The 57,671-nt window shown below is 61.7% G+C and carries 51 protein-coding genes and 7 pseudogenes (1 of these 58 running past the window's edge); 30 read left to right on the plus strand and 28 right to left on the minus strand.

The genetic code is table 11. The annotated features are described in order from the left end of the window. Window positions 1-106: 106 nt before the first annotated feature. On the plus strand, window positions 107-646 hold the full coding sequence (locus GUV69_RS05045) for a universal stress protein (RefSeq protein WP_244292621.1): 540 nt from the start codon (window positions 107-109) through the stop codon (window positions 644-646). Window positions 647-729: 83 nt separating this feature from the next. Here GUV69_RS05045 and GUV69_RS05050 read toward each other — a convergent pair whose 3' ends face one another. Both GUV69_RS05050 and GUV69_RS05055 read right to left on the minus strand, forming a co-directional pair. Continuing rightward, complete coding sequence (locus GUV69_RS05050) at window positions 730-1,359, minus strand: GNAT family N-acetyltransferase (RefSeq protein ID WP_244292622.1); 630 nt, start codon at window positions 1,357-1,359, stop codon at window positions 730-732. A gap of 362 nt (window positions 1,360-1,721) precedes the next feature. Next, window positions 1,722-2,624 (minus strand): hypothetical protein, encoded by a 903-nt coding sequence (locus GUV69_RS05055; RefSeq protein WP_164200311.1) that lies wholly within the window; start codon window positions 2,622-2,624, stop codon window positions 1,722-1,724. Between the two features lie 308 nt (window positions 2,625-2,932). Between GUV69_RS05055 and GUV69_RS05060 the strand changes: the two genes are divergently transcribed. Then, complete coding sequence (locus GUV69_RS05060) at window positions 2,933-4,708, plus strand: sensor histidine kinase (RefSeq protein ID WP_164200313.1); 1,776 nt, start codon at window positions 2,933-2,935, stop codon at window positions 4,706-4,708. Beyond that, window positions 4,705-5,355: a response regulator gene (locus GUV69_RS05065; protein ID WP_164200314.1), complete on the plus strand. Its 651-nt coding sequence runs from the start codon at window positions 4,705-4,707 to the stop codon at window positions 5,353-5,355. Before GUV69_RS05060 ends, GUV69_RS05065 begins: the two co-directional genes overlap by 4 nt. Before the next feature lie 1,097 nt (window positions 5,356-6,452). Here the strand turns inward: GUV69_RS05065 and GUV69_RS05070 are convergent. After that, a complete protein-coding gene (locus tag GUV69_RS05070) occupies window positions 6,453-6,656 on the minus strand; it encodes a hypothetical protein (RefSeq protein WP_164200316.1) in 204 nt (67 codons plus the stop codon). A 352-nt stretch (window positions 6,657-7,008) separates the two neighbouring features. After that, complete coding sequence (locus tag GUV69_RS05075) at window positions 7,009-7,233, minus strand: YegP family protein (RefSeq protein ID WP_164200318.1); 225 nt, start codon at window positions 7,231-7,233, stop codon at window positions 7,009-7,011. 269 nt (window positions 7,234-7,502) lie between these two features. Between GUV69_RS05075 and GUV69_RS05080 the strand changes: the two genes are divergently transcribed. After that, a complete protein-coding gene (locus tag GUV69_RS05080; protein ID WP_164200320.1) occupies window positions 7,503-7,670 on the plus strand; it encodes a hypothetical protein in 168 nt (55 codons plus the stop codon). A gap of 563 nt (window positions 7,671-8,233) precedes the next feature. On the opposite strand, the gene GUV69_RS05085 is transcribed toward GUV69_RS05080, so the two are convergent. The 4 genes from GUV69_RS05085 to GUV69_RS05100 are packed head-to-tail and all read right to left on the minus strand — an operon-like array spanning window position 8,234 to window position 12,944. Next, window positions 8,234-9,277 (minus strand): alcohol dehydrogenase catalytic domain-containing protein, encoded by a 1,044-nt coding sequence (locus tag GUV69_RS05085; protein ID WP_164200322.1) that lies wholly within the window; start codon window positions 9,275-9,277, stop codon window positions 8,234-8,236. Between the two features lie 52 nt (window positions 9,278-9,329). Next, entirely contained in the window at window positions 9,330-10,628 is a 1,299-nt protein-coding gene (locus tag GUV69_RS05090) for a four-carbon acid sugar kinase family protein (RefSeq protein WP_164200324.1), read from the minus strand. A gap of 1 nt (window position 10,629) precedes the next feature. Continuing rightward, window positions 10,630-11,895 carry a RuBisCO large subunit C-terminal-like domain-containing protein gene (locus tag GUV69_RS05095; protein ID WP_164206242.1) on the minus strand — a complete coding sequence of 422 codons (1,266 nt, stop codon included), beginning with the start codon at window positions 11,893-11,895 and terminating at the stop codon, window positions 10,630-10,632. Between the two features lie 38 nt (window positions 11,896-11,933). Then, entirely contained in the window at window positions 11,934-12,944 is a 1,011-nt protein-coding gene (locus GUV69_RS05100) for a 2-keto-3-deoxygluconate permease (RefSeq protein WP_164200326.1), read from the minus strand. A 150-nt stretch (window positions 12,945-13,094) separates the two neighbouring features. On the opposite strand from GUV69_RS05100, the gene GUV69_RS05105 reads away from it, so the two are divergent. The 3 genes and pseudogenes from GUV69_RS05105 to GUV69_RS05115 all read left to right on the plus strand — a co-directional run bounded on the left by GUV69_RS05105 (window position 13,095) and on the right by GUV69_RS05115 (window position 17,377). Further along, entirely contained in the window at window positions 13,095-13,955 is an 861-nt protein-coding gene (locus GUV69_RS05105; RefSeq protein ID WP_244292624.1) for a GntR family transcriptional regulator, read from the plus strand. A gap of 843 nt (window positions 13,956-14,798) precedes the next feature. After that, a complete protein-coding gene (locus GUV69_RS05110) occupies window positions 14,799-15,599 on the plus strand; it encodes a hypothetical protein (protein WP_164200328.1) in 801 nt (266 codons plus the stop codon). Window positions 15,600-16,116: 517 nt separating this feature from the next. After that, window positions 16,117-17,377 (plus strand): annotated as a pseudogene (locus tag GUV69_RS05115) (ISL3 family transposase). Window positions 17,378-17,501: 124 nt separating this feature from the next. Here GUV69_RS05115 and GUV69_RS05120 read toward each other — a convergent pair. The 3 genes and pseudogenes from GUV69_RS05120 to GUV69_RS05125 all read right to left on the minus strand — a co-directional run bounded on the left by GUV69_RS05120 (window position 17,502) and on the right by GUV69_RS05125 (window position 19,566). Continuing rightward, window positions 17,502-17,960, minus strand: a complete 459-nt coding sequence (locus tag GUV69_RS05120) for a PRC-barrel domain-containing protein (protein WP_164200330.1) — start codon at window positions 17,958-17,960, stop codon at window positions 17,502-17,504. Window positions 17,961-18,163: 203 nt separating this feature from the next. Further along, window positions 18,164-18,342: pseudogene (locus GUV69_RS23135) on the minus strand (DUF4193 domain-containing protein); the annotation flags it as partial. 567 nt (window positions 18,343-18,909) lie between these two features. Beyond that, a complete protein-coding gene (locus GUV69_RS05125) occupies window positions 18,910-19,566 on the minus strand; it encodes a TetR/AcrR family transcriptional regulator C-terminal domain-containing protein (protein WP_244292625.1) in 657 nt (218 codons plus the stop codon). A 526-nt stretch (window positions 19,567-20,092) separates the two neighbouring features. Between GUV69_RS05125 and GUV69_RS05130 the strand changes: the two genes are divergently transcribed. From GUV69_RS05130 to GUV69_RS05175, 10 genes and pseudogenes are all read left to right on the plus strand, one after another. Then, a complete protein-coding gene (locus GUV69_RS05130; RefSeq protein ID WP_164200334.1) occupies window positions 20,093-20,347 on the plus strand; it encodes a hypothetical protein in 255 nt (84 codons plus the stop codon). 3 nt (window positions 20,348-20,350) lie between these two features. Next, entirely contained in the window at window positions 20,351-20,830 is a 480-nt protein-coding gene (locus tag GUV69_RS05135; protein ID WP_164200336.1) for a hypothetical protein, read from the plus strand. Next, window positions 20,827-20,979, plus strand: a complete 153-nt coding sequence (locus tag GUV69_RS05140; RefSeq protein ID WP_164198699.1) for a hypothetical protein — start codon at window positions 20,827-20,829, stop codon at window positions 20,977-20,979. Before GUV69_RS05135 ends, GUV69_RS05140 begins: the two co-directional genes overlap by 4 nt. 120 nt (window positions 20,980-21,099) lie before the next feature. Continuing rightward, a pseudogene (locus tag GUV69_RS05145) lies at window positions 21,100-22,158 on the plus strand (iron-containing redox enzyme family protein). Beyond that, entirely contained in the window at window positions 22,155-23,156 is a 1,002-nt protein-coding gene (locus GUV69_RS05150) for a glycosyltransferase family 2 protein (protein WP_164200338.1), read from the plus strand. The pseudogene GUV69_RS05145 and the gene GUV69_RS05150 overlap by 4 nt, the downstream one beginning before the upstream one ends. A 28-nt stretch (window positions 23,157-23,184) precedes the next feature. Further along, window positions 23,185-23,481, plus strand: coding sequence for a CDGSH iron-sulfur domain-containing protein (locus GUV69_RS05155; protein ID WP_164200340.1), 297 nt, complete (start codon window positions 23,185-23,187; stop codon window positions 23,479-23,481). Between the two features lie 546 nt (window positions 23,482-24,027). Further along, window positions 24,028-25,569, plus strand: a complete 1,542-nt coding sequence (istA, locus tag GUV69_RS05160; protein WP_164200342.1) for an IS21 family transposase — start codon at window positions 24,028-24,030, stop codon at window positions 25,567-25,569. Continuing rightward, window positions 25,566-26,354 (plus strand): IS21-like element helper ATPase IstB, encoded by a 789-nt coding sequence (istB, locus tag GUV69_RS05165; protein WP_164198841.1) that lies wholly within the window; start codon window positions 25,566-25,568, stop codon window positions 26,352-26,354. Before istA ends, istB begins: the two co-directional genes overlap by 4 nt. 220 nt (window positions 26,355-26,574) lie before the next feature. After that, window positions 26,575-27,318, plus strand: coding sequence for a GAF and ANTAR domain-containing protein (locus GUV69_RS05170; protein WP_164200344.1), 744 nt, complete (start codon window positions 26,575-26,577; stop codon window positions 27,316-27,318). A 584-nt stretch (window positions 27,319-27,902) separates the two neighbouring features. Next, on the plus strand, window positions 27,903-28,121 hold the full coding sequence (locus tag GUV69_RS05175; RefSeq protein ID WP_164200346.1) for a hypothetical protein: 219 nt from the start codon (window positions 27,903-27,905) through the stop codon (window positions 28,119-28,121). A 275-nt stretch (window positions 28,122-28,396) separates the two neighbouring features. Here the strand turns inward: GUV69_RS05175 and GUV69_RS05180 are convergent, their stop codons facing one another. After that, on the minus strand, window positions 28,397-29,059 hold the full coding sequence (locus GUV69_RS05180; RefSeq protein ID WP_164200348.1) for a DUF6766 family protein: 663 nt from the start codon (window positions 29,057-29,059) through the stop codon (window positions 28,397-28,399). Between the two features lie 179 nt (window positions 29,060-29,238). Between GUV69_RS05180 and GUV69_RS05185 the strand changes: the two genes are divergently transcribed. Next, window positions 29,239-29,925 (plus strand): DJ-1/PfpI family protein, encoded by a 687-nt coding sequence (locus GUV69_RS05185; RefSeq protein ID WP_164200350.1) that lies wholly within the window; start codon window positions 29,239-29,241, stop codon window positions 29,923-29,925. Window positions 29,926-30,014: 89 nt separating this feature from the next. Here GUV69_RS05185 and GUV69_RS23140 read toward each other — a convergent pair. Next, window positions 30,015-30,132, minus strand: a pseudogene (locus GUV69_RS23140) (IS21-like element helper ATPase IstB); the annotation flags it as partial. 4 nt (window positions 30,133-30,136) lie between these two features. On the opposite strand from GUV69_RS23140, the gene GUV69_RS05190 reads away from it, so the two are divergent. From GUV69_RS05190 to GUV69_RS05205, 4 genes are all read left to right on the plus strand, one after another. Next, window positions 30,137-30,898 (plus strand): Mu transposase C-terminal domain-containing protein, encoded by a 762-nt coding sequence (locus GUV69_RS05190; protein WP_244292839.1) that lies wholly within the window; start codon window positions 30,137-30,139, stop codon window positions 30,896-30,898. A gap of 6 nt (window positions 30,899-30,904) precedes the next feature. After that, the gene (locus tag GUV69_RS05195; RefSeq protein WP_431197098.1) at window positions 30,905-31,966 is read left to right on the plus strand and encodes a TniB family NTP-binding protein; all 1,062 of its coding nucleotides are present in this window, start codon (window positions 30,905-30,907) and stop codon (window positions 31,964-31,966) included. Continuing rightward, complete coding sequence (locus GUV69_RS05200) at window positions 31,858-32,973, plus strand: TniQ family protein (protein WP_164200354.1); 1,116 nt, start codon at window positions 31,858-31,860, stop codon at window positions 32,971-32,973. The genes GUV69_RS05195 and GUV69_RS05200 overlap by 109 nt, the downstream gene beginning before the upstream one ends. Before the next feature lie 134 nt (window positions 32,974-33,107). After that, on the plus strand, window positions 33,108-33,719 hold the full coding sequence (locus GUV69_RS05205; RefSeq protein WP_164200356.1) for a recombinase family protein: 612 nt from the start codon (window positions 33,108-33,110) through the stop codon (window positions 33,717-33,719). Between the two features lie 252 nt (window positions 33,720-33,971). Here GUV69_RS05205 and GUV69_RS05210 read toward each other — a convergent pair whose 3' ends face one another. Then, window positions 33,972-36,140, minus strand: a complete 2,169-nt coding sequence (locus GUV69_RS05210; RefSeq protein ID WP_244292626.1) for an RHS repeat-associated core domain-containing protein — start codon at window positions 36,138-36,140, stop codon at window positions 33,972-33,974. A 172-nt stretch (window positions 36,141-36,312) separates the two neighbouring features. Here GUV69_RS05210 and GUV69_RS05215 point away from each other — a divergent pair, with 172 nt between their 5' ends. Then, window positions 36,313-37,548, plus strand: coding sequence for an IS110 family RNA-guided transposase (locus GUV69_RS05215; protein ID WP_164200360.1), 1,236 nt, complete (start codon window positions 36,313-36,315; stop codon window positions 37,546-37,548). Between the two features lie 432 nt (window positions 37,549-37,980). Here GUV69_RS05215 and GUV69_RS05220 read toward each other — a convergent pair. After that, window positions 37,981-39,419, minus strand: a protein-coding gene (locus tag GUV69_RS05220; protein WP_431197099.1) for an IS3 family transposase whose coding sequence is annotated in 2 segments (ribosomal slippage) — window positions 37,981-39,038 and window positions 39,038-39,419 — 1,440 coding nt in all. Because the reading frame shifts where the segments join, the coding sequence is not laid out codon by codon here. A gap of 1,203 nt (window positions 39,420-40,622) precedes the next feature. On the opposite strand from GUV69_RS05220, the gene GUV69_RS05225 reads away from it, so the two are divergent. After that, window positions 40,623-41,432, plus strand: coding sequence for a type II toxin-antitoxin system Phd/YefM family antitoxin (locus GUV69_RS05225; protein WP_164200364.1), 810 nt, complete (start codon window positions 40,623-40,625; stop codon window positions 41,430-41,432). Window positions 41,433-41,448: 16 nt separating this feature from the next. Here the strand turns inward: GUV69_RS05225 and GUV69_RS05230 are convergent, their stop codons facing one another. The 4 genes and pseudogenes from GUV69_RS05230 to GUV69_RS05245 all read right to left on the minus strand — a co-directional run bounded on the left by GUV69_RS05230 (window position 41,449) and on the right by GUV69_RS05245 (window position 44,309). After that, window positions 41,449-41,874, minus strand: a complete 426-nt coding sequence (locus tag GUV69_RS05230; RefSeq protein WP_164200366.1) for a hypothetical protein — start codon at window positions 41,872-41,874, stop codon at window positions 41,449-41,451. Continuing rightward, complete coding sequence (locus GUV69_RS05235; RefSeq protein WP_164200368.1) at window positions 41,871-42,224, minus strand: hypothetical protein; 354 nt, start codon at window positions 42,222-42,224, stop codon at window positions 41,871-41,873. The genes GUV69_RS05230 and GUV69_RS05235 overlap by 4 nt, the downstream gene beginning before the upstream one ends. A 537-nt stretch (window positions 42,225-42,761) precedes the next feature. Continuing rightward, window positions 42,762-42,908, minus strand: a complete 147-nt coding sequence (locus GUV69_RS05240) for a hypothetical protein (RefSeq protein WP_164200370.1) — start codon at window positions 42,906-42,908, stop codon at window positions 42,762-42,764. Between the two features lie 275 nt (window positions 42,909-43,183). Beyond that, a pseudogene (locus GUV69_RS05245) lies at window positions 43,184-44,309 on the minus strand (IS3 family transposase). A gap of 1,014 nt (window positions 44,310-45,323) precedes the next feature. Here GUV69_RS05245 and GUV69_RS05250 point away from each other — a divergent pair. Then, window positions 45,324-45,761: a bacterial transcriptional activator domain-containing protein gene (locus tag GUV69_RS05250; RefSeq protein WP_164200372.1), complete on the plus strand. Its 438-nt coding sequence runs from the start codon at window positions 45,324-45,326 to the stop codon at window positions 45,759-45,761. 29 nt (window positions 45,762-45,790) lie between these two features. Here the strand turns inward: GUV69_RS05250 and GUV69_RS05255 are convergent, their stop codons facing one another. From GUV69_RS05255 to GUV69_RS05290, 8 genes and pseudogenes are all read right to left on the minus strand, one after another. Continuing rightward, a complete protein-coding gene (locus GUV69_RS05255; RefSeq protein ID WP_348272247.1) occupies window positions 45,791-46,447 on the minus strand; it encodes a response regulator in 657 nt (218 codons plus the stop codon). 11 nt (window positions 46,448-46,458) lie between these two features. Continuing rightward, window positions 46,459-48,297 (minus strand): sensor histidine kinase, encoded by a 1,839-nt coding sequence (locus tag GUV69_RS05260; protein WP_164200376.1) that lies wholly within the window; start codon window positions 48,295-48,297, stop codon window positions 46,459-46,461. Between the two features lie 335 nt (window positions 48,298-48,632). Then, window positions 48,633-48,851, minus strand: a pseudogene (locus GUV69_RS05265) (IS3 family transposase); the annotation flags it as partial. A 47-nt stretch (window positions 48,852-48,898) separates the two neighbouring features. After that, window positions 48,899-49,198, minus strand: coding sequence for a DUF6262 family protein (locus GUV69_RS05270; RefSeq protein WP_164200380.1), 300 nt, complete (start codon window positions 49,196-49,198; stop codon window positions 48,899-48,901). Between the two features lie 111 nt (window positions 49,199-49,309). After that, window positions 49,310-51,100, minus strand: coding sequence for a tyrosine-type recombinase/integrase (locus tag GUV69_RS05275; RefSeq protein ID WP_244292627.1), 1,791 nt, complete (start codon window positions 51,098-51,100; stop codon window positions 49,310-49,312). Further along, window positions 51,066-52,151 (minus strand): tyrosine-type recombinase/integrase, encoded by a 1,086-nt coding sequence (locus GUV69_RS05280; RefSeq protein ID WP_164200382.1) that lies wholly within the window; start codon window positions 52,149-52,151, stop codon window positions 51,066-51,068. The genes GUV69_RS05275 and GUV69_RS05280 overlap by 35 nt, the downstream gene beginning before the upstream one ends. Before the next feature lie 99 nt (window positions 52,152-52,250). Beyond that, a complete protein-coding gene (locus GUV69_RS05285; protein ID WP_164206246.1) occupies window positions 52,251-52,964 on the minus strand; it encodes an IS3 family transposase in 714 nt (237 codons plus the stop codon). Then, window positions 52,961-53,251, minus strand: coding sequence for a transposase (locus GUV69_RS05290; RefSeq protein ID WP_164200384.1), 291 nt, complete (start codon window positions 53,249-53,251; stop codon window positions 52,961-52,963). The genes GUV69_RS05285 and GUV69_RS05290 overlap by 4 nt, the downstream gene beginning before the upstream one ends. A gap of 553 nt (window positions 53,252-53,804) precedes the next feature. Here GUV69_RS05290 and GUV69_RS05295 point away from each other — a divergent pair. The 4 genes from GUV69_RS05295 (at window position 53,805) to GUV69_RS05310 (ending at window position 56,779) form a co-directional block, all read left to right on the plus strand. Next, complete coding sequence (locus tag GUV69_RS05295) at window positions 53,805-54,131, plus strand: hypothetical protein (protein WP_164200386.1); 327 nt, start codon at window positions 53,805-53,807, stop codon at window positions 54,129-54,131. 635 nt (window positions 54,132-54,766) lie between these two features. Then, window positions 54,767-55,255 carry a hypothetical protein gene (locus GUV69_RS05300; protein WP_164200388.1) on the plus strand — a complete coding sequence of 163 codons (489 nt, stop codon included), beginning with the start codon at window positions 54,767-54,769 and terminating at the stop codon, window positions 55,253-55,255. A 178-nt stretch (window positions 55,256-55,433) separates the two neighbouring features. Beyond that, entirely contained in the window at window positions 55,434-55,916 is a 483-nt protein-coding gene (locus GUV69_RS05305; protein ID WP_164200390.1) for a hypothetical protein, read from the plus strand. 695 nt (window positions 55,917-56,611) lie between these two features. Then, window positions 56,612-56,779, plus strand: a complete 168-nt coding sequence (locus GUV69_RS05310; RefSeq protein ID WP_208786584.1) for a hypothetical protein — start codon at window positions 56,612-56,614, stop codon at window positions 56,777-56,779. 186 nt (window positions 56,780-56,965) lie between these two features. On the opposite strand, the pseudogene GUV69_RS05315 reads toward GUV69_RS05310, so the two are convergent. Continuing rightward, window positions 56,966-57,346: pseudogene (locus tag GUV69_RS05315) on the minus strand (TniB family NTP-binding protein); the annotation flags it as partial. A 160-nt stretch (window positions 57,347-57,506) separates the two neighbouring features. Between GUV69_RS05315 and GUV69_RS22940 the strand changes: the two are divergent. Next, window positions 57,507-57,671: the 5' portion of a hypothetical protein gene (locus GUV69_RS22940; RefSeq protein ID WP_208786585.1), read on the plus strand. 27 nt of this gene lie beyond the right edge of the window; 165 of the gene's 192 nt are visible here — the first part of the coding sequence; it begins with the start codon at window positions 57,507-57,509; the stop codon falls past the right edge of the window.

The following is a 57,671-nucleotide window of genomic DNA, read 5'->3' on the forward strand; positions in this document are numbered from 1 at the left end:
ATGAGGATGCCGGCCAGGCCGGGAACAGGTGGACGACGTTGGACATTCTGTCTCGTGCCGGCTGCGCCTTAATGGCGCGCCGCCGCTTCCGATTTACGATTACAGCGTGCCCACTGACGGAGAAGCCGTGAATGAACCCGCCAGGGAAAGACTGCCGGAAGCAAGGCCTGCAGCCTTTGTCCTGCGGCGGATCACTGGACCGGTTCTGGCAGCTGTCGTACCCGGGCAACCACCGGCGATCGTGCACCGCGCCGCGGAACTTGCCTACACGCTGAACGTCAAGCTGATCTGCGTGTACGTCGACATCACGAGTTACCTCGCCGATGAACAGGACAACGGGCCCGTCGACGACGCAGAAGCCACCAGCGCCGGCATCCAGGAACACCTCGAGAACACACTGGACGGCACCGGAATCCGATGGTCCTTCCGGACGCTCTCCGGCGAACCGGCCAGGGCCCTGGGCCAATTCGCCGAATCCACCGACGCCTCCGTCATCGTCGTGGGTACCCGCGAACTCGGTCTCGGAATCCGGCTGGAGCAGCTGCTCGTCGGCTCCGTCGCCGTCGACCTCACACACCTCCAGCACCGGCCAGTTCTGGTCGTCCCGCTCCCCCGCCAGGCCATTCCCGGTGGCCTTACTGATTGAAAACGCCTGCCGCGGGCCGCAGTTGTGCAATTAGGTCACACCCCAAGCTGACATCGCGGCAGTACAAAGGCCGTGAATAGGAGCTATTTAGCCTCAGTTGCCCTCGCCGCAGGAATGCTTCGTTCGTGTTCCCATTCACTGCGGGTGAGTGCGTACTCGACATCGCCATGTTCATCGCCGGGGATCGAGAGCGGCCAGTCAGCGACGAAGGAACGAACGAAACGCATCCCGGATTTTTCCATCACCCGCCGCGAGGCGGTGTTGATTGCCATGGTGAAAGCTACAACCCGCTGTACTTTGAGTTCAGTGAAGCCCTTGGCGATCAGTGCCCGTGAACCTTCAGTTGCGTACCCCTTTCCCCAGGCCGCAATGCGTAGCCGGTAGCCCAGTTCCGGCTCGTCCTGTGCCGCGTCTGGTTCGGGGCGGTAGTGAAACCAGCCCAGGAATTCACCGGTAGATTTCTCAATTGCGGCCCAGAAGCCGTAGCCGGGGAACCGGTGGTAATAATCAAGGAACGCAGGAAGTACCTCACCTTCGATTTCATCTCTGGAGGTCGGGGCGCCACCGCTGATGTAGCGCATCACGCGGGGGTCGCTGTCGAGCTCGAGCAACAAGTCAGCATCCCTGAGCTTAAACTGCCGCAGCAGCAATCGCTCTGTTTCTACAAATACGACCATGCCGACATCTTCCCAGCTGGACAATGAGCCTGCCATCACACTTCCCTGTCTCCTCTTACAAGCCCGTCTTCAGTCCTGCCCTCAGGATTACTGTCGTCACCAGTCGCCGACCGCCAGTAGCCCATCACCGACCCGGCCGTCGCCGGACCGTCCTCTCCTGCCATTCCTCGGCTGACGGCCGCAACACGGGCCGCTATTCGGGACCAGGGTAACCGTCAACCTTACTTTTGAGATATGACTGGGCGGGTCTTGTGGGCGGCCGGAAAGGCGCGGGGCTGACTGGAGGGAGGACAGCACAATACGCGTCATTCAGCATCCAGCAGACGAACTCCGCGCCTTTCCGTAGCGCCGCTGTTCATGCCGTCAAGGCTGCGGGCCTGCGCCGATGCCCGTCCCCGTCAATGCGGCTGATGCACTTCTGACAGGAGCGGGATGATTTGTGTCCATCCGGTACGGAATGCACCGGGGTCGTAAACCTTGCTCGTTGGATTGAACCCGACCGCAGCCGAACCATCCCTCGTGTCATAGAAGAGCAAATCCTCCTGAGCGAACCCTGCGATGTGGCTCCATCCTCCACGGAAGGAAAGCTCTTCTAAAAGTACAAAGCCCTCATTTTTCACTTGTCCGATTGCTCCAGCACCGGTGAGCCTGTTGTAGAACAAGATCTTGTCCCCGTCAAAGGAAGTCACCGTAGACCACAACTCGCGGGTGGGGATAGAAGGATGCGGGTAGGGCGTGCCGGCACTGAAGAGCCCTTCCGGATACGACTTGATCGTCCGGATAGATGGTACAGAGCTGCCAGGCTTGTAGTGCCACTGGGTGATCGCTCCGGCGCCCGTTTTGGCATTGTAGAACAGGGCCAAGTCCGGCCCCCGCCGGATTGGAACAAGGTGAGTCCAGCCCTTGGCGAAGGAACCGGGCGGGTAAACTTCGACCGTAACGTCATCCTGAACGATGGATCCCTCTCCTGTGGATGCACGGTAGAACAGCATCGTCCGAGGAGTCCGCGGGAGTATGTGCGTCCATGACGATCCCAGATAACCTGCGGGCTTGGTGCTCTCGGTGACGAATTCACCATTGATCACTGTGCCCGTGGCTGCTGCACCAGTCGAAGGGTTGTAAAAAAACGCCACGCCGGTTGTACGGAAAGCGTCGATTCGAAGAGAAGGCTTCACGATTTCCCACCCCCTGGCAAACGCACCCTCGGGGTACGAGTGAGTCGTTTTGAACTCGCCTCCACCTATTATTTCTCCCACAGCACCCCCACCCGTCGCACTGTTGTAGAACAAGAAAGCATTCATAGCAAGCTCCTCCTAGTAATGGTTTTGTCCTGCATTACAGCTCGGGAAACCAGCTGTAGTGCATGTCGAAGAATAGGAACCGAAGGACCAACTGCCTTGTAGTTGAAGGATAAATTCTTCTCCCTCCAAGATGGCCTTGACCTGTTTCCTAGGTTGATATCCAAGGAGCCTTTTTGGTTTTAGTGGCCTTTCCTGGATATGAATCAAGGTTAGAAACCCACTGGCCGTTGCACATTGGAGTCTTCACGTAATTTGAATCAGTGCCAGCACGTAGGTGTGCCGCAGGCACACGCGGCACAATAGAGAACGTGATCGCCAACAACGGCAAGGCACGGGAATGGGCCCCATGGCTACTGGCGGCCGCTGCTGTCGCTGGGATCGTTCCGGCCCCCTTTACCGCGCCGGGGGACGCCTGGTGGGTCGCGCCTACCGTGGCGTTCCAGCTGGTGGTCTACGCTGCGGGGTTCAGCCTCCTGCGTGTGCCTGAACACCGGCGTAATGCCACGCACCTGGTTCTCGCTGGTGTCGTCACCGGGACGGGTTACCTGCTGGCCGATCCGATCGCCGATACCGGCTACTGGTTCCAGCTGGGTTTTGTCGCCCAGTGGCTGATGGCGCCGCTGTTGTTGCGGGTGCTGCTCAGCTACCCGGCTCCTGCACCGCGTGGCCGGTCGGCGACAATGCTCCTGCGCATCACGTGGGTGTGGGCCGTTGTGCCCTGGCTTGTCTCAGCGGTGCAGTGGAACCCCGACCATGCCGGTGTCCCATACTCCAACCAGTGGCTGACGCTTGTGGACTTCGAACCGGGAGCGTTGTTCGCAGTATCCATTGGAAGTGCGGGCTCTGTTGTGGTGGGGATCTGGGCTGTCCACCTCATGTGGCGGCGGTGGCGGTCAGCGAAAGGACCCCTGGCGCCGAGGTCACGTCTCGTTGCGGCGGCTGGAATCCTTCTCGCCGTGGGTGTGGGCAGCCGGGAGGTCGCCCGCTTCCTAGTCGACACCAAACTGATCACCGAGGAAAGCCGGTCCTGGATTGGGTTCGGACATACCGTGCTGGCGATCGTGGCAGTGCTGCTAACCGTCGGATCGGTCTATTGGTCGTTCGCGCAACGCCCGAGGGTCGTCGAAACCATGGTCGCGACAGCAGGGGACGCCTTGGGGGTCGAAGCAGCATTACGCCGCGTGCTCGGCGACCCGACCGCCCGACTGTACTACGACCTCGCCGGGACGTGGCTGGATGCCCGCGGCGCCCCGGCGAACCCGGCATCCGCCCCTGGACGGGTGCTGAAGGTTCTCAACAATGAACAGGATCAGCCAAGCGCTTTAGCAGATCTCGATAACGTGGTGCTCGAGGATCCCATCCAGACAACCATCGCTCTCTCGGCCACTCAACTGGTTCTCCAGGCCGCCCACCTCGCCGTGGAACGAGACGCCTACGCGAAGGATCTGGCCGAATCACGCAAACGGATCGTTACCGACAGCGTCACGCAACGCATAGAGTTGGAGCGCGCCCTCCACGATGGGGTGCAGCAGCACCTGCTCGCCGTCTCGACGACCCTGTCCCTGGCACAGCTAGCGTCCAACGTCACCGAGAGCGCCGACGTCATCGGCCAAGCCCAGAATCAACTCAAAGAAGCTCTGGCCGAGTTGCGCCGGCTGGCCCGCGGCATCCACCCGGTGGCGCTCGGGCACGGAGGCCTCCCCGGAGGACTCCGCGTCATGGTCGACCGGTGGGATGACTGCGAACTCCTCCTCGAATCTTCAGAGCCGTCCTTTGCGTGCCTGGACGAGACCGTCCGAACAACGTGTTATTTCGCCGCCGCCGAGGCATTGTCCAACGCCATCAAGTACGGGAGCAGGCCCGTGACGATCACTGCCGCCTGCGATGGGCAACAGGTGAGCGTCACTGTCGTCGATCGAGGAACCGGCGGGGCGCGTCCTGTCCCGGGGGGTGGTCTTGCCGGGCTGAGGGATCGCCTGGCGGCGGTCGGCGGGAAAGCGACAATCACCAGCCCTGACGGAGGACCAACGATGATAGAAATCCGATCACCCGTCCACGCCTCTACCACCCTGGGAGTGCCATGAACCGTTTACGGGTCGCCCTTGCCGACGACTCCGGTATCTTCCGCGCGGGGCTGGCCGCCCTGCTGACAGCAGCTGGAATCCAGGTCGTGGCATCCGTAGGTGACGTGCAAACCCTGCAGGAGCAGATGGAAGAACACCCCGTGGACGTCGCCATCCTCGATATCCGGATGCCGCCCACCTACACGGACGAAGGCATCCAGGCCGCGATTGCACTGCGTAAACAACATTCCGATCTCAGCATCCTCATGCTTTCGACATACGCTGAGGCCGCGTGGGCGCGAGAGCTCATCGCCGTCATCCCCTCCAGCGTCGGTTACCTCCTCAAGGACCGCGTCAGCACCGTCGATCGCCTCATCGAGGCCATCGAGGAAGTAGCCGACGGGGGCATCGCCCTGGACCCCACCGTCGTTGCGTCGCTGATGCGGTCACACACTGCCCTCAACCGCCTCACCTCCCGGGAACGCGAGGTCCTCTCACACATCGCCGAAGGAAGATCCAACCTCGCCATCGCCCGCGAACTACACCTTTCTGTGCGGACCGTGGAGGTGCACGTCGCTGCGGTCTTGCGCGCCCTCGACATCCACCCCTCCCCCGACGACAACTCCCGCGTCCTAGCCACCCGGGCCTTCCTCAAACACCAACCCTGAACACCATGCCCCTCTTCCCGCCCGACTCGCGGAGGACGGGCCTTCTGCTCCGTTTTTCGGCCGCTTATCGCGTCGGCCGCGGGGCCATCTCAGTCCTCACCCGAGCTAACTCGCACTCAGAAACCGCCACGAGGGAAACCCCTTTCTCACCTACACGCTGTCCGGCCGGGCACACACCAACCTGACACAGCAGCCCCTTGTTGGGCCCAGAAATAAGGGACTTCCATCCCGAGTGCGCTGAAAGGCCAGGTCCCGCCGCCGCCAACAGCCAGGGACAATTCTCATGGGTTATCCACCGCTACTTCTGCTCCGGGAGTTAATCCAGGGCTCTCAATATCCAGCCGTGGACAACCCGAATTGACCCCAACTGTGGATGGAACAGAGTCAACCAGCGCACTTGTCCGAGCCTCGCCGGGCAGACGGGATATTCGTTATCGGCTATCGAGAATGGCCGGGGGGAGTGCCTGCTGAAGGCGCCTGCTTTGGCGCCTCTGTTCATCCTGCGGTGGCTCATCGCGTTCTTTTAAAGCGGCAACAACGGCTCAGCGGGATGCGTTGCAGTCTCAGGAAAACAATCGCCAGCCGACTGACCAACAGCGCCGGCTGAGGCGGCAAAACGCCGGTGAGAGACTCGCACGGAAACGGGTTTGCTGCTCCGCTTGTGGCGATCACTGAAGCGCTTTCTGCGAGTGTTCTGTTGAGGGGTATCGTCCTGCCACCCGCCGTCCGGTCAAAGACCACCGCATCGTAAGCCGCCACCCCGCCAAAGCCGCCGTGGCGAGAACGGCGAGGCCAAGCAGCGCCCATACCCATACATCCATGCCGTACTCCATTTCAGTCCAGAACTTTTGGGCAACAAACGGAATTCCACCCTCTACCCTGAAAGCAGTTCATCAGGGTGGCTTACGTTTCTCGCAATTGACAGTTTTTTCTCGCTATGGTGTGAGCCGAGCCGGCCGCTGCCTGGAAAATCACCCCCATCCCTTCACGGCCGTCACGCGTTCACCGGCAGTTGGACTGGGTGACGGAAAAACGCCCGTTTCTTTCCGCCCAGCACAAGGCCGTCCGGTGTTCTAGAGGCAAGTTCAGATCCCCTATCAGACCGGAGAGCGGTGGTTGGCGGCAAGGATGGCGAGGTCGTGGATGAGTTGCTGCACTTCGCGTTCGCGGCCTCGGGAAGGCAACGACGGGGGTTCACCGAGTGGTCTGTTGGGAGGAGAGGGCCCCGGCGCAGGACTTGAGGAGGTCGTCGTGGACCGTTGCTTGACGGCAGGCAGGTCAAAATGAATGACTTTTTCCATCACATATCCTCTGCGTGGGTCTGTCTCTTCCTCGGGCACTATCAGGGCCTGTCAGAGATATTGAAGTTCTTGCGTTGTCTTGTTGCTGAGCCTCGCCGGACGGTCGGCCGCTGGGCCTGCCAATTATGCTTTCCGGCGATGCGAGTACGTGAGGTGGCAGCAACGCCGGGTGGAAGCATATTCGCCATCAAGGAGAGTTATTGCGTGAATCTTGATGTGCGTGCTTTGTGCCCGGGCCGGCCTATCTGCCGACTGTATGCTACGCGCTTCTGGTGCAAACTACGGCCTCCCACTCGACCTGTAGGAAGCGCCAGTAGGCGGCTCTGCCCGCTTTGCGGGGGCCCTGTCCGGGCTAGGCGCTCAGGTGTTTCGTCTTGAGTGTGCTTGCCCCTGCTGTGGTGCAGCTGTCGGCGATCAGTCCCATGGCGGCATGTTCCCGTACTGCTTGAATTGCCTGCACGGCGGAGGCCTTATCCGTGAATTGGTTCGAGACTGCCAGGACCGCTCCGTCAGGTGCTTTGAGTCTGAATCCGAAAGACGTATGCCCGTTGTTGAAGAGTTCGAATGTGCCTGTCACGCTACTCCTTGCCGCCGCCCGGGGACGATCCTGGGCTTAGTTGATAAGTGAAACGCTGCTCTGCGTCCCGGCCCCCAGCCACCCGACAAAACTTATCGTAAACACGGATATTGTTTACTCGCGAGTACAGCCAAGTTATCTTAGGCGTTGTAAGAATGACGTAATAGTAACTCTCAAGATTCCATCAACTAGTCACGTCGACGGATCAAGGCTTTGTTTTAGTAATACTGCTTACCATTTGGCGGTTGCAGATTTGTTTAGGGGGAACAATGAACGATGCAGACGTACGGATAGAGACAGTTGCGAAAAGGGATGTTGAAGAGTCATCCTCGCTGGGAGCGCCGGCAACGGTGCTGCCGCTCGGTGAGATGTGGGCAGGAGATGTTGTCCTGATGGCGTCGCAGCAGGTGCGCTTCCGTAAAGAAGACTGGCCCTGACCGTTCGAGATCCTTTTCACTCGCAGAGAGGAAGCGCGAACGCCTGGACTGCAAAAGGACGGCTCGTGGTGGTTGCCCGGCCGGGGCAGGATGACGGTATTTTCCCGACTTCCAAAAAGTGCTCTCGACAGGTCAGGAGACGATTTTATGAATTATTGATCCGTCACCATGAAAGATCAGGATTCGGCTTTGGCCGTCAATCCAGACCCAGAAGTACGTCGCATCCTCGCTGACGATGTCTACGGTGCCGTGCTCTGGTTCGAACCCATACGGTTTGAGGATGACTCTGTCACCCGGGTTTAGATGGACCCAATTGTGATAGTCAAGGGGACAGGCGTTGGTCGCGAGCGGCATGAAGCTTGCCGTTTTAGTGTCCCCGTTCATGTGGTTCCTTCCGATTTGCAGCTTTCAGCATTCCCTGTGATCGCTTGAGCGGCGTTGGCAGGATTGGGATTGGAGAGAAAAGCGGGGGTGTGCATCACGATGCACACCCCCGCTCGGTCACCTTTGGTTCTGCCCCAGGTGCACAAGTCTGTCAAGGCAGTTCCGCAGTTGGGCTGCAATCAGCCGAGGCCCGGGATCAGCAGCACTTTGCACGCATCCCCGGTGAGCAGCTCTACGGCTTCGTCGATTTGGCTGAGCTTCTTGCGGTGCGTGATGAGCCAGTCGAGTTCCAGTTTTCCGGAGTCCAGCAGCAGCAGGCTTTGTTCCCAGGTTTCCCACAGGCGGCGCCCGAAGATGCCGCGCAGGGTGATGCCCTTTTTGTTGATGTGGGCCGCGATGTCGATCTCGGCCGGGCGGCTGGGGTGACCAACGGTGATGACGGTGGCTTCGCGTCGGACGGCCTCGAAGAGCGTCGTCAGGGTTCCCGGTGCACCGGAGCATTCGAAGGCGACGTCAAAGCCGCCGCGTCGGCCGGTCAGTTCGCGGCAGCGCTCGATGATGCCGTCACTGGGGTGCAGTGCGATAGCGCCAAGCTTTTCGGCTTGTGCGCGCCGGTAGGGGTTGGGGTCGACGGCGATGACATGGGAGGCGCCCATGAGCAGTGCCAGGTTCACGACCACAAGGCCGACCGGTCCTGCGCCGCTGACGAGCACGGCCCGTCCTGCAACAGAGTAATTGGCGCGCTGGATGGCGTGGACGGCGACGCCGGCTGCTTCGAGCAGAGCGCCGGATTCAAGGGACAATCCGGTGGGGAGCTTGACGCAGATGTCCTGCGGAACGGCGGCGTACTCGGCGAAGACGCCGTCGATATGCATGCCCAGGATGCCTGTACGTTCGCAGGTGTGTGCATCTCCTGTGCGGCAGGGGAAGCACTGCCCGCAGGTCAGGTGGCTTTCAAGGGCCACCTGGTCACCCACGCTGAGCCCGTTAACGCCGGCGCCGACTTCGACGACGGTGCCTGCGCCTTCGTGGCCCAGGATGACGGGGAGGTTGAGGTTGAAGGCCTGCGCGGAGGGGGTCCATTCGTAGAGTTCCCGGTCGGTGCCGCAGAGGGATGCAGCGCCTACCTGGATGACGACTGACCCTTCTGTGGCTTTGGGGTCTCCGGCGTCGGTGACGTACTTAACGCCTCGCTCGGCCGCGTTTTTGACTACTGCCCGCATGGGGGCCGCCTTTCGTTGGTTCTGGTGATGGTGGAGCAATTGCTTGTGGGCGTTAGTCAGCGGTTTGGCCGGCGAAGCGGCGCAGGATGTTGGTGGGGCCGACCTGGCCGCCCTTGAGGACGAGCCGGCAGCCGGCGACGGCGGAGGCGCCGTCGGCTTGCAGGATCGGCCCTGCGGTGACGAACTGGTCGGACACGCGCAGTTCGCGCACGCCCATGGCGATGAGTGCATGGCTGGAGGTGTCGCCTCCACACACTGCGATGTCGCGGGTGAGCCCGGCGAGGGCCATCCTGGCGGCGATGCCGCCGATCAGTGCGCCGAGGTAGCCGGCGTCCAGTGGTGTGCCGGTTCCGTAGCGTGGATCTGCCGCGCCGCGGGTGGTGTGGACGACGACGTTGCGGCCCGACCGTAGCGCAGCCGAGACCTGCTCGTCGATGGCTGCCACGGCCGCCGGGTCGTGCCGTTGCAGCAGCTCGGCAGGAACGGGCACGTCCTCCCAACCGTGGGTGAGGGCGTCGTTAATCTGCTCTGCTGTGGTGCTGGACGCTGAGGCGCTGATGGCCAGCACGGGTCCCGACGGTCGCTGCGGTCCGGGTGTGCGCGGGGCGTGGTCGGAGACAGAACGCGCCAGTGCTGCCATGATGCCGCCTGATCCTACGACGACGGAGGGCCCGTGGCCGTGCTCTTCCCGCGTGAGTGCTTCGGCGACGGCGTCCATGTGGTGTTCGTCCACGGCATCGACGACGAAGGCCTGGGCGCCGAGGTCCCGCCGCCGGTCGGCCCAGGCGTCCTTGAAGGTGCCGTTGTCATAGGCGGGCAGATGGATCGCGTCCGGTTCCTGGGCGCTGCCTAGTTGTTCGGCGAGGACCTGGCGCAGGTCGGCTTCGGCCATGGGGGTGGACGGGTGCCGGGACATGACGGGGTGGCGGTCCAACCGGTAAATCTGGCCGGCATGGGTCGCGTAGTGGTTGCTGAAGGCGGTGTAGCGCCCGAACCCTGGCTGGGCCGGGACCACGGGGATGGGGCCGTGGAGGGGGAACTGCTCATGGAGAAGCTGGATGCCGCGGCCGATGCTGCCGACAGTAGTGGAGCTGTCGAAGGTGGAGCAGACCTTGTAGAGCAGCACCTCCAGGTTCAGTGGTGCGATGCCGGCCAGATCCCGGCGTACCAGGTTGTCGAATGCTTCCCCGGCCAGGGACCTGGAGGGTCCGGCGATTCCGACGACGTCAGCATCGGCGGGCAGGGGCGCGTCGCCAATGACCAGGGCTGCTTCCAGGCCGTAGCGGTGGGACTGGGCAAGGACGTCGGCGGCTCCGGTGAGGTCGTCTGCGACGAAACCGAAAGCGGGCATGTCAGGCACCTTTTCCGAAGGTTTGGACTGCGTGAAGGAGTGCATTGTCCCCGGTTTGGGACTGCTTTTCCGCTGCCGACTGGAGGGGCACGCCGGCCACGGCCGCTTCCCAGGCTTGGCGCAGGCTTCGCACTCCGGCGCCGGGACCGTCCGGGTGGGCTGCGACGCCGCCGCCGGCGAGCATCATCAGGTCTGTGGAGCCAACGGCTTCGAAGGTGGGTCCGGGGGTGGTGACGTTCTGTCCTGAGGACAGGACGGGCAGCGGGGCGATGGTCTGTCCGAGGGGTTCGAGGAGGCTGCGGATGTTCGCGGCGACTTCTTCGTCGAGTTCGTAGAACTTGCTGCCGAGTCCGCTGGCGTGCAGGTGGTCGGCGCCGGCGAGGCGGGCCATCTGCTGCCAGACCCGGTAGTCCATGCCCAGTGCTTTGGACCGCATGGAGGCGGCGAGGCCTGCACGGTGGCCGTGGATCGGTACCTCGGCGAAGCTGCGCAGCATGGCCAGGGCGGGCAGGCCCATGACCGGGATGTTCAGCATCACGCAGCGGCCGCCGGCTTCAACGACCAGGTCGTGGCGTTTCTGCAGTCCGGCGAGGTCGCCCGTGATGTTGAAGGCGTACATGGTGGAGTGACCGGTGACCTGCTCGGCCGCGCGGATTTCTTCGGTGGCGACCGCGACCCTGCGCTCCAATGGCAGGTAAGCGGGGTCGGTCATCAGTTCATCGTCCTTGATCAGGTCGATAGAGGCCATCGCCAGGTCCCGCACGACCAGCCGGAATTCCTCTTCCGAAAGTCCGACGTTGGGCTTGACGATGGTGCCGACCATGACGCCCTGAACGTCGCTGATGAATTTGCGCGTCCCCTCGATACCGAATGCCGGGCCGGGGTGGGCTGCGACGAAGTCCTCCGGCAGGGCCATGTCCTGCAGGCGGCAGGCATAAAGATCACCCAGTTCGAAGAGGTTGCCGGCAATGGCGGTCTGCAGGGTAGCCAGGTCCGTGCCGACGTTCTCCATGGGGAAATCGACGGTGACAAGTGCCGCCCGGACCTTTTCAGGAGTCGAACGTGAGGGCAGGGAGGGCCGGCAAAAGCCCAGCTCCTGAACATTCGAGATGCGTGCGGCGTGCCGCTCCCGGATGCGTGCGGACTCGCCGGGTACCGGCAGGAACGTGCCGCTGGACTGCTCGCCCGCCATGATGGCTGCGGCCTTTTCAGGGTCAATCTCGGACTCTAGGTAGTAGGTGCAACGCACCGAGCGCGGATCGCGCATGGTTTCTCCGTCCATGAAGGGGATGTCAAGGGGCTGGCTCAGACTACGGTGGGGACCGGATCGGCCGGCTGAAGGCCTCCGGCCCGCTTCAGTGCCCAGGAAGCGACGATCGGCGCGAGTAGCGCTGTCACAAGGACGGCTGTGGCGGCCTGGGCTGAGGCGGAGGCGACGTAAGGTTCGAATCGGGGGTCGGCGACGGCGACTACCGCGGGTACCGCTACGGCGTTGCCGGCTGTGGTGCCGGCGGCGAACCCGATGCCGCTCTTGAAGCCGCGCTTGAGGATGAACCGGTATCCCAGGTAGGTGAGGCCTCCAGTGAAGATGACTACTATAAGGCCGAGGAAGATTCCGGCGAATCCGCCGGTGAGCACGGTCTTCAGGTTGATGCCGGTGCCAACGGCGAAGGACATGAACGGGATGACGATGTTCGGGACATGGTCAAGGGCCTTCGTCCATTCCCGGTCCACTGCCCCGATGATGAGGCCGATGATGAACGGAATCAGTGCCGCGGCGAAGGCGAGGATCGGGATGTCGCCCAGCCCGGAGGCGCCCAGGAAGATCAGTGCCAGGAATGGTCCGTCATCAAAGGCGCTGGCGACGTAGGCGCCGGTGTCCCGCTCGTCGCCGTACTGGCCGGCGAACGCCAGCCAGAGGGCGCCGTTGCTGTTTCCGAAGATTGCCAGCATCGCCAGGATCGATACCCCTGCGATGCCGTCGATGCCGACCATCAGGCCCAGGATCACCGCGATCGTGGCCGGGATCAGGGTTTTGCAGACCAGGACAACGGTGGTGGTGGAGGCGGCAGCCTTGCCGCTGTGGCTGCCGGTGATCTGCGCGCCGGTGGCGAGGATCAGCACCGCGATCAGCGTCAGGGCCCCCTCCTTAAAGAGCGCGGTGGTGAAGCCGCCGATTTTCAAGGCCTCGGGTGCGAAGGTGTTCATCAGCACCCCGAGCATCAGCGGGATCAGCATCATGCCTGCGGGGACCTTTTGGAGGAAGGCAAACATTGGGAGGCGTGAACGCCCGCCCCTCAAGTGCAGCTGCGTCATTTACTCGACCTTTCTACGTCATTGTATGTTCCAGTCGCCGGATCAAGTCCGTACAATTAGTACGTACATTACCTGTGGTTTGGATCACCCGTCAAGCAGGAGACGCCACACCTGCAGGCTAAGATGTGCTCAAGCGGCAAAGGAGTCAGAGTGACTGTGCAACCAGCAGGGGCAGAGCCCCGTGAACGGGCCAACGGCCTGAACCGGGAGGAGGGCCCGCCCCTTCACGCGCAGATCCGGGACATCCTGCACCGGCAGATCCTCGAACGGCCCTTGCTCCCCGGCTCCCCCCTTCCGACCGAAGAGGAACTCCAAAAACAGTTCGGTGTCTCCCGCAGCGTGGTGCGCCAGGCATTGTCTGGGCTGTCCGACCTCGGGCTGATCCGCCGCCAGCGCGGCCGCGGTAGTGTTGTGGCCGCCGCACCGGTCCTCCGCAGGCATATCCAGCGCGCCGGCGGGCTGGACGAACAGGCCGCCGCGCACGGCCAGCGCCTGCGAACCCACGTCATCGCCGTCGAACACGCAGCCCCGCCCGAGCCGGCTATAGAGGCACTCAACACCACCAACACATGGAAGATCGAACGGATCCGCTACCTGGAAGAGGTCCCGGTAGCCTTCATGCGCACCTGGGTGCCACGTGACCTCTTCCCGCACTTCACCAAGGAACTGTTGGAAGACGCCTCACTGCTCGGCCTCATGCGGGAGCACGGCTACCATCCGGCAGGCGGACCCAGACAGGTCCAGGCCGTGGCTGCAGATGCTGACCTGGCTCACAAACTCCATACCAGTACCCGTGAACCCCTGCTTCTGCTGCAAGGAGTGACCCGTGACGCGCTCGGCCACGGCTTGGAATGGTTCAATGTCTGGCACAGCCCCAACACAGTCTTCGACGTCGACGCACAAGTGACATCGCAGCCAACGCCTATCTCGCAGGAACACGTCCGGCGGCTCCGGTCACTGGCCCAACAAATCGAAACAGAACTGGCAGCCCTGGACTCAAGCACTGGCTGAACTGAATTACCCCTTGTTGGGAGGATGCCGCAGCATTAAGAGTTAGCTTTGTGCGGACGGCTTCTCGTCCAAGTAGGGGTACACCCCAACCTGACGTCGGCGCGCCCGGCCAGGGACGATTCGCCTATCGGTGGAGCTCCGCTCTTGTTCTCAGACACCTGCCGACCCGCAAGAGTGGACATCCGCCAGCCCCAGCCCCAACCGATGCCCATCAAGCCCCGATTTTTCGGACTATTTCGATGATTCTCGGGCTACCGCACCGCGGTTCCGGCTCCTCCGACTGTCAGGGTGGAATGTGAGAACACCATGCGCCACTGTCAATAAAACGGAAATTCGCCGCTATTCTGACGCCAATGCAGATCGTTGCATCGAATTTGCGTGGCAAATGAGGACGGACGGCAGACCGACGCCCGCAAGTTGCCGCGCGCTGCGCGCCACCCCCGTCCAACGCTGCTCTACGGCGAGGCGATCTCCGAGAAACCGTGACGTGTGCGGCGTGTAGCGGACCCTCCTACGTTTTTTGCTCCTCGGACATAGGCCGATGGCTACTTGGCCGAATATCCGTTATCGGCGGTCTACAACTCGGGCAAGGGCGTGGCCCATGGCTGTTCAGCAGTTTGACCGGTCCGTCGCGGTGGGAGCGTCTCGTGCCTATACCCGCTGATCCTTTTCCGTAAGCGCTGGACAATAACGCAGGCGTAACGCGCCACGCATAGTCTGGCCGACACAGCTAATGCAACCCGCCAGTCCCAGATGTACCTCGCCATGCCGAAGCCTTGCCAGTACTAATGGGTAACCCTCATGAGTTTGACGCCGCAAAGGAAAGGATGCTGTGCGACCTAAATGGGAAATATCGGAAGTAGTAGAACTCTTGTTTTAGTAATAGTGGGGTTAGTATCTAGCTTTATCATTACAATCGTACTGTTCTTTACCCTATTCTTCTTCCGTGATCCGCGCGTCGAAGCAAATACCCTTGAATTTGAAGCCGCAAAAACGTTTCTCCAAATTGCCGGCGTGATTCTATTCGGTGCCCTGGTTGCGTTGTCAACATTCCTTTTCCAGCAAGAATGGACAACTAGACGTGAGAACTTCAGTAGAGAAACCGAGAATCTTCGTGATAAAAGGGAGAGACAGGACGCTGCGCTACGCAATATATTAAATGAAACGCTTAAAACCTACAACGGTGTGAAGCGCGTACGGCGGGTCTTGAAGGCTGAGACGGGCGCCGCAGATCGGAAATTTATCTCCAAAGAAGTATATAAGGGACATCTGCTTGAATTGAATAATTATCAACTTACATTTGAGCACTTGAAGAAGACCGTGCCGATGCTCAACGACGAGCGGCTTAGCGCGGGTTTGAAGGATGGCAATATGCCTCAGAAGCCCATCGATCTTGAATATGCCTATCGGGAGGTTGAATCGTACTTAAATCGAATTTTCAAGGAGTTTGAAAAAAACCTGCATATCTTTGATGATCGCGACTCGGTCTCACTCTCCTCGCTAGAATTTTTGAACAAGTTTGTCGCAGGGAGCCCGAGCGGTAACTTTACCGCGGGTGTCTCCGCGTATATCGATCAAATACTTGCAACATTGCAGAGAGCCCTTCTTGTCCCGCTTACACTGCCAAAAGTCGGAAGTCATTAATTACAGGCGTGATTCTTCCCGGGCTCCAAGTTGGATGGACCAATAGCCGACGTTGCAGCCCAACCCGGTTACTATTGGCGGTATCGAAAGCGCTTCTTGTCCGCGACTACGGGATCAGTAGGAAAACGCCTACCAGTACCTGCGCCCCGCCAAGGCTGGATTACGACCACTCACCTGCCCGCGCCGTCATTGGGCTATGACCGACGCAGCCGTAGCTTGACTAAAGGTCCATTATCGGCGAACGAAAGTTAGCTGGGGGAGAGGCTCTTTCAGCTTAGCTAGGCCTCATGGGAGGGATGTAGCCGAGTAGTGCTCGAGCGCTGCGGCACCTGTGGCTCGTCTGTCCATCTGGTGCCCAAGGGTTAACGCAATGGTCGAGATGTCGTACCGGCCGGAGTTAGCCATGGCGACCAAAAGCGGGTCATCAACTTTTAGCGTGGTGTCCTTCAAATGAAGGGGCTCGTAGCCCTGCGAGCATAGGTGTTGTCGAGACATCTACTGCTGAGGACTACGAGCCTTGTTACAGATTACGCAGACGCGCGATGCCGCGTCGATTCTGTTCAATTTGGAGGGCCATGTTGTGCTCTCCGCCGAGCATGCCGGCGACACCCGGGCGGTGCTGGTCGAACCCGTCGAACGCGAAGGCGCCTGCCCGGACTGCGGTGTGCTGTCGTCCCGGGTCCAGGCCCGCCCGATTCATCGCGTCCGGGATGTCCAGTGCGGCGGGGCGCCGCTGGAAGTCCGGGTCCGGAAGCGGCGGCTGGCCTGTTTGGAACCAGAGTGTCCGCGGCGGTCGTTCGTGCAGACCACAGATGAAATTCCGTTGCGGTCCCGGCTGACCAGCAGGCTGGTGGCTGGCATTGTCACCGGGCTGTCCACAGAGCTGCGTGCCGTCTCCCGGGTCGCTGCAGCCGCCGGCGTGTCATGGGCAACGGTCATGACACGCCGTCTGGACGGGGGCGTGGACCGAAGACTCGTCCGCCGGCTGGGCGTGGATGAACACCGCTTCCGGCAGGTCAGGTATCTGAAGGATGAGGCCGGCAAGGTCACCCGGGTCGAGCCCTGGTCGATCGTGTTCACCGATCTGGATACCGGGGCCATCCTCGATATCGTGGATGGCCGTCGCGGCCAGGCGGTGCGGGACTGGATCGGGGCCCGGCCCCGGTGGTGGCGGAACAGGGTCGAACTGGTGGCATGGATATGTCCACCGAGTTCCGCCGGGCCGTCCGCAAGGCCCTGCCCAAGGCAGCAATCACCGTCGATCACTGGCATGTGGTGGCCCGGGCGAATCAGATGGTCACCGAGGTCCGGCGGCGCCGTGCCCACGACCTGCATGCCAGGCGCGGCCGGGCCACGGATCCGGCATGGAAATACCGGAAGCTGCTGACGTGCAATCAGGAAAATATGTCCGGCGCCCAGCGCGGACGGATGCAGGAAATCTTCGCCTCCGACATCGAGCTCGGCGTCGTCTGGGGCATCAAAGAACACTCCGCCAACTGCTAAAGACCGATCACATCGACGCGTTCCACCGCGCCTGGGCCGAACTCGAATACGCCGTGAAAGCAACCAGGATGCGGGAGGCCAAATCACTGTTTCTGACCCTGCGGATGTGGCGGAGAGAGCTGCTCACGTTCTGCCGGACACGGGTCACAAACGCCCGCAGCGAGGCGGCGAACCTCAGCGCGAAAAACCTCAAACGCGCGGCACGCGGATATCGGAACCATGACCATTACAGGCTCCGGTTATTGTTGTACACAGCAGCCCAACAAGCATGCTGAACACCTGCCGCCACGCTAAAAGTGGAAGAGCCGGTATAACTCCACCGATCTACAAAATCGATGCAGATGCCGCGATTGAAGTCGTGGGGGGCGACCGCAGATGTGAAAGACCTGCCAGCCAAGATTATTGGCCTGTACAACAAGCAAAAGGCGCAAGAAATTTATGCCAAGCAGGGCGATGCTGACGTCGATGGTTGGCATGGCGGACGTCCCTGTCAGCATCAATATCCCTGTCAGGGCCGGAGCGTGTTTCGGAGTAAGCGCTTGCACCCCGTTCGTAGTGGGCGTAAAGACGGTCCTCCTCGGCCGGCTCCAGATGACCGTCTGTCTCCACGCGCGGGGCGTCCTTGACATGGTCCTTTGTATACGGGACAACCAGGTCATCACCTTCTGCCCGGGCACCCTCAACCGGAACGAAGGACTGGGACGTGCCAAACAGTCCCGTCTTGACTGTGACCCACGTGGGCTCGCCGGTGTCGTCGTCGGCGTAGAGCTGGCCGGCCGAGCCGATTTTCTCGCCATCGGCTCCGATGACGTTTCCGCCCTTGCTGAACAGGCTTTCGATGTCTTCCCTCGTGAGCATGAGTTCTCCCTTGGATGGTTTTCTTCGCACTGGGCTTGCGGTAGATCCACCCGTCCGACGGCGATTCATCAGCCTCGGCAGGTGGCATTCCCCACTGCTTGAGGTTCCGCTGCAACTGCCCTAATACGATAAGCATGCTTAGCATTTAAAGCAAGGCTATCTAGTATTAGCAAGTTCGTAGGCCCCGTCTCTGGACCGGAAGGTAAGAACTCGTCCGCGACGATCTCTCCCCCGGGGGTGAGGCCCTCTTCGAGTGCACCCGCTGCGTCCAGTTCATTCACGACGCTGCGGGCATCCGGACACTGGCAGACTGCTAGGCCTCCAAGGAAAGGTCCTGAGATTCCTTGACATCGGAGCGGACTTCATCGCAATCGGTTGCCACTTGGGTGATTCTCATTCTGACGTTAGCTGTAGTTCTGACGACGCTGAAGACGTACACCGATGAGCCGTTGTTCCCGCGTTCGGGAATAGGAAGAGTAGGGCCATCCGATGAAGGGGACGGCGTCGGCGTATCCCCTGAATGCGCACCAAAGTCGGAGTGTTTGCCGCTCCCCTGCACGGGGCAAGTGCCGAAATGATGGCGTCCGCAACCATCGAAGGTTTATGAAGTAGCTCTCGCCCGCCTGGTCGCTCTCAGGAACGTGACCAGCAAGCGGGAATCTGCCTTAGGCCCCTATGGGAGTGGCTGACGGATATCGTCTTGCTAACCTTCGCGGGCGAGTGACGATTGCTATCGCTACTAAAAGGACAATTCACTCCTATTGAGGCGTAATATCCAGCGAGCCACCCCATGAGAAATAGAATATTATGACGGACCTGATCAGGCTGCAGCCCTGATTTGTTCCCATCCCCATAAATTGAGACGCTGGTGCCACGTGCCACGGGAAAAAGCGTTTGGTGGTTCTCTCTTAGTCGCCGCATGATTCTTGGCCTCCCCAAAGCTGGCAGGTCAGGATTTCTGATCAGCCGGAGGCTCGTCCTCCGTCAACGAGAGTCGCGCTGCAAGACCGGAAAGCAGGATACTCAAACCCTCATCGAGTTCGGCCTCGCCGTCGTAGTCTGACAAAAGAGGGGCCAGCTTGCGGAGGCGGGGAAAGTCCCGCGGCGGCAAACGATGCAGGCCAAGCCGGAGCAGGGCCTCGTTTTCTTCCGGATCGACAACGAACTCCTGCAGCTCATTGAGGATGTGCCCGTACAGGAACCCGTAATAGGCCCGGTAGACATGGAGCGCATCACCGGGAGCGAACCCGGCTTCGATCAGCAACGACAGGATCTGCTCCAGCGGACGCAAAGTCCCCAGCGGACGCAGCCCCAGGGGCGTGGACAGCGGCCGGGTGACCAATAACGGCACGACATTTGGATGACGGAGAGCCAGCAGCCGCAAATCATGGGCAATGCGCCGGAGCTGCGCCTGCCAATCCGGGTCGTCGGGAATGATGGCCAGCTCGTTCAGGACAAGCTCTGACACTCCATCCAACAAGGCGGCCCGGTTTTCCGCGTAGCGGTAAAGGCCCATCGGGTCACGGCCCAATTCCTGCCCCAGCCGGCGCATGGTCAACGCCTCAAGCCCTTCAGCATCCACCAGTTCCAGGGCAGCGGCGAGCACCCGCTCCCGGCTCAGCCGCTTCTTTTTCCCGGACACAGCGGGCTCCTGATCATGTACAGGCACCACGGACTCCCTCCTTGGACCGACTGACCGGGTAAAAAGGAAGCATGCTTGCTTACGGCGCAGTCTACGCGTAAACTCTACACCGTAGAGCATCTGCTTTCACGAGTCTCAGCAGCGGGACTTAAGCGGCACAGCCATCCCGGCCGCTCACCTCACCCAGGAGAACAATGTCTTTGTATCCGCCGCCCTCACGTTGAAACCACGCAGAAGAGTACCGCTTACACCCTCCCTCAGACCCCCAACATCGCCGCTTACTCACAGCGGCGGGTCAGCCCGCTGCCGGATCTGAAGGACCGGTCCTACGGCCAGTTACGCCGCCCGAAAGGACCCACTGTTCAGCCCCAACCCCACCGCAGAGCTGCGGTATCCGGGGGACCCGCTTCAGTACCCCGTGCAGGTCCTGAAGCGCCAGCCGCTGTAGCCTCACGGCGGTACCGAACGCACCCCGCGGAAAGAGCCAATCATGGCACCTTCGCAATACGACGTGTTCCTCACCGAAGCAACCATCAACGACCACACCGACTCAACACTGGGCCGGGACTGCCTCTACGGTTTATACACCAGCTGGTGCCTCCTGCATCACCTGGAGCCGGGCACCGAGGTCACCTTCTGGGCAGCCATGAAGAAAAAGCACATTCACCCCGGACACAACGGCCTCCGCATGAAGGGCCCGGCCGCGGCCGACTACATCCTGGCCAGCTACCCAGGGCTGGTCTGAGCAATGAGCACAATCGCCCACACCCACCTCCCCCACGGAGCCCGGCAGCCCCGGGGAGAGCAGCCCTGGTGCCTGGCCTGCGATACCGACCTGCACCTCGTGGTGGACTCCATCACCGTCGCGGACCATCCGAGGGGAACCCTCAACGTGGCCTTCCATTGCACCAAATGCAAGGGCTGCCGCGTCCTGTCCACTACCGCGCGCCTGGTCGCTGCAGTCCTGGCCAGGGCGACCCCTGGCGACGACGTCGTGCACATAGGCGCCCAGTACATCCACTGCGGGGAACCGATGTCACTGCTGGATCCGGACCTGTGGAGCTCCCGCACACACGCTTCGACCGACCCCCGGCCCGGGGACTACCTCGGGGCCTACCTCCGGACCCGGGTGCTGCGCTGCCACTGCGGCTTCCAAATGGAAGCACCCCGCACTTCCCCAAGCACCCAAGCCACCCCGGCCCAGTCCAAACGAAAGACTGACCCATGACCACCGACAGCGCGCCCACCGAACCGCCCACAGCCGCCCGCCCTACGCCGCCCCGCGTGGAAGACCTGGACCTGTCCCCGCAGGGGCTCGCCGACGCGCCCGCGAACCAGGAAGATCCCGACAACCTGGTTCATCCGGGCAACAGCTGACCAGCCACACAAACCGGGACTCCCATGCCGTCCCCCAACTGCATGGGAACCCGGCAAGGGCCCGAGCCCGCACCACTCACCACCTGCAGCCACCGCAGCTGAGGTAACCATAGGAGAACAATGAAGATCCCTGAACCGCGTGGACCGGTCAGCGCCGGGCTGCTGAACCTCCTTTCCGGCCAGCCCGGAGAGGACCCTGCCGCGTAGGCACGGCTCCATGAGCTGGTCGGGACGCAGCTGCCCTCCGACGGCGACATCATCGAGGACGAGGACCTTCAGCTGGCCATGTTCTGTCTCTACGAGCTTCACTACGGTGGCCTGGACGGAGTGGATGACCACTGGGAGTGGCATCCTGACCTGATAAGGGTCCGCCAACTCCTGGAAGCGCCATTCGAAAAGGCCCTGCGCTCGGCAGCCCGCGAATGCGCCATCCCCAGCAGTCAGCCTCCGGCGGACACGCTGAGCAGCGACGACGTCGCGGCTATCCTGTTCGAACTCGCCGCCCAGGACACCGGGCCCAGCGTGTCCCGTCACGTTGCCAAGAAGGCCACCCTTGAACAGCTCCGCGAGTTCCTGATCCACAAGTCGATGTACCAGCTCAAGGAAGCCGACCCACACACCTGGGCCATTCCCCGCCTGACCGGGCGGCCCAAGGCCGCTCTCGTGGAAATCCAGGCAGACGAGTACGGCGGCGGCCGCCCTGACCGGATGCACAGCACCCTCTTCGCCCGGACCATGCAGGGGCTGGGCCTCGAGGACCACTTCGGCGCCTACGTCGACGCTGTCCCCGCGATCTCCCTGGCCTCAGTGAACCTGATGTCCCTGTTCGGCCTCAACCGCAGACTCCGCGGAGCCATCGCCGGGCATCTGGCAATCTACGAAATGACGTCCTCCCGCCCCAACCAGCTCTACAGCCAAGGGTTCCGGCGCCATGGATTCGGTCCAGACGTGACCTGGTACTTCGACGAACACGTTGAAGCAGACGCGGTCCACGAACAAATAGCGGGACGGGACCTCGCCGGCGGCCTGGTCGAGGCAGAACCGGACCTCCTGGCCGACGTCCTCTTCGGCGCCACGGCCGTCCTTGCGGTCGACGCACGGCTCTCCACGCTGCTCATGAACGCCTGGGACAACGACAGATCCTCCCTGCGCCCCGCAGCCCCGGCCGCCCTCCTGTGACCCCCACAGAACCCGCGCAGGCCGAGTACATCCTCCCGCTGCGCTGGTCGGAGGACTCGAGCCTGGAAGACATAACGACGTACCTTGAGCAACTATCCTCGTGGATCCCGGTGACCGTCGTCGACGGGTCGACCCCGAATCTTTTCGACCGCCACCGCGCCCGATTCCCCGCCTCCGTCCGCCATATCCGGCCGCGGCCAGGCCCAAGAGGAAACGGCAAAGTCACCGCAGTCCTCACCGCCGTGAGCCTCAGCAGCGCGGAGAGACTCGTGATCGCCGACGACGACGTCCGCTACACCCGCGAGGGGCTCAGGGCTGTGATCGATGGCCTTGACCATGCTCATGTGGTGCGGCCGCAAAATTACTTCAGCCCCCTGCCCTGGCACGCATGCTGGGACACCGCACGGTCGCTGATGAACCGCGCCTTCGCCGACGACTTTCCCGGGACCCTGGCAGTACGGCGGGACGCCCTGGCTGCTACCGGCGGATACGACGCCGTCCTGTTCGAAAACCTCGAACTGATCCGGACCGTGACCGCAGCCGGCGGATACGAACAACGGATGCCGGCACTCTTCATCGCCCGCCGGCCGCCCACGTCCCGGCATTTCCTCAGGCAGAGGATCCGGCACGCCTACGATGGCTTCGCCCAACCGGGCCGCCTCTGGGCCGAACTGGCACTGCTTCCCCTGCTGGCCAGCGTCCTTGCCCAACCACCCCGTCGGGCTGTCCCCGCTATCCTGGCAGCCGCCGCCGCAGCCGTGGCCCTGGCCGAAACCGGGCGCAGACGCCACCAAGGCCGCCGCGTGTTTCCCGCCCGGACCGTCCTTTTCGCCCCCCTCTGGGTCGCCGAACGCGCCGTCTGCATCTGGATAGCGCTGGCGCTGCGGATCGGAGGAGGCGTCCCCTACGCAGGGGCCAGACTCAAAACGGCCGCCCATTCCACCGCGGAACTGCGGATCCGACACAGCGGCAAGATCCCCCCTCACCCTGCCCCTTAATCCGCAGCCAACCCGATCAGGAGCACCCATGACCCAGGACCAGCAACCAACCCCCCGCAACGGCTCCATCGTCCTCTGCCCGGACGGCCCTCTCCTCGTCAGAGGCGACTTCGACATCGTCACACCATCCGGGGAACGAGTGCCCCGTCAACGGCAGACCGTAGCCCTATGCCGCTGCGGCGCCTCAGCGATCAAACCCTACTGCGACGGCACCCACAAACTCACCAAGTTCCACACAGAATCCCCGGCCGCTCCGGAGGACGCATCAATAACAGGGAAGCGACCCAGCCCAAGAGAATCGGCGGACGGCGGACGCCAAGTGTAAGCAGGCCAATGTCACCGCCGCCCGCGGAGGCGCGGAGTTGTTGGTGCTGCCCGAGTCGAGTCTCTACGCCAGTAACGAGCCGCCCGCTGTTATGGCCCGGGTGGCCCGGCAGCAACCCGAACGGGATGGAGGTCTTCCCGGTTTCCTTCGGGAACACGAGCACCCGCGGCGCTGGTTGCTGATGCCTGCCTCAGCTTCGCCTTATGTACGCGCCGACCTCGACGGCGACTACCGGACAGAGGTTCTGCAAACGCCCGGTCTCCCTCCATTCAACCGTGATCCCTGCTTGGGTGCCCGGTCACGACAGCAAACCGACCCAGGGCACTGTCCGGAGGTGTAAATTGAAAGTCAGTGTTAGCGGCCATGAAAAACTGCCCATAGGCGGCCACGAAATTGCCCGCTGGCGGCCAGTAGAACTGCCTGCCGGTGGCCATGAGATCTGCCCACTTCCTTACTGAACCGACCGCGTCTTAAGCGGTGGGGGCCTCTCCCTGGGGTTTGATGACGGTGTCTAAGCGCACCAAGCGAACCAGGAAGAGGCCCTGTATGAAGTCTGACGGAGAAATCATGGAAATACTTGCTGCCTACGATCTGACCGGGTCGTTGCGCGCTACCGCGGAGCTCACCGGCTGCTCGCACCACACCGTTGCCAAACACGTCCAGGCCCGCGACGCGGGCCGGCCGATCGGGGAACCCGCGGCCCGCGGCCGGGTCACCGACGGGTTCCTGCCCAAGATCGAGGAATGGATCGAAGCCTCCAAGGGCCGGATCCGTGCCGATAAGGCCCACGAAAAGCTCCTCGCCCTGGGCTACACGGGTTCGGAACGCTCGACCCGCCGCGCGATCGCACAGGTTAAAGCCGCGTGGCGGCTGGGCCATACCCGCGTTCACCGGCCCTGGATCACCGAACCGGGAATGTGGCTGCAGTACGACTTCGGCGACGGCCCCCGGATCGGCGGGGTGAAAACCATCCTGTTCGTGGCCTGGCTGGCGTTCTCCCGCTTCCGGATCGTGATCCCGCTGCGGGACCGGACCGCGCCGAGCGTGTTCGCGGCCCTGGACCGGTCCTTCCGGATCCTCGGCGGGGCACCGACCTATGTCCTGACGGACAACGAGAAGACCGTGACCACGGCCCATGTTGCCGGGGTCCCGGTCCGGAACCAACAGACCCTGGACTTCGCCCGGCACTACGGGATCACCGTGCTGAGCTGCCAGCCCGCGGACCCTGCCACTAAGGGCGGAGTTGAAGCGTCCGTGAAACTCGCCAAGGCCGACCTCGTGCCGAAGGACACCAACCTCCGGGCCGAGTATGGCTCCTTCGCCGAACTCGAGGCCGCCTGCCAGGTCTTCATGGACGAGGTCAATCACCGTGAGCACCGGGTGACGCGGCGTAAACCCGCGGCGGTGCTCGCCGAGGAAGCCCCCAGGTTGCACCGGATCCCGGACACCGCCCACACGGTCGCGTTCGGCCTGGCCCGCAGCGTTCCGGAGAACACCCCGATGGTCACCTTCGAAAACGCCCAGTACTCGGTCCCGGCCCACCTGCTCGGCGCACGGGTGTTCGTCCGCACGCACGGCACCGGACCGGACGAGCAGGTCATCATCGTCCACCACGGCGCCGGGGGACCGGTCGAAGTCGCCCGCCACGGACGGGCACGGCCCGGCAGCCCCGCCATCAACGATGAACACTTCCCCGGAACCAGGGCAAAGGTTCCTGGCGATTATGAGGTCAGGGCCCGCAGCGCTGACGAAGCAGCGTTTCTGGCCATCGGCGAGGGCGCCAGGACCTGGCTGATCGAAGCCGCCGCGGCCGGGACGGCACGGATGAACGTGAAAATGGCCGAAGCCGTCACCCTGGCTAAAATCGCCGGCACTGACCACGTCGATCGGGCACTCGGCGATGCCGCCCTGCACGGCCGGTTCGCGCACCCGGACCTCGCCTCGATCCTGAACGCCAACATCCGCCGCACCACCACGCACGCCGCCAACGAAGCGACCTCCCTGACCCAGGGAACCAGCGCGTGGGCCGCTATCGGAAACCCCGCCCTGAACACCACCGCCAACATCACGCCGGAGGAGGCCCGATGAGTCCCGTGACCACGACCAACACCGCGGCTCCGCCGCTGCCAGCGGACCTGGAGGCCCTGATGCGGTCCCTGAAAATGCCCCACGCCCGGGCGCTGGCCCCTGAACTGATCGCGACCGCCCGCGCCCAGCGCTGGGAACCTGTCGAGGTCATCAAAGCCCTCTTCACCGAGGAAGCCGCCGGCCGGGCCCGGTCCATGCTCGCCTCCCGCCGCAAAGCTGCTGGCTTCCCGACCGGCAAAACCTTCGACGCCTGGGACCCGGACGCGTCCTCCATCCCCGCCCCGACCCAACAGGCCCTCCGGACCCTGGAATGGATCAACCGGCGGGAAAACCTGGTGGTCTGCGGACCCTCCGGAACAGGGAAAACCTTCTTCCTCGAAGCCCTCGGCCAGCAGGCCGTCGAAGCCGGGATGCGCGTGGCCTGGTTCAGGCTCGAGGACCTCGGCGTCCTGATCCGGGCGCACCGCACCGACGACAGCGTCACCCGCGCCGTCACCCGGATCCTCCGCGCGGAGCTGGTGGTGATCGATGACATCGGCCTGTTGCCGGTGGCCACGGACGCGGCCGAAGGCCTCTACCGGGTCGTGGACGCAGCCTACGAAAAACGGTCCGTCGCGATCAGCTCCAACCTCCACCCCGCCGGCTTCGACGAACTCATGCCGAAAACCCTCGCCACCGCCACCGTTGACCGGCTCCTGCACCACGCCCACGTCTGCCAGACCAGCGGCGATTCCGTCCGCCTCACCCAAGCCCTCGCCGGAAAAGGAGTCACCCGCCTGACCTAACCAACCCAAGAATGGCCAACCCCGCCGAACCAATCAGTGGGCAGATCTGTTGGCCATCACCGGGCAGTTTTACTGGCCACCAGCGGGCACATCAACTGACCGCCCGTGGGCAGAACGTAATGGCCATTGACAAGTCAGCCCGCATATCGGGTCGCAGTCTTTGATAATGCCCCTTGTCTCGTGCGGCCATTGTTTAGGGCATTATCAGGAATGAGGGCCCATGGCCCGTAAGCCCAGCTCCCAGCGCACGAACCACGTGGCCGACTACCTCCAGGATCTCGTTCTTGAGTGTTCAGACGTCGATGAGCTCCTCAGCGAACTCGCGATCTTCTCGGCGTCCACCCTCAGTCCCGGCAACAGCCTCATGTGCAGTGTCACCTTGATGCGCCGTAAGAAGCCCACGACGGTCGCTACCAACGAACCTCACGTCCGGGCTCTTGATGAGTTGCAGTACGGCTACGGTGAAGGGCCCTGCCTTGCCGCAGTGCAGGACCTCGCCACGATGCACGTCCCGCATGTGAGGGACGAAACCCGTTGGCGCCGTTACTGCACTGCCGCCTGGGCAGAAGGAATCGGTTCCATCCTGGCCGTTCCGCTTCTGCTCGAAGGCGAGGCGAATGCGGCCCTGAATTTGTACTCCCCCGGCCCCCACGGCTTCAGCGGCGAAGACATCGAGAATGCTGAGACCTACGCGGGACAGGCGTCCAAAGCCATCCGTCTGGCTGTGCGCATCGCCCAGCTCACCGAGGACCGCAAGCACCTGACCGCGGCGATGGAATCACGAACCACCATCGATACCGCGGTCGGGGCGATCATGGCCCAAAATCGGTGCAGCCAGGACTCGGCCATGAAGATCCTCAAGATCGCGTCAAGCACCCGCAACATTAAACTCCACGATGTTGCAGCAACCGTTGTCGCATCCGTCGCCCAGGACGCCACGGTGCTGACACACTTCGACGCGTAAAACCCGAAAACTCCGTTGGGCCGCACCCCTGAACAAACGCGACGACGACCTTACCCTGCACCATCTCCACCAGCATCCCTGCAGGCTCGTCTCCTGCACGTCAGGACGGCCGGACAGGGGCCCAGGACGTCCTGGCCGGGACCGGCGACCGGGGGGTCTAACCGTCAACGACAGGGAGTGCCGCGGTGCACCTCAGACCGTTCGTGGTCGAAGGCACAGCCGACGGCGTGATTATGGCAGTTTGAATGCCCGGCGTTTTCAGGTCAACCGTGGTGCGGGTTCCACGCTCTGGTCCAGTTTCCCGTTCGTAGACCGTCAGCGAGTGTGGCGGTGGGAACGCCTCTAACCGGCAGCCGGTGTAGGCCACGGCGGAGGACAGCTTCGTCTCTTTCCGGATCAACAATAGATTCATGATCTCGCTCTGGGGCCTTAGGGCAGCAGCAGGAGAATCGGCTGTGTCGATGGCAACGGGCCACGGCGAACGCTAAAATAATGCCCATATGCGGGGCCCTGCGAGGCCCGCTGACGCTCAACAAGCAGTCCCCCCTGTTCAGCCACGAGGCGCGGGGAGGAAGCCGCCGGCCATGGACATGAACGAACATCACGACATCCAATTCCTGAACACTGTCCTGACACGTTGGGACATCAGGATCGGGGAGCTATGGCTCCAGTACTTTGGTCTCGGCGGCGCAGCCAGCGAGTTCGATATCGAAGCACACCTTCAGGCCCTGATTTCCCTCCCTCACTGCGAACGACAGCTCCTGCAAATGGCTGCCGAAGAAATCATTGCCACGTCCCAATGACCGGCAGCCTGCCGTCACCGACAGAAGCTAAGTCCCTGCAGGGATGGCTGCTCCGGCACCGCCCCGGGAAAAGGCCGGCGGAAAGGTCCTCTCTGCCGCCGGGGAATGAGCTTTCCCGCGAATGCTCCCCCAACGCACCAAAGAACCCGACCACGCCTTTGGCAGGCTGCTGGGATTTCTCGCGTCGGAACGTTTACGTATGCCTAACGCCGCGTGCCCAGCCTGCGCTCGATGCTCCGAGCCGCGGACGGGCGCGCACGTGCGCAGAGCCCTCATCAGGTGCCGGTTTCGTAGTGTGGCTCCGCGACTGGTTTGGACTCCGCGGAGCGGACTTCTCTCAAATATACGGAGGCGCCGACGATAACGGCGACCGCCAGGAATTCGCTTTGCCAGTTCTGGAAGGATTCGAACCAGAACTGGGACGTGCCCACGAATTCGAGCACACTCACCGAGGGCTCGCCGTGGGCGAGCTGTTCCTCGCTGTATGCCGCCGCTCCCCCGAAGGCATGCAGGAGGATCGAGGCGCCGAAGAGGACAAAGAAGAGGCCGGATAGCGAGTGCTCATAAACCTTCAAGACCCAGCCGCCGCGGCGGACCGGCCAGGGGGTGTCGGGGCCCTGAGGCGCCGTGCGGGGATCCTGGTCCTGAGGAGCGGCCTTCCCCACGGGTTTGGACTCGGAAGATCCCTTCTGGAAGAGGTAGCCCGTCAGCACCACGTACATGCCCATCTGCAGGAACTCGGACTCCCAATTCTCAAACGTCGCTTCCACAAACGCCCCCGTTGCCACATATTCACCAACGGTCACCGCGGCCTGGCCATGGGCGAGTTGATCATTGCTGTATGAGGCCGCTCCCGTGAGGACCATACCGGCAAAAAACACCAGAAACAGCAGGACATTGGCCAGCAACAACCCGTGGTCCCGAACCCATTCACGCACCTGAAACCTCCTCCGAGACGGCAGAAGCCGGTGAAGCCGGCCCCGGCCGCGCACCCGTGACTATGTCAATCTAACAGGGGCCCACGAGGACGACCCGAACGGTGCCCACCTGGACATGCTGCGCGGAGCGATTCGAACCAAGATGCCGCATGAGGTACGCGCTCATATAGTCTGAAAACATGTCTTCCGGTCCACTCAGAATCGTTGTCCTCCTGTTCCCAAGGGTCACCCAACTGGACTTCACGGGGCCCGCTCAGGTTTTCTCCAAGTTTCCGAATGCTGAAGTTCACCTCGCTTGGCGTGACCTGAATCCTGTCACCACCGACGCCGGGTGGTGCATTGTGCCGACTACGACACTTAACGACTGTCCCCAGGCTGATGTCCTCTTTGTTCCCGGAGGCGCGGGGGCGTTCGACATGTTCGACGCCCCTGACGTTCTGGAGTTCCTCCGCGTGCAAGCGAGGAACGCCCGGTGGATCACCTCCGTTTGCACAGGATCATTCACCCTTGCTGCCGCGGGTCTTCTTATGGGCTATCGGGCCACAAGCCACTGGGCCTCCCTGCGAATGCTCGAACACTTCGGGGTGGAACCGACATCGGAAAGAGTCGTCCGTGACAGAAACCGGATAACGGGCGCCGGCGTTACCTCAGGGATTGATTTTGCATTCACACTAGCGGCGGAGCTCTTCGGTGACGATGAAGCCCGGAAGATACAACTGGCGATCGAATACGACCCGAAGCCCCCGTTCGATCACGGCTCGCCAAGTAAGGCAGATCCCGAAACGGTAAAGAGCATCATAGCCGCCACCGAGAAACTCCGCATGGCCACGGTCCAAGCTTCTGCCAGTGCCCTGGCGACGGCTTAGCCCTCCGCATCGGTCGATTTGAAACAATGGGCCGGGACGTCCACTGGGTGTCGCCGGGGCCGAAAGTAGCCTTCCCTTCTAAGGCAGCTTTAAGAAGGTTGTTGAGCCTTGGTGTGGGCGAGCCGGGTAGGAGTCGGTGCCTGTTTCGATGATGGCACCATTGAAGGTCAGACGGTCCACGATGGCGGCGCATAGGCGCGGGTCCGTGCGCATCGTCGGAACGGTGATGCAGCGGGTCCATGAACTTCCCGGGACGACTTTCTCGAACCCGGGACAGCGGGGCGGTTACGATGCCGACAAAATGTCCGCCCTGACCTTGACAGAGCTGGAACGCTGGCTGGCCTTGGCTGTCGCCGGCTACCACGGCAGCATCCACGGATCCCTGAACCAGACACCCGCCGGGCGCTGGGACGAGGGCGTGAAAGAGCTCGGTGCGCAGCCTGTCGTTGCGCATCCCGCCGCGTTTCTCGTCGATTTCCTGCCGGTCATCCGGCGCCGAATCACCCGCACCGGCTTCGTCATCGACCACGTCCACTACTTCGCGAACGTGCTCAAACCCTGGATCGCACGGCGGGACCGGGAGGAAAAATTCATCATCCGGCGGGATCCGCGGGACATCAGCAGGGTCTGGGTGCTGGAACCGGAAGGAACGGCCTATGTGGAAGTCCCATACCGCACCGTTTCCCACCCGGCGGTGACGTTGTGGGAACACCGGCAGGCACTGGCGCGGCTCCGTCAACAGGGACATGACCAGGTCAACGAAGAAGCACTGTTCCGCATGATGGATCAGATGCGCGAGATCACCGCCACGGCCCAAAAAGAAACCCGCAGATCACGCCGGGACCTGCAACGGCGGCGCCACCTCCAGGCCTCCGGGCCCGCGATGAACCCGTCGGCTCCACCTGATGAAATGCTGCCGCCCACGAATGACGAGGCCGCACCCCGTCCTTTTGACCAGGTCGAGCAGTGGTGAACATCGATGACTACCCGCCGCCGGACCTGTCCCATCTCCAGCCCTGGGCACAGGCCATGGCGCGCCTGCCGGCGGAGGAACGGATCCGGCGCATTCGGGCGGACCGCTGGATCGGCTGCCCGGGCCGTGCAGACTCTCACCCGGCTCGAAACACTCTATGACTGGCCCGGCAAACAACGCATGCCTAACCTCCTGCTGATCGGACCGACCAACAATGGCAAGTCCATGATCATTGAACGGTTCCACCGCCAACACCCGGCACACTCCACCGCGGACCAGGAACACATCCCAGTGCTGTGTGTCCAGATGCCCTCCGAACCGTCCGTCCCGCGGTTCTACACGGCCGTTCTTGCCGCGCTCGGTGCGCCCCCGGGACCGCGCCGGCGCGTAGCTGACCTGGAACAGCTCACCCTCGCTGTGCTGCGGCGCGTCGGTGTGCGGATCCTGGTGATTGACGAACTGCATAATGTGCTGGCCGGCCGTGCCGATGTCCGGCGCGAATTCCTGAATCTGCTGCGCTTCCTGGGAAACGAGCTGCGGATCCCGCTGGTGGGGGTCGGGACCCGTGAGGCCTATCTCGCGATCCGCTCCGATGACCAGCTCGAAAACCGGTTTGAGCCCGTGACGCTGCCCTTATGGGAAGCCGATGCCGACCTGCTGTCCCTTCTGGCCAGCTTCGGTTCCTCCTTCCCGCTGCGTACGCGCTCGAATCTGGCGACCGATGACATGGCCCGCTACCTCCTGACCCGCAGCGAGGGCACTATCGGGGAGCTCACATCGCTCCTGACCGAAGCCGCAGTGGCCGCAGTGGACAGCGGCGAAGAAGCTATCAACCACCGGACGCTGACCCTGGCCGAATATGACGGTCCCAGCGTCCGGCGCCGGAAGTTCGAACGCGAACTCAGACGAGACCGCCGGAACGGTGGCCCCTGCACCCGGCGTCGGCAGAAACGGAATCGTTGTCCTCCTGGCTGCGGCGGATTGCCGCCAGCTACGGCATGTACTCCTCCGAGCTGCTCGAACACGGCATCGGCCACCGGGAACTCAGCGACCCCGAGCTGGATCTGAACCCGCCGACGGACCTGCTCGAAGAGCTCGCCAAGCGCACCGGTCTTGACCAACACCGCGTAAAAGCCATGACAATGGCCGGATGGGTGCCATGGCTCTTCGACTGCCTCGACCCTGCCCCCGGCGCTTACGAAACCTATGTGCACCAGCTCTCGGTGCTCCTGCCACCGAAGCGGCGCACTATCTACACCCCGCGGAAGTGGCTGCCATGGCTGTCGGAAACCGGGATGCGGCGGGGCTGCCCTGACTGCCTGGAATCCAGCCCGACGCTACTGCTCTTCTGGCAATTGCCGCTCATGGCCAGCTGCCCGGTACACGGGCGCCGGGTCGAAACCTACGAAGGACACCCTCCTGACTACATCCTGTGGGCAACTCCCGCCGATGACCAGCGGCCGCTTCCGGAGTCGTTGTCCCTCATGGACCGGCGCACCTGGCAGGCGATAACCACCGGATCCGTTGACTTGCCCCGGTATCCGGTTCACGCCGGCACCTGGTTCCGGCTGCTGCGGACCCTCCTGGACGAACTCACCACAGCCCAAGGACGATATGGCCGGCAACTGGACGACGTGCGCCGTGTCTGGGAACACTGCGGTCACCCATTCCGGGCCGGCCTGTATTCGTGGCAACCGTTCGAGACCCTCCACTGGACCGCCCAGCAGCAACTGCTCGAAGCAGCCGCCGCCTCGATGGAAATGATCGAAGCCGGCTCACTGACCGCCCTGGGAACCTCCGCCCACCTCTTCAGGCCCGAACCAAATCCCCGGATCAGCGACGGAACCCCGCGTGGCACGCTGACGGCAAGCGCCGGCGCTCAAGAAAAACCGACCCTCGATGAGCTCGTGAAACAGGCAACGCACGCACTGGACGCCTGCATCGCAGCAGCGAAAGAAGACCCGGTAGTCGCGAAGCAGCTCTTCGACTTCGCACGGTACGGATGCCGGAGTGACCAATCACTGCGCGGTCTCCGGCAAACCTTCGCCGAGCTTCAGATACCCCTCGGCTTTTAGTCACAAACAGATAATCAATGACCCTTTGCATGACTTAGAATAAATAACGGGTTAAGTGACATATTTTGCATCCGCGCTGATTTACAATCCCACTATCACTTAAACGAACGTATAAATGACGGAGGGTACCTGCTGTGCTCGTGGGATATATGCGTGTCTCGAAGGCCGACGGGTCCCAAACCACGGACCTGCAACGCGACGCCCTCCTGGCCGCCGGCATTGCAGAGGAGTCACTGTATGAGGACCGGGCGTCCGGCAAGAAGGATGACAGGCCCCAGTTGGCCGCGTGCCTCAAAGCCCTGCGCCACGGTGACACCCTTCTCGTCTGGAAGCTGGACCGGCTCGGCCGGGACCTGAGGCACCTGGTCAACATCGTCCACGAGCTGACCGAACGCGGCATCGGACTGAAAGTCCTCACCGGCCAGGGCGCAGCAATCGACACCACCACCGCCTCCGGAAAACTCGTCTTCGGCATCTTCGCCGCTTTAGCCGAATTTGAACGCGAACTCATCTCCGAACGCACCCTCGCTGGCCTCGCCTCCGCCCGCGCCCGCGGACGCAACGGCGGACGCCCCTACAAAATGACGCCCGCGAAACTCCGCCTCGCCATGGCCTCCATGGGCAAGGCCGAAACCAAAGTCAACGACCTCTGCACCGAACTCGGCATCACCCGGCAGACCCTCTACCGACACGTCTCACCAACCGGGGAACTGCGTCCCGACGGCCAGAAGTTGTTGTCGCGATAGTGCAACAGTGGTCCTTACACCAGGCGAGCTATCATTCTTTCCTTTAATTAGTCGTCATAAGCACGTACGTCGCGCCTGAGGCCATCAGTGTGAGGGTAAATATGATGACTGTAATCAACAAGTGCCGGTTTCCTTCGCCGTCAATCTTTATTTTTTTGGAAACTGCATAGATGAGGACTGCGATGATGGCCGCAAGGGAAGCCCCCATGATGATGAACAGAACGTCAGAGAATTGCATATAAGAAACCTTACTTAGAAGCGAGGGACGCCGGAGAGTAACGCTGAACCGGTCAGTCCTCCGATAGCTCCGCCGATGCATGCTCCGACGTATGCTCCGGTGCCGCTTTGTACGCCGCTAATCCGGTCCTCAGCTGCGAGACCGAACCAGCCTGCGCCACAGCCCACAACTGCAGAAATCCCCAAACCGACACCGATGGATTTAGAGGCAACCCCTAATAGCGAACCCACTGTTGTGACAGCAGTCTGCACTACTGCGGGGAAGAGTTGATCACCAAGATCTGACCAAAAATCTAATCCGGTCGAATCTGTGTGGTTGGTCGGGTTGGCCCCGGCATACGCGTACCGGTTCGTTTCTTGGTCGGAGGGGTCGGGTTGGGTGAAGCGTCCGCGGTAGGGGTTGTAGTAGCGTGCGCCGTATTTGATGCGGTTGCTGGTGGTGTCGTTGTATCCGCCGGCGTAGGTCCAGGGGTTGGTGGCTGCCTGGGTCCCGGTGGCGGTGGTGGTTTGGCCCCAGGAGTCGTAGGCGTAGGTCGCCGCCGGGTTCTGGGCGCTGTCGGTGAGCAGGATGACAGAGCCGAGGGCGTCGGTGGTGTAGTAGAAGCTCGCCCCTGCACTGGTTCGCATGCTGATGAGCGTACCGCCCGGGTCCCGGATAAACGAGGTGGACGCACCTCCGGTGGTTTGCCGGGTGATGCCCAAAGTGCCGTTGAGGATCTCGACGAGCCGGTCGTTGCCGTCATAGTAGTAGTCAGTGACCTGGCCTTTGCCGTCGGTGGAGCTCAGCAGCCTCCCCGAGTCGTAGTAGGAATTCGTGACCGCCCCGAGCGGGGCGGGGTAGGTGATGGTGGTCGGCATGCCCAGGGCCCCGTAGGTGTAGCTGGTGAGGTTGCCGTTGCCGTCCGTGGACTTGCAGACCTGACCCTTCTTCGCCCCGCAGGTCGTGCCGGCCGCGTCGCCCTGGTAGTTCAGTTTCGGTGTTCCGCCGGCCCCGCCACCGGCGCCTGGGGTGGTTGTCTGGTACCGATTGTTGGTCGCCGCGTCATAGCTGTAGGTGGTGGTCTGGTTCTCGCTGCTGACCGATGAGGTGGGCTGGTAGTTCGAGAGCGGGTTACCGGTGTTTGAGGGGTACGCGAACGTTGTTTCCGCCCCTGCGGCCCCTCCGGCGGGGTTGGTGATCTTGGTCAGGGAGTTGTTCGCGTTATACGCGTACGTGGTGGTGTGGCCTAGCCCGTTCAGGGACGTGAGCCGGTTATCGTGCCCATCGAAGCTCCCTTTCGTGGTGTGGCCGAGCGCGTCGGTAATTATGGTGACCTGACCACTGGAGTTGTACTCGTAGGTCGTGTCACGGTTCAGCGGATCCGTTCCCTTCGACAGGGTCCCGGACGGGTAGGCGTAGCCGTAGACGCTCTGGACCGTGGTGCCGGTCGCGTATTTGGCCTGGATCAGCTTTTTCGACGTTCCGTCATACCCCAGCGTCGTGACGATGTTGGTGTCGTCGGTGATCGTGGTGACCCGGTTGCTCGGTGCCCCGTACCCGAAGATCATGACCTCACCGTTGGCGTCGGTGATCTCGGACATCGCCCCGCCGGGTCCGTTGTATTCGAACCAGATATCCCGCACCTCGGCATCATCATGGATCTGGGAGGGCTGCTCCGGGTTGTTCGGATCATCGTAAGAGAAGGTGACCGGACGGCCGCCGATGGTGTCGGTGATCGAGGTCAGCAGCCCGGCGGTGTCGTAGGTGTAGGTGATCTTGTTCGGCGCCGACGGGTTCTGGTCGTTCTCGGACACGAGCCGGAACACCGACCCGACCTTCGCGTAGTCGTTGCTGTAGCCGGTGTCGTTGAAACGGATCGTCACCGCCGTCGAGGTCAAATTGGTGATGGTCGCGTTCAGCCCCGGGGGCATCGTCACGGCCCCGGCGCCGGCCGGGACGAACTTGTACGTCCCGCCATCGGGCGCCGTGTACGTCACCGAACTGTCCGCCCCGACCGTCACCGCCGCTTCGGATGCTCCCACGGACAACGTCGGACGGGCATCGTTCAGAGAGTTGTACCGCCAGCCGATACCCAGATCCCGGCCGGCGCCTTTGATGTGCAGCAGCTGCCCGGCCAGGACCATGTTGCCGTTCGTCGGGTTCCACGAAATGGCCGTCCTGTCCGTCAGGTGCCGTGTCACCATCGACGCCGCGGACCGGTTCCCGGACTTGATCCCGTCAGGGCCCGACGCCGGCGGCAACACCATCGGCGCCATCCCCAGCAACGGGGCGGCCGCGGCTTCCACACCCGATACCCGATGCGGTGTACTGGCCGGCGCCCGCCCCGGCGGTTTCAATTCAGAAAGTGCCACGGAAATGGACATCGTCCATGAGCGGTCCGTCGGGATGGATATATCCAAACGCGACGCAAAAGTCTGTCTCAGGGTCCCGGGCAAGCGCCGGGGCCAGTTCACTTCGACAGTCACCACCTGGGGGTCCACCACAAACCAGATTCTGGCGTTACGGAGGTTTCTGGAAGAACAGAACGTCACGGTCGTGGTGATGGAGGCGACCAGCGATTACTGGAAGCCGTTCTACTATCTGCTCGAGGAGTCCCTCCCGGTCATGCTGGTCAACGCCAGACATGCGAGGAACCTGCCCGGGCGCAAGACCGATGTTTCCGACGCGGCATGGCTGGCGCAGCTTGGCGCGCACGGGCTGTTGCGGGCCTCCTTCGTTCCGCCCGGCCCTGTCCGCGAACTACGGGATCTGACGCGTGCCCGTGCCGTCACCGTCCAAGATCGGACCCGGGAGCTCCAGCGCCTGGAGAAGTTCCTTGAGAGCACGGGAATCAAGCTTTCGGGCATGGTCAGTGAACTCACCGGGGTATCGTCCCGGGCGATGCTCGAGGCATTGATCCGTGGGGAACGGGATCCGCAGGTACTCGCGCAGTTTGCCCGGGCCAGCATGAGGTCAAAGATCCCGGCACTAACCGAAGCGCTCACCGGCATGTTTGGCGCGCACCATGCCTTTATGGTCCGGCTGCATCTGGACCGCATCGATCAGCTTGCCCGGACTATCACCGTGCTGACGGAACAGATCGACACGGTCATGGAGCCCTTTCGAGCGGCCCGGGAAGCACTGACCACGATCCCTGGCGTCTCGACGCTCGTCGCTGACGTGATCATCGCCGAAACAGGCGGCGACATGAGCGTATTTCCAACGGCCGCGCACTTAGCGTCCTGGGCCGGTGTCTGCCCGGGATCCAACGAATCCGCCGGCTGGATCAAATCAACAAGAATCATGCCCGGCAACAAACATCTCAAGGGCGCACTGGGCATCGCAGCGATGTCCGCGTCACGCGGCAATAACACCCACCTCAGCGTCAAATACAAACGGGTCGCCCTCCGGCGCGGCCGAGTCAAAGCCATCGTCGCCATCGAACACGTCATCCTCACCGCGACCTGGCACATGCTCGCGAACGGCGAGGTTTACACGGATCCCGGCGCGGACTTCTACCTGAAGAGGGAACCAGAACAGACCAAAAACAGGGCCATCCGGCAACTCCAAACACTCGGTTACGATGTCAGCCTCAAACCGGCAGGTGCATGACCGAACGTCTATTTTCGTACTAGAAGTCGTCTCTCACGAATGTCAGATGTCGTCTGCACAACCCGTTCCTCGTCCTAAGGGCATCCCCAGCTGACATGATGAGAAGCATGGCTGCTTCCCGTCCCGGTCCTCAGGCGCGCCTTGAGGGTACCGTCGTCGTTCTTCGCGAGCTGATCGAGAATGACCTCCCGGCTCTATTCACAGCTATCGGAAGACAACCGGGCAGCAGGCGAGAGCTGGCCTGGCCGCCTCTTACACGCGAGGAGGGGCATCCGAAGGCGACATATAGGCTGCTGAAGCAAGGCCATTCATCGGAGCAAACAACCCCGAATCGCAGTCACGTTGCTATCCATGAATCACTTGCCAGGCACCATGATCGAAAGTTTTATGGCCCGACCTGGAATTTTTCAAGCTGAACGGTACCAGCGGGAGTTAGGCGGCTGACTGTTCGGGGATGTCCTTGGGTTGGTTGATCCACGCCGGTCCGGGAAGTGCGAGGATTTTGGGATCGGTGGTGGTCGTGAAGCGTTCGGGATGTTTTGTCCGGGCTGCAGCGATCGTTGCCGAGCGTTCGCTGGCGATGCCGGCGGCGTGGCCGTAGTGGACGTTCGCCGGGGTGTGGAAGCCGATGCCGGAGTGCTGGTGCTGATGGTTGTACCAGTCCACAAAACCGCTGATAAAGGCTCCGGCGTCGTGGACTGAGGCGAAGCGTTCCGGGAATTCAGGACCGTATTTCAGGGTCTTGAACAGTGCCTCGCTGTACGGGTTGTCATTGCTCACACGGGGTCTGGAGTGGGACCGGGTGACCTCCAGATCCGAGAGCAGCGCCGCGACGGTCTTGGACGTCATGGACGTTCCCCGGTCCGCGTGCACGACCTGGGGGACGCCGTGGATCCCGAAGATGCCCTTCATCATCTCCACCGCCAACGCCCCGGATTCGGTGGCGTGGACGTGCGCGCCGACGATGAACCGGGAATGGATGTCGACCATCATGTAGCAGTCAAAATACTTTCCTCTGACCGGGCCCGCGAGTTTGGTGATATCCCACGTGTAGACCTGCCCTGGGGCGGTAGCGACCAGTTCAGGAACCGCCCGGGGCGGGTGTTTGGCCAGCCGGCGGCGTTCCTCGACCTGCTTGTTTTCCTCCAGCACCCGGTAGAAAGTCGACAGGGATCCCAGGTAGATCCCCTGATCCAGCAGCTTCGTGTAGACCTGCATGGGTGCCAGGTCCACGAATCCGGGTGAGTTCAGCACAGCCAGGATCTCTGCTCGCTCGGCGGCGCTGAGCTTGTTCTGCGGTACCACCGGCATCTGGTCCCGCGGCGGGGCCGGTTTCCGGTTCGCGGTCGTCCTGGAAACGCCTGTCAATGTTGCTGCCTTCCGCGTGGGAATCTTCAGCTCCAGCATCGTGCGGTAGGTTGCCATCAGCGTTTCTTGGACCGGGGCCCGTCCGGCATATCCTCTGAGGCGCTCTCTAAGAACGCCTGTAGTTTTCCCATTAGCTCCAGGGCTGCCTCGGTCTGCTTCAACCGGCCCTCACTCACCTCTAACTGGCGGCGCAAACGCGCGTTCTCAGCCTGTTCCGCCGTCAGTTTCCCGATAGATTCCCCGGCCTTCTTCCCCGCCAGGACACCGGCGTCACGCAGCCTCCGCCACTCGGTCATCTGCGAGGAATAAAGGCCCTCCGTCCGCAGGAACGCACCACCCTCATTGCTCTCACATGCGTTCTCATACGCGGCCAGGAACTCGAGCTTCTGGACCGGGGTGAACGACCGGCGAGGCCGCGGACCACCGGCCCGCGGCCCGTTACTACTACGACTACTACTCACAGCACTATCTTCGCGTACTGGACTCAAAACTGGACTGGACATGATTACTGGATTCCTGGCTCTCGCCCCACGCGATTAAACGGACTTGCTATGAGCCCCTGGTACCGTTCCAGCCTGACACGTAGGGACCTGACATCGGACTCAAGTCCTCAGGCCGTCCAATAAAGCAGACGTAAGTGTGGACACTGTCCACACCCTATTTGGCAGGACAAACTTCGGCAGGACTCTCGCGGGCAAGCCAAAGACCGCCTTTCAGGGGGCGTCCTGTAGCGACATCGCCGAAGTCATGTAGTCCCCGCTCCCCCGGCCCATGAATAGGTGTACGCCACCACCGGCCTACTCAACATAACCGGAACGAGGAAACGCAAGTATCCATTCACAGCAGGCGGAGGGCCCACCGGCCAGGACCCTGACCCCGCCACCCATCAACTTCACAGGTCGCGCGGCGCCAGGCACAGGGCGCGGCCACATTCAGAGGGACCCGCGGAGGGTCAATGTACACACGTTAAACGCAAAAACCCCTCTGACGAGGGGATATGCTGTGCCCGAGGTGGGACTCGAACTGCATTCCCGCCCCTGCAAACACAGGGAAGTCCCGAAAACATACCTAATCCGAGCCAATCCGGCCGATGTACGGCCCAGTCCGAGGCCAGATCTGTTGACATTGTCAACACCCTTATTCACCCCTTCAAGCCTTCCGGCCACCGGCTGCGCCCGGGGACGGTTACCTGGCGACCGCCGTCCCTTCATGATTGAACTCGCATTTTCTTGAGCGCGCCATTTCGACCAAAGACGACAAAGGCCGCCCCGATAGCTGCTAAAAGCACGCCCTAAACGTCTAGGGACCAGCCAAGTCGGCGACTACACTGGCCCCGCGGAAGGCATTCGGAGTCAGGTGGTAGTGGTGTTTCGCTTACGTCTAAGTTGTCGGTTGATGCGAATCGTTTGGGACCGTATGAGGCGGGGAGAGCGTCCCGACGGTCCCACTAGAGTTGCGGCCTGCTCGCGGCAAGATTCAGTGGCCTTTTGAGGTCCCTTCGAGGCCCGAGCGGAAATTCCAGATATTGCCTGTGGTTTCCGGAAACAGGTGGGGTCTCCGGGTGACCGACCGTTGTGTAGGTTTTCGGATCTGGTCAGGCACCGTCTTAGCCAGACCTCCTCCGGCCTTCCGAAGTAGTCGTCATTTTGCTAAGCTTACCTGTCAGGGAATGTCAGACAGATGTCTGACAACGAAGGAGTGACAATATGGCTACTATCACCATGCGAGATCTCGTACGCGAGTCCAAGCGGGTTTTTGACGCACTCGAGACGGACCGGACCCCCATAGTTGTCACCCGAAATGGTCGGCCGTTTGCTGCTCTTATGCCCTTAGATCAAGACCAAGCGGAGGCTTTGCTGCTCGCGTCCAACCCTGAAGTCGCCGAGATGCAGCGTGAGGCAGAGCGTGTCATTGCTAGCGGGCGGGCCAAGCCGCTCTCTGATGCCTTGAAGGAACAGTCCGAGTTGCAAACCCGTGGCACGCCGGAGGTCGCCAATCTAAGGGACATCGAAGTGAGCCAGGACGCGAGCGTTGGAGCCGGTAGCGACGTATCCGAAAGCATCGCCAAAACCACGGAGTACATCACGGAGAAAGCAATCAAATTCGTTGTCCGAGCGGGGGCTGATTCACCGCCGGACGGCCAGTGGGCAGAGCGCATCCGGAAGTTGAACTCCACATTGGTTGAAGTCAGTTATCTGAACGAATTGAAACGGGTAGAGTCGCAAAAAGATCTTGCGGTGAGCGCTGGGAGGAAATCTGCTCGTCGCAAGAAAGCGGACAAGCCGATATTCGCCAGCAAACTGGTTGCTCTTGAATCCGCCGGCAAGATCGTTTACAACCTGAACTCCGAAGTCCTGCTTAATGCTAAAAAAACTGCACCAGATGATATCGAGGAAACTTTTGAGTCGGAACTCAGAGGAGGGGTCTTATTCGCGAAATTCACAGGCCTATCTCCAGTCGAAGTTCTCCCCCTCTCCGAGGGGCGACACGGCCGCGGTCTGCTAAAACGACGTTGAGACGGTCCATCTCCTATTAGGGATCAAGGCGCTTCGCGTTCGCAGTCAGCTCTTTCAGATTTTCCGCTCGTTGACTTTTTTCATTCGCGGGGCCTATAGATGCCACGATGGCAAAAATAGCAACGGCAGCTGAAGAAAGCACCATCGCAAATGCCAATTGCCAAAGAAGGCCTGACCAGACCGGAACAGCGCCATAGATCGCGAAACCTTCGCCCAGGCCGACCCAAACGAGAGTGGTCCAATTGATTGCGGGCGCCTCTTTGAATCGCGGAAGTATGGCAAATGCAATGAGCAATGTGGCCAGTATTTGGGCCATCAGCGAAAAGAAGCTGATCTCTTCAGTAGACTGCATCTCAGGAGCACAGATGAAGCTCACAACCAGTACCACCAGGGGTAAAACGGCGTTCTGGACAACCCTTACGACAACGCCTGATGTTTTCAAAGCAGTGGGTGTCTACCTTCGGTGATAAGTCTATCTGCCTCGGATGCCGTCATGATTCGCGCCACGTAGAGGTGGCCAAGGCCTAAGCCCTGCGGCCAAAAGTCCGGTTTACCCTTGTCTAGTAGGCCCATCACGTAGCGGTCGTCCAAAGCAAAAGTAATCCACGACCCTTTATTTTCTCTCGCGAGTTCCAGGCGGGTACCGCTGAGTATCTCAGAATCAGTTAGCAGATTCAACAACCTGTAATACTTGTTGAGAGTTGCTGTTTCGGGCAGATCCCTCGTTACCAGCATCGAAGGAGATCCGTCCGATTCCTCGTCGAGCACAAAAATCTGTATAAAGCGCGTCATCGGCATGCACCTCGAGTTCAATGGCTATTAACCACTGACTCAATTAGTGGTTCTCTTTATGTTTCGGCATCAGGCGCCTGGACAATCCGCTCATTTTACAACGTATCCATCCATGCCCACTTCTCGGCTCGCGGGACGTCCTTGGATGGCTGAATCTTCAACATAAGAGAGGGCCAGCGACGCCCAACCCACTCTACGGCGGGATGACTCCGATGTGTCTCCCCAAGACATTGACGCACGCCATTCGTCGCATGAAGCGTGGCTGGCACCCACTGCACATGCACTACGCGTGAAATCATGCTTAATTACTTGCGGCAGGGCAGGGCCGCGCAAGCCAGAAGCTGTGAGGATACTAAGGAGTTGCTAGAGTGTGGCCGGTCTTCAACCTCGGCCACACCGGCTCGAAATCTCAGCTAGCCGCAGCAGCGGCCGGCCTCCGCCGCAGTTGGGACACACGAAGCGGTGCAGGAGGGAATGCCTCCGGAACCAAGAGCCAGGAGCCGCTTACCTCTGCCCCTTGACAACACGGCCTGCATATCAGAGCATCCCAAACGCGTCCGGATCGTTCGCGTCGACCACTCGCAAAGCCCCAAACTCCATATGCGGCCAGCGCTGGCCGACGCCGTCCGTGAACGTCGTCATAGCCTTGTCCTCGGCCCGAGAGCCGCCCGCTTCGATGCTCATCCCTGTCTTGCAGATCGTCGGCGAGGGTGGCTCTACGCTCTCCCCTACCGACACGCAGCGACGAACGATGGAGACCGCGTCCGCTGCGACTCTGCATCAACTACTCAAAGTGAAACCCGAACAACCCACCATCGTCAAAAGCATCGGTGAGGCGCGGCTCGATGACTGCACTTGATAGAGAGTCATCGTAGCGTTCGGCTTTGGCCAGGTCGTCGCTGTTTATGGTGATGATGGGGACTGCCCCAGGATTCGCTGACTCTCGGGGCTGATAGTTTTCAGGCGCCTTGAAGGCCGTTTTCGATTGTTACAAACTCTATGGGCGTGAGACGACCGAGGCTGCGTTGGCGGCGCCGGCGGTGGTAGGTTTTCTCGATTCAGGTCACGATGGCCAAGCGCAGTTCCTGTCGTGTGGTCCGCCGTTGTCGGTCCAACACGATCTTCTGCAGCAGGGCAAAGAATGACTCCGTGGCGGCGTTGTCGCCGCACGCCCCGACGCGGCCAAAAGATCCGGTCAATCCGTGGCTACTGAGCGTCCTTACGAATGCAGTGGAGCCGAACTGGGATCCGCGGTCCGAATTCACCACAGTCCCTTCCGGTGACCTCAGGGCCGCAGCGTTACGCAGCGCAGAGACGCCAGCGCCGCTCCATTCAGGAATCAATGGAATAGCCAACGATTCTGTTCGAATCGACGTCCTTGATCGCGCACAGGTACAGCTTGCCCTCGTCGGTGCGGTGCTCGGTAATGTCTGTGAGCCATAGCTGGTTCGGCGCGGCGGCGGTGAAGTCCCGGCCGACGAGGTCGTCGTGGACTGGTGGGCCTGCTTTACGGTTCAGGCCCCGCTTCTGGCGAAAACGGACCAGATCCGCTGGCTGCTGCACAGCCGCTGCACCCGGTTCTCCCCGGCCCTGATGCCTGGGCTGGCAGTTCATCGGCGATGAACCGGTTCCCGAAGGCCGGGTCGTCACGGTGGATGTCCAGGGCTGAGTTGATCAGGTGCGCATCAGCCCTGTCCCTGTCGGAGACAGGGTTGGCCTTCCGTTTGTAGAACGCCTGCTTGGAGAAGCCAAGCACCCGGCAGGTCACCGCTCACGGGGATACCGTCGGCGGCAAGGTCAAGTACCAGCGGGAAGCTCCCTGGCGAAGAACGCCGCGGCCCGGCGCAGGATCTCGTTCTCCTGCTAAGAAGACGGATCCGCTTCTTTGCCTCCCGCAACTCTGCGGTTTCCTTCTCGGTGACGCCGAGGACTGACGCCGTCCTCGATGTCGGCTTTCTTCAGCCAGTTATGCAAAGTAACTTCAGAGATACCGAAGTCCTTGGCGATCTGCGCCAGCGCGACCTCATACTTCCGAGACACCGCAACGACATCGCGGCGGAACTCGGCAGGGTAGGGCCTGGGCACAGGAACATCCTTCCTGCAAGGACAGAATCCTCACAAGTCAGGAGTCAACCAAACCGGGGGCAGTCCCCCAATAGAAGAAGGCGAAAAGGCTCTGGTGGACGTAAAGCCAGATGTCGAGGAGCTCTGGGTCGGTGAAGTCCCCATTCCCCCCATTGCGCACCGGCTGCTCGGTGAAAAGGCCCGAATCCGCATAACAGTTATTCCACGGACGAAGGACTTTTGAGCTGGACCGCCCGGTGAAATTGATCATGCGGCGGCACGTGTTGCCCGAGCCCGTCAATTAAGTTGCAGGTCCATTCCACGTGCCTGGACGGGCCCGCTAACCCCCTTACCAGGACTGCGGGCCGGGCGTCACATAGTAAATTTGCTGCCAAGACTCCAACGGCGATCAAGATTCTCGCCCCACACCCCCCGCAAAACATCAGGAGCAGCGGTACGGCAAATCGGACCGCGGTCAAAGCGATATAAGCACCCAAATGAACTTCAGCGACGGTTCCCCGAACAACCTCGGCCTTCCGTGTGCGCATGTGAATTAGACGCAGTAGTCACCCTGTAGGAACGGCGGAGGAACCTACGGCTCCTCCGCCGTCCCCGTTCGCTGACTGGGATGCTACGGCGAAGACGTTGGCGTTGGGCGGAGGGCCGCGCTGCTGGCATTAAGTGACAGCACGGAAGCGGGTTCTTTGCCCCAGAAGCAGACTGGAAGGACACTTTCACCACAAGGGCACTAAGGGTCTGGCAATGACTGAAACTACGTGGACTTTGAATCTTTTGGGCTGTTGGCAGTTACGGCGCCTCGGCCAACCGGTGCGCGTTGGGAGCCGACAACGCCGCCTGATCACCGCGTTGGCCCTTCTTGGGCCACGACCGCGAACGGCCATTGCGGGACTGCTCTGGCCAGACAGCAATGACAGCCAGGCGGCAACCAGCATGCGGGTGGCACTGTGGCATGTCGCACACGAACTCCCGGGCCTTCTTCGGGACGTAGAGGACCCACTGACCCTGGGCCCAACAGTGGCCGTTGACTTCCACATCCTGCAGCACTGCCTGACATACGCCCACGGGGATCCCGTTCCGCTCGAGGACTTGCGGACCGGAGAACTGCTGCCCGGATGGTATGAGGACTGGGTCATCGACGAACAGGAGCGTTTCCGGCACCTGCGGGTTATCGCACTGGACAGAGCAGCGGAGCGGGCGCTCGCCGCGGGCGATGCCGAGACGGCCGAAACAGCGGCGATGGCCGCAACTAACCTCGAACCTCTGCGCGAAAGCTCGACAATTCTGCTGGTCCGGGCAGAACTCGCTGCCGGTAACATCAACGGGGCCCAACGTTCCTATCGCCGTTTCCGTAGCCTCTGCCAGGACACGTTCGGCCAGGAGCCCAGTTTTCAGTTAGGCCAGTTGATGCGCTCGGATCTGCAGGCGCGCGTTTCGGCGCTCAGTGCATCCTGACAGCGAAGTCCCCCGGCGCCGGTCCCCGCTCAGGGCCGGGGATCATGTCCGGCGCGCAGGTAAGTCAGAACTGCCAGCACCCGCCGGTGGTCCTCCGGCTCAGGGTGAAGTCCGAACTTGAGGAAAATGCTGCGGACATGCGCCTCGACGGTACGCTCGCCCATGGACAGTGCCGAGGCTATTCCGGTGTTGGTGCGGCCCTCGGACATCAACGCCAGTACATCCTTCTCCCGACTGGATAAATCCTGGCTGTAGCGGTCAGCGGTCCGCGGCCGGGAGACCATGCGAGTGACCAGGTCCGGGTCGATGGCGGTTCCTCCGGTGGCAACCCGCTGCAGTGCGTCCAGGAAGTCGTCCACGTCCGACACGCGTTCCTTCAACAGGTATCCAAGGCTGCGGGCCCCGTTGCTCAAAAGGGCCATAGCGTTGTCCGTTTCGATGTACTGGGAAAGTAGCAACACACCGGTTTCCGGATGGTCTCGGCGGATCTGTTCCGCCGCCCGGATGCCCTCGAGGGTGAACGACGGCGGCATGCGAATGTCGACCACCGCCACGTCAGGTCGGTGGTTTGCTACCAAGTCGAGCAAGCCCTGTGCTTCCGAGGCTTCCCCGACGACGTCGAGGCCTTCGGAGGCCAGCAGCACGGCCAGTCCCCGCCGCAGCAGGGCCGAATCATCAGCGATCACCACCCGCAGGGTCACGGCAAGGACCGCTCGGCATCATTGACGAAGGGAAGAACTGCGCTGATGGTGGTTCCCCGCCCAGGCGGGCTGGTAACGGTCAGGACGCCGCCCAAGGCTTCCGCGCGGTCGGTCAGGCCGAGCAGGCCACCGTCCGGTCCAAACTCGGCCCCGCCCCGCCCGTCATCGGTAATAGTCATGCAGAGTTCCTTCGTCGTGCTTGTCAGGGAAATGGCCATGGAAGTGGCCGCCGCGTGCTTGGCGGCGTTGGTGACCGCTTCGGCGCAGATGAAATAGGCGGCCAGCTCCACCGTGGGTGTTGGCCGAAGGGGAAGGTCGGCCTTGACTTGGATGGGTAAGGCCGCGCGTTCAGCGAGTGCGGTCACAGATGCGAGGAGGCCGCGCTCGCGCAGCGACGGCGGGTAGACGCCATGGGCTAACTCCCGGAGCTCGGCCACGGCCTCGTTCAAGTCCTGGCCCGCCTGCTCCACCAGGAAGCGCATGTCCTTCGGATCCTGCGCCCGCCGTGCCCTGGCCAATGCCATGGCGACTGCCACCAGGCGCTGCTGGGCGCCGTCGTGCAAGTCCCTCTCCAACTGCCTCCTGCGGTCGTCCCCAGCCGTGACAATGCGCTGCCGGGAGCGCCTAACCTCGATCAGCTGTTCACGCAGCTGCTGCTCCATATGCTGGTTTTCGAGGGTGAGGGCGGTTGCGCTGCTTAGGGCGGCGAGGAGTTCCGGTTGGTCCTTGAGCGTCTCGTCAAAGACCAGAGCACCGAAGGGCCGGCCGCTGCGTTCGAGGACAATCGCAGCCCTGCCTGACGTGTCACTGGGCAGGACCTGTGGCCGCCCGTCGTCGTCGATGAACTGCTCGGCTTCGGTGGACCAACGCCACAATGCCAGTGTGGGGTCGTGAACGGAACGGCGTAGGACGCGGATCAGCCTGTCGCTGACAGGTGCCGCGCCGATTTCGACCATGACCTCGCCGAGGGTGCCGCGGGCAAAGCGGTAGCGCCATAGTCCGAACAACACCGCAAAGGGCACTACCGCCGTCGCCGGATACTGCCACAACAGCGCTGCTGGCGAGAGGGTCCCCGATAGCTGCACGACCGCCAGAGAAACCCAGATGGTTGCAGCGGTCTTCAGGATGACGGCCAGCCACAGTGGCAGGAATGCGGCTCGATAGGCCGGTGTCCCGGAGCGCCACCGCGCTACCAGAACAGCCACCACTGCCAGGCCCACGCAGATTTGGAATACCCTCGCCGAGTTGCCGATCCGGTTGGTGATCTCCGGACTGTTCCACAACAGGAACAGATTCTGCGAACTTGAGACGTGCCCGGGAATCTGTTGCCGCGGGTCGAAGAAAGCCCACCCAGCGATCGCAATGAACAGCCAAGAGGCAAAGAAAAACATCACGAACCGTTTCTCCCACGCACTGCGCAGTGCTCCCCCCGGAAAACACAGGGCCAGCTGCAGCAACGGAGGCTGGTACATCAAAGTCAGCGTTACCCCGAGTGTGAAGGCCAGCGGATTGCTCGACAGGCGCAGCCCTGCCGCCAGCCACATCCATCCCGCCACCACGAGCAGCAGACCCGGATTCCGGTTGGGTCGTGTATACCAAGCAGCGACGCCCGCAGCCACGAAGGACAGGCCGACTGAGAGGAATAGAAGCAGCTCGGCAACCGAAAACGGCGTCCGATCGGGATTCTGGCTCCAGCGCAAAACACCCTGTGCGTTTAGAAACAGAGTGCGAGCGGGGTCGAACACGGCTGCCGGAGACCAGTCGATGCTGGCCAGCACAAGCGTTACAAGTGCAACCGTTGCGGCCAGTACACCCCACAACTGTCGCAAAGTCATACAGAATCCGTTCTCCGGGCCTAGGCATGCTCCACCATTGATCTACAAGTAAACGTTGTTGTGCGTTATCCATGCGTTACCACTCCTGAGACCGTGTCAGCACCCGCCCTGTTCCGAAAGTCTGGTCGGCATCGCATTAAACGACAACAGCATCGATGCCGCGCATCGCCCCCCCCGCCAATCCCGCCTAGAAGTTGCCTGCTCACACTCCGTCGCCCACTACCTGACCACCGTCACATCCATCCTCTTCGCCGTCTACACCAGCGAAACCTCCCAGCATGGCCAGGCCAAACTGCGCCCGTCAAGTTTGTGAGACAGCTCGATTGGTTTTCTTCTTACGCTGCTACCTGGTTGATCTTGTTTTGGTATTCGGCCAGGGCACGGGCCGGGGGCATGCCCCGGTTGTTGGCATGGGGTCTGCGCCGGTTGTACCAGGATTCGATGTATTCCATCACAGCGGTCCTGGCCGCCATGTGATTGGGAAAATCGTGGTGGTGGTACATCTCGGTCTTCAGGTGCGAGAAGAACGACTCAGCCACCGCGTTATCCCAGCATTATCCGGCTAATGGCCCGGGAGGCCGCGGATTGGCCGGTTAAGGATTTAGTTGTTTCGGGAGGACAGTTTCCGGAGTTGTTCTTCGTGGCGCCGCACGCTGGTGGCGAGGGTGTCGAGTGCGGCGCGGAGGGTGGCGATCTCGTCGGTGAGGGCGGTGAGGGTGCCGCTGGCGGCGGCGCGGTGACGGTTCTCTTCGATGATGGCCCGGATTATTGGGTCCCGGTAGAGAGTGGTGCGGCCCAGACCTGTGCGGGCGGAAACGGCGGTGAATGTCACTGCCTCTCCGTTCCGGAGGAGCTCGGCGCAGGCGCGCTCGACGTTGTTGAGGGTGCTCTTGTTCGTCATCCTGCGGTGGCCTCGTTGATCAGTTTGTCGAGTCGTGTGATGAGCTGTTTGTGTCGGTCGGCTTCGGCGATCCAGCCTCTTTGTTCGGCGTCGCGGGCGAGTGCGTCTGCATCAACGCGTTTGGGCGGCAAGGATCGGCAGTGAGGTGGGCTCGGCGTGGAAGCTGGGGCAGTGCGAACAAATATTTGCGTAGGCGCAGGGGCCCTGGGCGGGTGCCCGCAGGCAGAACCCTCCGGCCATGCGGGACTTCAGCAGCGGGGTGTCCTTCCAGTCTTTTCCGTCGGTGATGTCTCTGAGCGGCAGGCTGGTTCTGCCTGTCGCGGGTGTGAGTGCCTGTTGTTTGGCCAGATCAAGGGCCCGTTCGTATTCGGTGCGCAGGGTGGCGTCGAACAGCCGTCCGTAGCGCAGGCTCATCTCGGCGGACATGTGGCCGAGCAGCGCCATCAGGGCCTGCAGCGAGACGCCGGCGTTGACCAGGGCGGTGGCGTAGGTATGCCGTAGCTGATGCGGGGTGATGTGTTCGAGCCCGGCGAGACCTGCGGCGCGGTCGAGTTCGGCGCGGACTGCTTGTTGCCCGAGCCGCCGTCCATGGTGGGTGAACAGGAACTGGGCCGGGCGTCGGTAACGCGGGTGTGGCAGCGGCCGGCCGTGCGATCTGGTGTGGGTTATGTGGTCGATCAACTCCAGGATCTCTTCATCGAGGGGGACCATCCGCTCGGTGTCCAGTTTGCCGAGGGGGACCTTCAGCCAACTGCCGTGGCCTGGGACTTCGTGGACGCAGTCCAGTTCAAGGTCGAGCAGTTCCCCGATCCGCAGCCCGCAGGAACGTTGCAGCCGCAGGGCGGCAGCGGCCAGTTCATTTCCCGGGGCCTTGGTGAGGATCTGGGTGAGGCGCCGGTCGATGTCGACGGGCAGGTAACGGGGCAGTGTTTGCGGCAGCTTGGGAATGTCGTCACGGAACAGAAGCTTGCGTGGCGGTGCTTCGGGCCAGTCCCACTCGGTGATGTCGGTCAGGAACCCCATCAGCGCGAGCACCCGCCGCGATCGGTCAGCGACGGTGATTGTCTCACCGTTTTTGGTGTTAACGGCATCGACCATGCTGGTCAGGTAGGGCTCGATGTGTTTGCGTCGATCGAGGGCAGCGACGGAGTCCAGATCAGGGTCGATGCCGGCCAGGAACTCACCGAAGTGCTTGAGCCGGGTCGCGATCGTTGACACGGTCTTGGGTTGGCAGGTCGCGCGCTTTCGGTCCAGGTAGGCGATCATCGCTGCCCGGATCGCCGGGCGCACCTGGGCCAGCCGCTCGGCGAAGGGTACCGGGCCGCCGGCGCGGGGAAGTTCATCGAGCACTCCGAGGTGGAACAGCACCCGTTGGGCGTTGCTTGCCGCCGACAGGTAGTGGTGGTGTCCCTTGCCAGTCCGCTTCTGCCTGACATGGCAGGCTGCGGTGAACTCTGCCAGATCGGCCAGGGTGAGCTGTTCCAGGCGCCGACCGGTTTGAAGGAGGAGCCTAACGGGCACCTGGGAGCCGGTGGCGAACCGAACCCGTTCGGTGAATCCTAGGTCGACGGCCGCGGTCATGAACCGGTCAAGATCGGCTGCCAACGGCGAGTCCTGGACCTCGCGCCAGATGCTGGAAAGCTTACGTTCAAGCAGGTAGTCATAGCCCGGTCGCAGGCCTTGGTGCAGCATCAGGAAGGTGATGATCGGCCGGGTAGCCGACCCGGCAGACAAGCGAACCTGCAGCGGCTCGGCCGCCCATTGCTGCGGTTCCGGCCACCGCTTGAAGAACGTCCTGGCCGCTGAAGAGTACGCGCTGTTTCCCCGACCGGTCCGACTCAGGTAGTCCAGATACGCGGTGTGCGGGTCACTGCTGGGAACGGATGCGATCGCGAGCGGCATCGAACTCTGCTTTCACGTGGGCCGGAGCCAGATGGATGTAGCGGGCCGTGCTGTCGACGTGGGCATGGCCGAGCAAGGCCTGCATCACCGCCAGATCGACGCCGGCCTCGGCCAGCGCGGTCCCGAAAGTGTGCCGCAAGGCGTACGGGTGACCGCCAACGATCCCGGTCACGCCACGGTGATAACGGAAGACCGTGCGCAGCCCGGCCGCGGTCAACGGCTGGCCCCGGTTCGGCCCCTTGGCCACGAGAAACAGGCGTGCACTGACCGATTCGGGCCGCTCGGCCAGCAGATACACCTGGATGACGAAAGCAACGTCCGCGTCAAGCGGCACCCGCCTCTCCCGTTGTCCTTTACCGAGCACGTGCAGCCACCGGCCGCCGATGTCGACGTCCGCGACGTCCAGGGCCAGCACCTCGGCCGAGCGCAACCCGCAATAGAGCATCAAGCCCGCAATGGCCCGGTCCCTCCAAGTGTGAAAACTTGCCAGCAGCTCGGCCGCGTCAGGCTGGGACAACGCCTTGGGCAGCCGTCGTGGTTCGCGCAGCCGAAGCGAGGAACGGTTCTTTGGCCGACGGACCGTATGCGCCAGCATCCCGCTCCGCTCACCGGATGCGACCCAGCGCGCTTCCCGACCTTTGGGGACCGGGTTCTTCATCTCCGGGTCCCGCATCGCGGCGAAGGCGAACAAGCCTGAGATCGCGGCCAGCCTGCGGTTGATCGTCGTAGCGGCGTACTGATCCAACCGGCGCCCCGACAGCCTGATCACATTCGGTCCCGCTCTGCCCGGGACCTGGGCATCGCGGCAGGCACGCAGGAACCGAAGCAGCACCTCCGTGCTCACCTCGGCCAGCGGATGCCCGACGGTCAGAAGCCACCGACAGAACGCCAGCAGGTCATAGCCGTAGGAACGCACCGTCTTGGGCGAGTAGTTCCTGTCCGTCAGATATGCAAGGTACTCATCCACGAGCTTGAACTGCGGCGCGTCCTGACCGGCCAACGCCCAGCCGCCGTCAAGCTCCTCAAGCGAAAGACCGTAATCGCTGTTCATGAAGAACAGGTGTACCAGTAGTGACCCGGATCACAAGAAAAGTCCCGTGGCATGGCGTGTCACCGACCCGCAGAAATAACCGCATCAGAAATAACCGCATCAGCCGGTTAAGAGGGACACACCGACCTCTCCCATGGACTGGGTGACCCTGTTCGCCGCGCACCAGCCCTGGAACCCGGCAGAGGTGTACTGCGAACCGCGGTCGCTGTGAAAGACCGCCCCGCCGGGATGAAGCCGGCCATGGTCACGTGCCATGCTGAGCGCGTCGATGATCAACGAGGTGCGCATATGGGAGGCCATCGACCAGCCCACAACCATCCGGGTCGCCAGATCGATCACGGTGGCCAGGTACAGCCATCCGGAGCCCGTTTGCAGGTAAGTGATGTCCCCGACCATCCTTGTTCCCGGCACGGTGGCGGTGAATTCACGGTTGCCCTCACCGTCCTGCAGGTGGTTCCGGACATGCCCGGTCCTGGCGGCCGGGTCAACGACCGTGGTCTTCTTCCACGCGCGCATCCGCACTGCCCGCAGGCCCTGCTTTTTCATGATGGCACCCACCGTGCCCGGGGCCACCGGAACGCCCTCATGGCCAAGGATCGTGGTGATCTGGTCCCTCCCGGCCATGCCCTTCTCGCGTCCAAACACGCGCTCCACCTCCACGGTCAGCTTGTGGTGGCGGACCTGTGTCGGGGTCGGTTCCTTCGGCATCGTCCAGCGGTAGTACGAGGACCTGGGGACCTTCAGCTGCTGGCACATCCAGTCGATCTTGTAATCGGCCTTCTCCTGCCGGATAAACGCGTAGTAGTCGTCTATCGTTGCTTCGCGGCGAAGAAGGCGCTGACTTTTCCCAGGAACTCGATTTCCCGTTTCAGCTCCGCGTTCTCGGCCTGCAGCGCCTTGTACTTCGCCCCCTCCACCGGGCCCGGCTCATCGGCGGCGACGTCGGGATGCTCTTCCTTCCAGACCCGCACCCAATTCCCCAACGTCCCTTCATTGACCCCTATTTCGGCCGCGACCTGGACCACAGGACGACCCGAGGAAATCACCAACTCAACGGCCTCAGCCTTGAACTCAGGGCTGGACTTACGACGACTCGACATGAAACAGATTCTCCTAAACCCTGTCTCAAATCACCATACGGGCGCACAGCCAGCCGTGCTCGGGCCCCGGGCGGGGCCTTCAGAGTTAGTAGGCTCTACGTTCCACAGGCCGTTTTCTCGCTTGATCACGAAATTCGAAGCGACACTCAGATCCTACGATCTACAACACGCATCCAGGAGCCAAAAATGCCCGAACATCCACCGACTCCTAACCTGTACGGTTTTACGGCTACAGAACTAATGTAGCCGTCCGCCGTTACTGTCGCATTACGGCTCTATCGGTTGATAGAGGCTACGAACGTCAGAGGACTTGCCTTGCAGAGGCCCCCAGACGTGCCAACATTCTCACGTAACCCCGCCGTTGACGATCAAGCCTCCGGGGGAGGTCGCAGGGGAGAGCTTCGATCGGTCTAGAAACGTTTTTACGTCCCTTACGTTTTACGTCCCTCACTAGGCACGATCCTGCACGGCGATAACGCATTAGTAACGCGGGCGCCCATAGTCTTTCAACGTCCGGAATCAGACGGGCATCAAGACGAATGGAGACCGATCAATGCCTGAAAATGATGAGTCATACCTGCGTGCCAGCGCGGAAGCAAACGACGTGTTCGGCAGTCTGCTGAAGGTTGTCCAGGAAAGAATCGACCAAGGGAACACTCGGTTGTCCGTCCTCGATGTGGCTCGCGAGGCTCGGCTGGAAATAGACGAAAAAACTCTTGCTGAACTACATTTACCCGAGTTTATTCCGGTTCATCCGTTCCTCACACCAAGTATTTACTTCCCATGGCGCCCATTATGGTGCTGGTGGTGGCGGTTCAATTATCCCTGGTATCGCTGCTGCCCGTACTGGTGGTATCGATGCCACTGGCAGGTTGGCTGATCAGCGGGATGCCTCATCGGTCCGGGCAAATCCACGATTGGCTTACCGGCCGGTTTGCTTACATGCGGATTTGTCGGTGGGCAGCAAGGTCAGACTGACCGTGCATACTTCGCCGTGCAACCACGTTCGGGGGCGCGAAGAAGCATTAACCGTAACGTGCAGCCCCGGAAGATTTTGGAGTAGGCGGGGACGAGACCCTGGGAGCAAAGACCGTACACCAATCCGATACCACTATAGGTGGCCCCTTCCAGACCTATATACCCAACCGGACGTCAGAAAAGGTGACGCAAACAGCAGAAAGAACCTCACTTGAGAGTGAACCTCTGTTTGGCAGCGTCACTATAGATTTACAATTCCCGGATCTCGCATTAGAAATCGAGGAGGTAGCCATGGCAATGCCGACATGGTTAGTAAAATTCTTTTACACCCCCGGAGGACCATTCCATATAGTCGATGCGGGTCAAGGGTATTTCATTTACAACCGGTGGATGGGCGGGCGGCGTGTCTGCACGGGAATGTACAACTACAACGCGGGGGTCTCACGCCACATGGGTTGCAAAGAATTCTGAAATTAGGATCAAAGGTAATGGTTGTGGCTCTGCTGTTGATTGATACCAGACCGTTGGGAGGAAATCATGGATAAAGACGAGTTTTCTGCGCAGCAGCTCTTTGAAGCATTTTCCAGTCCGGCCAGTATCCCCCCTCAGCCGAAGGGAGGGGAACCAGTAGATGACGCTACGTTTGCAGCAGTCAGCGGGACTCTTCGCAATGCACTTCATTTCGTAAACAGCGGGGACCTTGTGAAGGTGGCCGCCCTCTGTACCGCGCGTTACCTCAGGTCGTGGGTCGAGGAGGACAGCGGAAGCCAGTTCCCAAAGTCACCCACTCGCCAAGAAATTTCCACCGCCAAGCTTCCGACCTCTCTACCGGCCGACCGCCAGGCACGCATACTGTCGATAGATAACATGTGTCTGCACGACGACCGACGAGTGAGCGCCTCCGTCATACTTGACGGTTCCTCTTCTGATGCAAGAGATATCGTACGGGGTCAGTTTGTCTTCATCGAGGATCAAGGACGTTATAAGATTGATGATTTCTTCGACGAAGACGACGTAGGTAGGTGAATTAGGGTCCCTCACCCGAGACTGAGGTGCGCTGTTTGGCTCAAGCGTCGTTCATGCAATACCTCGCCGTTCTCCGCCCAGTAACGACGGAGAGGTGAACTGGTACAGGACCCGAGGCTGTCCAGGCGAACATCCCAGGCGAGACTCGGCTATGACTGGGGAGGAAGGCACAAGGACCATGCTTGAAGACGAAGTCATTGTGGCAAGCTGGCCTGCAGCGAGGACAGTAGGCCCGTTTTCCTGGGAAGGAAGTCTCCTTTTAGGCACTGGACACCTTGTCTTTGCGCCTATAGAGCTGCGACGGCCGTCCACAGGGGCGCTTTCGATCGCTGTCGCCGCAGCGTCCGGATCGGTCGAAGAAATCGCGGAATCGGTGATTCATGCTGCATTCGATCGTTCCGCTGATGAACTGGTTGATAGGACAAAACTGAACCGGCCAGTCGTGATCCCGTTGTTCGAGATCGAGGCTGTAACCGCTCTACAGAGAGCGAAGCCCTTCTTTCCAGGCCGAATGCACATCACACTTCGGAAGGGCCGTTTCGCAGAATTCCTGATTGCTCACCGACTCGCATTCGCCAAATTCCTTCCACCCCGAAAGAACAATGAAGCGCTCGAAGACTGTGTAGCACAGATTAATCGTGCGCTATGGACCAAAGCATGATCCTTGGAAGACGCGAATTCCTTCGACAGTGTCACAGCCATAGTCTGCAAAGCAGAGGACCCCCGTTCCTGGGGAACGCAGGCCCTCTGCTTTGCAAACATCCTGCTGCTTACCCTTCAAGGATCCCATATCGGCTGAGCCAAGTCTGCTGCAGCGGGTCACGGACCGGAACGCCGCACCAGGAAACTTGAAGGATCGGGCGGGTGGTTCGCAGGGCTCATCAGGGATCGGGCGTCCGCTGGCGCGGCCGGCTGTTGGGCCTGGTCCCGACGTCGCAGAGCTCCGCGGTGCCCATGTCTGCATCTGGATGAGGATGAGAACCTCCTTAGAGCAGATCCTGGTACTTGGCTGAGGTTCTTCGATCGATGAAGTTACGAAGGACTCACCTCCTGGTAGACGGCCGGGTTCACCACAGGCACCTGACGCCACTGACAAGTGGCTCCGCGGGGCAGTCGTAGCCGTGGCTAAGTACTGAGAGTTCTCTAAATTGGTGCGCAGCGGAATGCAGGTTGGCGTTTTGTCCAGATGTCGGCAGGAACCTCCGGGCTTTAAGCTGAGGGAAACGTGGGCTGGCGTCGTCCTAATCGACCCCGACAATTTCACCGACGCACAGGCAATCGCCGCAAGTGCAGGCCATGCCCGCTCCTTGAGCGCTCCTGACCGTCCTGCTGCTCTCGGTGGGCCTCGGATTCCTTATGGCCTGGCTGATAGTGACCTTCATCGACGACACCTATCGGATGACCGGGCCAGCGTGCGACTACTTCATGGCCCTGGGCCTCAGCCTGCTCCTGGCTCTCGGAGCGGTCACCGCGACAGTCAGTCTCATCCGGGGCACCACCCCAATGACGGCTACACGCTTCTAGTGAAACCGCAATTCCCAAGACGCCGGCAAGGGGATACGAGCAACAAGGTCTTCACGGAAACGAAGGATTTCAAGAACAGGTTGATTTGAGAATCGCGGTGTTCCCAGCGAGCTGATGCAAACGGGCATCTTTCTGCGTGTGGATGTTGGCGTTAGGTGGCGGCTTTTTTGTGTTCGCTTGGTGTCGTTAGTTGCCGATGACGAGGATGCTTGCTGCTGCTTCTACGACGTCATCGGTGATGGTTTCGAGTTGGATGATTTTTAGGACGCGTGTGATCTGTGGGAATAGCCGTTCGAGGAGCCGGAAGTTGCCACGGGTGATGCGTTCTACTGCGGCGATTGCCTGGGCGTCGGTGCAGTCATCCGGGTCGAGGGTCCGGCCGAGGCGTTTCCAGTGTCGGTCCGGAACGAAGAGGAGCTCGTCTCTGCCGAGGGCGCGGTATCGGTGGGAGAAGCCGAGGCGGCTGTATAGCTGGGGGGGGTAGTGCCGGAATCGTTGGTCTATGCCGGGCATGCCGATGAGGATCATCGGCATGTGGGTTCGGTCGTGGTTGTCACGGAGGATGTCATTTTCCGAAGTCGTCTGCACGGAACGTCAGGAGTCCTCTGCACTACAGGAACAGCTCATCTGGGGCGGGGCGGGTCGAGCAAGGATCCAGCGGGCCCGCCTGATTGGTGGTGCGGTTTGGCTAATTCGTTGGTGAGGCGTGCATGCCACAATGAGGCCCATGACTCGAATCCTCATGATCGGCATCCACGCGCGAGCCCTCGACTATAGCAAGCTGCCTCCTGGCCTCGACGAGGCCACGATGACCGAACGGATCGAAGCGGGGTTCGGGGCCACTACGGCCGCCGGCTTCGCTGATCGGCACCTCCCCGGACGAGGCCGAAGC

Source organism: [Micrococcus luteus] ATCC 49442, assembly GCF_010367585.1.
GTDB classification, from domain to species: Bacteria; Actinomycetota; Actinomycetes; order Actinomycetales; family Micrococcaceae; genus Arthrobacter; species Arthrobacter luteus_A.

Coding starts and splice junctions, on each gene's coding strand:
- GUV69_RS05050 (WP_244292622.1), bottom strand. CDS start 1,359: ATGGCAGGCTCATTGTCCAGCTGGGAAGATGTCGGCATGGTCGTATTT.
- GUV69_RS05055 (WP_164200311.1), bottom strand. CDS start 2,624: ATGAATGCTTTCTTGTTCTACAACAGTGCGACGGGTGGGGGTGCTGTG.
- GUV69_RS05065 (WP_164200314.1), top strand. CDS start 4,705: ATGAACCGTTTACGGGTCGCCCTTGCCGACGACTCCGGTATCTTCCGC.
- GUV69_RS05070 (WP_164200316.1), bottom strand. CDS start 6,656: ATGGAAAAAGTCATTCATTTTGACCTGCCTGCCGTCAAGCAACGGTCC.
- GUV69_RS05080 (WP_164200320.1), top strand. CDS start 7,503: ATGAACGATGCAGACGTACGGATAGAGACAGTTGCGAAAAGGGATGTT.
- GUV69_RS05085 (WP_164200322.1), bottom strand. CDS start 9,277: ATGCGGGCAGTAGTCAAAAACGCGGCCGAGCGAGGCGTTAAGTACGTC.
- GUV69_RS05090 (WP_164200324.1), bottom strand. CDS start 10,628: ATGCCCGCTTTCGGTTTCGTCGCAGACGACCTCACCGGAGCCGCCGAC.
- GUV69_RS05095 (WP_164206242.1), bottom strand. CDS start 11,895: ATGCGCGATCCGCGCTCGGTGCGTTGCACCTACTACCTAGAGTCCGAG.
- GUV69_RS05100 (WP_164200326.1), bottom strand. CDS start 12,944: ATGACGCAGCTGCACTTGAGGGGCGGGCGTTCACGCCTCCCAATGTTT.
- GUV69_RS05110 (WP_164200328.1), top strand. CDS start 14,799: ATGGGAAATATCGGAAGTAGTAGAACTCTTGTTTTAGTAATAGTGGGG.
- GUV69_RS05120 (WP_164200330.1), bottom strand. CDS start 17,960: ATGCTCACGAGGGAAGACATCGAAAGCCTGTTCAGCAAGGGCGGAAAC.
- GUV69_RS05130 (WP_164200334.1), top strand. CDS start 20,093: ATGGCACCTTCGCAATACGACGTGTTCCTCACCGAAGCAACCATCAAC.
- GUV69_RS05135 (WP_164200336.1), top strand. CDS start 20,351: ATGAGCACAATCGCCCACACCCACCTCCCCCACGGAGCCCGGCAGCCC.
- GUV69_RS05140 (WP_164198699.1), top strand. CDS start 20,827: ATGACCACCGACAGCGCGCCCACCGAACCGCCCACAGCCGCCCGCCCT.
- GUV69_RS05155 (WP_164200340.1), top strand. CDS start 23,185: ATGACCCAGGACCAGCAACCAACCCCCCGCAACGGCTCCATCGTCCTC.
- istA (WP_164200342.1), top strand. CDS start 24,028: ATGAAGTCTGACGGAGAAATCATGGAAATACTTGCTGCCTACGATCTG.
- istB (WP_164198841.1), top strand. CDS start 25,566: ATGAGTCCCGTGACCACGACCAACACCGCGGCTCCGCCGCTGCCAGCG.
- GUV69_RS05170 (WP_164200344.1), top strand. CDS start 26,575: ATGGCCCGTAAGCCCAGCTCCCAGCGCACGAACCACGTGGCCGACTAC.
- GUV69_RS05175 (WP_164200346.1), top strand. CDS start 27,903: ATGGACATGAACGAACATCACGACATCCAATTCCTGAACACTGTCCTG.
- GUV69_RS05185 (WP_164200350.1), top strand. CDS start 29,239: ATGTCTTCCGGTCCACTCAGAATCGTTGTCCTCCTGTTCCCAAGGGTC.
- GUV69_RS05195 (WP_431197098.1), top strand. CDS start 30,905: ATGACTACCCGCCGCCGGACCTGTCCCATCTCCAGCCCTGGGCACAGG.
- GUV69_RS05210 (WP_244292626.1), bottom strand. CDS start 36,140: ATGGTGACACGGCACCTGACGGACAGGACGGCCATTTCGTGGAACCCG.
- GUV69_RS05215 (WP_164200360.1), top strand. CDS start 36,313: ATGGACATCGTCCATGAGCGGTCCGTCGGGATGGATATATCCAAACGC.
- GUV69_RS05225 (WP_164200364.1), top strand. CDS start 40,623: ATGGCTACTATCACCATGCGAGATCTCGTACGCGAGTCCAAGCGGGTT.
- GUV69_RS05235 (WP_164200368.1), bottom strand. CDS start 42,224: ATGACGCGCTTTATACAGATTTTTGTGCTCGACGAGGAATCGGACGGA.
- GUV69_RS05240 (WP_164200370.1), bottom strand. CDS start 42,908: ATGAGCATCGAAGCGGGCGGCTCTCGGGCCGAGGACAAGGCTATGACG.
- GUV69_RS05260 (WP_164200376.1), bottom strand. CDS start 48,297: ATGACTTTGCGACAGTTGTGGGGTGTACTGGCCGCAACGGTTGCACTT.
- GUV69_RS05270 (WP_164200380.1), bottom strand. CDS start 49,198: ATGACGAACAAGAGCACCCTCAACAACGTCGAGCGCGCCTGCGCCGAG.
- GUV69_RS05275 (WP_244292627.1), bottom strand. CDS start 51,100: ATGCCGCTCGCGATCGCATCCGTTCCCAGCAGTGACCCGCACACCGCG.
- GUV69_RS05280 (WP_164200382.1), bottom strand. CDS start 52,151: ATGAACAGCGATTACGGTCTTTCGCTTGAGGAGCTTGACGGCGGCTGG.
- GUV69_RS05290 (WP_164200384.1), bottom strand. CDS start 53,251: ATGTCGAGTCGTCGTAAGTCCAGCCCTGAGTTCAAGGCTGAGGCCGTT.
- GUV69_RS05295 (WP_164200386.1), top strand. CDS start 53,805: ATGCCTGAAAATGATGAGTCATACCTGCGTGCCAGCGCGGAAGCAAAC.
- GUV69_RS05300 (WP_164200388.1), top strand. CDS start 54,767: ATGGATAAAGACGAGTTTTCTGCGCAGCAGCTCTTTGAAGCATTTTCC.
- GUV69_RS05305 (WP_164200390.1), top strand. CDS start 55,434: ATGCTTGAAGACGAAGTCATTGTGGCAAGCTGGCCTGCAGCGAGGACA.
- GUV69_RS05310 (WP_208786584.1), top strand. CDS start 56,612: ATGGCCTGGCTGATAGTGACCTTCATCGACGACACCTATCGGATGACC.